58 protein-coding genes, 1 tRNA gene and 2 pseudogenes (1 of these 61 only partly in view) are annotated in these 54,399 nt (G+C 69.8%); 34 read left to right on the forward strand and 27 right to left on the reverse strand.

All coding sequences use genetic code 11. The features are described 5' to 3' along the window. Positions 1-63 precede the first annotated feature (63 nt). From ACFVW6_RS30050 to ACFVW6_RS30065, 4 genes are all read right to left on the reverse strand, one after another. Positions 64-1,209: an acyl-CoA dehydrogenase family protein gene (locus ACFVW6_RS30050; protein WP_378833940.1), complete on the reverse strand. Its 1,146-nt coding sequence runs from the start codon at positions 1,207-1,209 to the stop codon at positions 64-66. A gap of 17 nt (positions 1,210-1,226) precedes the next feature. Then, positions 1,227-1,832 (reverse strand): QsdR family transcriptional regulator, encoded by a 606-nt coding sequence (locus tag ACFVW6_RS30055; protein ID WP_378833938.1) that lies wholly within the window; start codon positions 1,830-1,832, stop codon positions 1,227-1,229. Between the two features lie 116 nt (positions 1,833-1,948). Next, a tRNA-Glu gene (locus ACFVW6_RS30060) sits at positions 1,949-2,021 on the reverse strand. Positions 2,022-2,148: 127 nt separating this feature from the next. Next, the gene (locus ACFVW6_RS30065) at positions 2,149-2,538 is read right to left on the reverse strand and encodes a hypothetical protein (RefSeq protein ID WP_355284985.1); all 390 of its coding nucleotides are present in this window, start codon (positions 2,536-2,538) and stop codon (positions 2,149-2,151) included. A gap of 781 nt (positions 2,539-3,319) precedes the next feature. Between ACFVW6_RS30065 and ACFVW6_RS30070 the strand changes: the two genes are divergently transcribed. Then, positions 3,320-4,273 carry a DNA polymerase domain-containing protein gene (locus ACFVW6_RS30070; protein WP_378833935.1) on the forward strand — a complete coding sequence of 318 codons (954 nt, stop codon included), beginning with the start codon at positions 3,320-3,322 and terminating at the stop codon, positions 4,271-4,273. A 58-nt stretch (positions 4,274-4,331) separates the two neighbouring features. On the opposite strand, the gene ACFVW6_RS30075 is transcribed toward ACFVW6_RS30070, so the two are convergent. Beyond that, the gene (locus ACFVW6_RS30075) at positions 4,332-4,892 is read right to left on the reverse strand and encodes a heme-binding protein (protein WP_355282365.1); all 561 of its coding nucleotides are present in this window, start codon (positions 4,890-4,892) and stop codon (positions 4,332-4,334) included. Between the two features lie 217 nt (positions 4,893-5,109). On the opposite strand from ACFVW6_RS30075, the gene ACFVW6_RS30080 reads away from it, so the two are divergent. Further along, complete coding sequence (locus ACFVW6_RS30080; RefSeq protein WP_378833932.1) at positions 5,110-6,279, forward strand: histidine kinase; 1,170 nt, start codon at positions 5,110-5,112, stop codon at positions 6,277-6,279. Positions 6,280-6,284: 5 nt separating this feature from the next. On the opposite strand, the gene ACFVW6_RS30085 is transcribed toward ACFVW6_RS30080, so the two are convergent. Beyond that, positions 6,285-6,821, reverse strand: coding sequence for a hypothetical protein (locus ACFVW6_RS30085; protein ID WP_378833930.1), 537 nt, complete (start codon positions 6,819-6,821; stop codon positions 6,285-6,287). A gap of 82 nt (positions 6,822-6,903) precedes the next feature. Between ACFVW6_RS30085 and ACFVW6_RS30090 the strand changes: the two genes are divergently transcribed. Continuing rightward, complete coding sequence (locus tag ACFVW6_RS30090) at positions 6,904-7,536, forward strand: response regulator transcription factor (RefSeq protein WP_355282357.1); 633 nt, start codon at positions 6,904-6,906, stop codon at positions 7,534-7,536. An 89-nt stretch (positions 7,537-7,625) separates the two neighbouring features. After that, positions 7,626-7,859: a zf-HC2 domain-containing protein gene (locus ACFVW6_RS30095; RefSeq protein WP_355282354.1), complete on the forward strand. Its 234-nt coding sequence runs from the start codon at positions 7,626-7,628 to the stop codon at positions 7,857-7,859. A gap of 5 nt (positions 7,860-7,864) precedes the next feature. Here the strand turns inward: ACFVW6_RS30095 and ACFVW6_RS30100 are convergent, their stop codons facing one another. Further along, entirely contained in the window at positions 7,865-8,389 is a 525-nt protein-coding gene (locus ACFVW6_RS30100; RefSeq protein WP_378833927.1) for a DM13 domain-containing protein, read from the reverse strand. Positions 8,390-8,483: 94 nt separating this feature from the next. On the opposite strand from ACFVW6_RS30100, the gene ACFVW6_RS30105 reads away from it, so the two are divergent. Next, entirely contained in the window at positions 8,484-9,122 is a 639-nt protein-coding gene (locus ACFVW6_RS30105) for an RNA polymerase sigma factor (protein ID WP_378833925.1), read from the forward strand. Here ACFVW6_RS30105 and ACFVW6_RS30110 read toward each other — a convergent pair. Continuing rightward, positions 9,119-9,979: pseudogene (locus ACFVW6_RS30110) on the reverse strand (macrolide family glycosyltransferase); the annotation flags it as partial. The gene ACFVW6_RS30105 and the pseudogene ACFVW6_RS30110 overlap by 4 nt on opposite strands. 37 nt (positions 9,980-10,016) lie before the next feature. Next, positions 10,017-10,625 (reverse strand): CatB-related O-acetyltransferase, encoded by a 609-nt coding sequence (locus ACFVW6_RS30115; RefSeq protein WP_378833951.1) that lies wholly within the window; start codon positions 10,623-10,625, stop codon positions 10,017-10,019. 136 nt (positions 10,626-10,761) lie between these two features. On the opposite strand from ACFVW6_RS30115, the gene ACFVW6_RS30120 reads away from it, so the two are divergent. From ACFVW6_RS30120 to ACFVW6_RS30130, 3 genes and pseudogenes are all read left to right on the forward strand, one after another. Further along, positions 10,762-11,397: a TetR/AcrR family transcriptional regulator gene (locus ACFVW6_RS30120; protein ID WP_378833923.1), complete on the forward strand. Its 636-nt coding sequence runs from the start codon at positions 10,762-10,764 to the stop codon at positions 11,395-11,397. A gap of 73 nt (positions 11,398-11,470) precedes the next feature. After that, on the forward strand, positions 11,471-12,175 hold the full coding sequence (locus ACFVW6_RS30125; RefSeq protein WP_378833921.1) for a flavodoxin family protein: 705 nt from the start codon (positions 11,471-11,473) through the stop codon (positions 12,173-12,175). 364 nt (positions 12,176-12,539) lie between these two features. After that, positions 12,540-12,866: pseudogene (locus ACFVW6_RS30130) on the forward strand (transglycosylase family protein); the annotation flags it as partial. A gap of 92 nt (positions 12,867-12,958) precedes the next feature. On the opposite strand, the gene ACFVW6_RS30135 reads toward ACFVW6_RS30130, so the two are convergent. Beyond that, complete coding sequence (locus ACFVW6_RS30135) at positions 12,959-13,453, reverse strand: DoxX family protein (RefSeq protein WP_357343825.1); 495 nt, start codon at positions 13,451-13,453, stop codon at positions 12,959-12,961. A 26-nt stretch (positions 13,454-13,479) separates the two neighbouring features. After that, complete coding sequence (locus ACFVW6_RS30140; protein ID WP_378833948.1) at positions 13,480-14,232, reverse strand: dioxygenase; 753 nt, start codon at positions 14,230-14,232, stop codon at positions 13,480-13,482. A 99-nt stretch (positions 14,233-14,331) separates the two neighbouring features. Here ACFVW6_RS30140 and ACFVW6_RS30145 point away from each other — a divergent pair, with 99 nt between their 5' ends. Beyond that, positions 14,332-14,784 (forward strand): MarR family winged helix-turn-helix transcriptional regulator, encoded by a 453-nt coding sequence (locus ACFVW6_RS30145; RefSeq protein ID WP_378833918.1) that lies wholly within the window; start codon positions 14,332-14,334, stop codon positions 14,782-14,784. Here the strand turns inward: ACFVW6_RS30145 and ACFVW6_RS30150 are convergent. After that, complete coding sequence (locus ACFVW6_RS30150; RefSeq protein ID WP_387793394.1) at positions 14,781-16,028, reverse strand: PucR family transcriptional regulator; 1,248 nt, start codon at positions 16,026-16,028, stop codon at positions 14,781-14,783. The genes ACFVW6_RS30145 and ACFVW6_RS30150 overlap by 4 nt on opposite strands. Before the next feature lie 196 nt (positions 16,029-16,224). Between ACFVW6_RS30150 and ACFVW6_RS30155 the strand changes: the two genes are divergently transcribed. Together ACFVW6_RS30155 and ACFVW6_RS30160 are read left to right on the forward strand one after the other, a co-directional pair. After that, positions 16,225-17,385, forward strand: a complete 1,161-nt coding sequence (locus ACFVW6_RS30155) for an esterase/lipase family protein (RefSeq protein ID WP_378833914.1) — start codon at positions 16,225-16,227, stop codon at positions 17,383-17,385. Then, positions 17,382-18,674 carry a lipase family protein gene (locus ACFVW6_RS30160; protein WP_378833911.1) on the forward strand — a complete coding sequence of 431 codons (1,293 nt, stop codon included), beginning with the start codon at positions 17,382-17,384 and terminating at the stop codon, positions 18,672-18,674. Before ACFVW6_RS30155 ends, ACFVW6_RS30160 begins: the two co-directional genes overlap by 4 nt. A gap of 505 nt (positions 18,675-19,179) precedes the next feature. Here ACFVW6_RS30160 and ACFVW6_RS30165 read toward each other — a convergent pair. Further along, positions 19,180-20,154: a cation diffusion facilitator family transporter gene (locus tag ACFVW6_RS30165; RefSeq protein ID WP_355282329.1), complete on the reverse strand. Its 975-nt coding sequence runs from the start codon at positions 20,152-20,154 to the stop codon at positions 19,180-19,182. A 252-nt stretch (positions 20,155-20,406) separates the two neighbouring features. On the opposite strand from ACFVW6_RS30165, the gene ACFVW6_RS30170 reads away from it, so the two are divergent. From ACFVW6_RS30170 to ACFVW6_RS30180, 3 genes are all read left to right on the forward strand, one after another. Continuing rightward, positions 20,407-21,486 (forward strand): sensor histidine kinase, encoded by a 1,080-nt coding sequence (locus ACFVW6_RS30170; protein ID WP_378833908.1) that lies wholly within the window; start codon positions 20,407-20,409, stop codon positions 21,484-21,486. After that, complete coding sequence (locus tag ACFVW6_RS30175) at positions 21,483-22,151, forward strand: response regulator (RefSeq protein ID WP_378833906.1); 669 nt, start codon at positions 21,483-21,485, stop codon at positions 22,149-22,151. Before ACFVW6_RS30170 ends, ACFVW6_RS30175 begins: the two co-directional genes overlap by 4 nt. A 76-nt stretch (positions 22,152-22,227) precedes the next feature. Continuing rightward, positions 22,228-23,715 (forward strand): nitrilase-related carbon-nitrogen hydrolase, encoded by a 1,488-nt coding sequence (locus ACFVW6_RS30180; RefSeq protein WP_378833903.1) that lies wholly within the window; start codon positions 22,228-22,230, stop codon positions 23,713-23,715. On the opposite strand, the gene ACFVW6_RS30185 is transcribed toward ACFVW6_RS30180, so the two are convergent. Further along, positions 23,696-24,583: an NmrA/HSCARG family protein gene (locus tag ACFVW6_RS30185; protein ID WP_378833900.1), complete on the reverse strand. Its 888-nt coding sequence runs from the start codon at positions 24,581-24,583 to the stop codon at positions 23,696-23,698. The genes ACFVW6_RS30180 and ACFVW6_RS30185 overlap by 20 nt on opposite strands. A gap of 134 nt (positions 24,584-24,717) precedes the next feature. On the opposite strand from ACFVW6_RS30185, the gene ACFVW6_RS30190 reads away from it, so the two are divergent. Together ACFVW6_RS30190 and ACFVW6_RS30195 are read left to right on the forward strand one after the other, a co-directional pair. Continuing rightward, positions 24,718-25,548: a helix-turn-helix transcriptional regulator gene (locus tag ACFVW6_RS30190; RefSeq protein WP_378833898.1), complete on the forward strand. Its 831-nt coding sequence runs from the start codon at positions 24,718-24,720 to the stop codon at positions 25,546-25,548. Positions 25,549-25,690: 142 nt separating this feature from the next. Then, positions 25,691-26,236 carry a hypothetical protein gene (locus ACFVW6_RS30195; RefSeq protein ID WP_378833895.1) on the forward strand — a complete coding sequence of 182 codons (546 nt, stop codon included), beginning with the start codon at positions 25,691-25,693 and terminating at the stop codon, positions 26,234-26,236. A gap of 46 nt (positions 26,237-26,282) precedes the next feature. Here ACFVW6_RS30195 and ACFVW6_RS30200 read toward each other — a convergent pair whose 3' ends face one another. Further along, complete coding sequence (locus tag ACFVW6_RS30200; protein WP_378833893.1) at positions 26,283-26,681, reverse strand: VOC family protein; 399 nt, start codon at positions 26,679-26,681, stop codon at positions 26,283-26,285. Between the two features lie 104 nt (positions 26,682-26,785). On the opposite strand from ACFVW6_RS30200, the gene ACFVW6_RS30205 reads away from it, so the two are divergent. Beyond that, positions 26,786-27,820 (forward strand): helix-turn-helix transcriptional regulator, encoded by a 1,035-nt coding sequence (locus ACFVW6_RS30205; RefSeq protein ID WP_378833891.1) that lies wholly within the window; start codon positions 26,786-26,788, stop codon positions 27,818-27,820. A gap of 9 nt (positions 27,821-27,829) precedes the next feature. Here ACFVW6_RS30205 and ACFVW6_RS30210 read toward each other — a convergent pair whose 3' ends face one another. Beyond that, the gene (locus ACFVW6_RS30210; RefSeq protein ID WP_378833888.1) at positions 27,830-28,156 is read right to left on the reverse strand and encodes a hypothetical protein; all 327 of its coding nucleotides are present in this window, start codon (positions 28,154-28,156) and stop codon (positions 27,830-27,832) included. A 215-nt stretch (positions 28,157-28,371) separates the two neighbouring features. On the opposite strand from ACFVW6_RS30210, the gene ACFVW6_RS30215 reads away from it, so the two are divergent. From ACFVW6_RS30215 to ACFVW6_RS30225, 3 genes are all read left to right on the forward strand, one after another. Beyond that, the gene (locus tag ACFVW6_RS30215; protein WP_355282301.1) at positions 28,372-28,908 is read left to right on the forward strand and encodes a sigma-70 family RNA polymerase sigma factor; all 537 of its coding nucleotides are present in this window, start codon (positions 28,372-28,374) and stop codon (positions 28,906-28,908) included. A 177-nt stretch (positions 28,909-29,085) separates the two neighbouring features. Next, positions 29,086-30,825: an N-acetylmuramoyl-L-alanine amidase gene (locus tag ACFVW6_RS30220; RefSeq protein WP_378833886.1), complete on the forward strand. Its 1,740-nt coding sequence runs from the start codon at positions 29,086-29,088 to the stop codon at positions 30,823-30,825. Positions 30,826-30,906: 81 nt separating this feature from the next. Then, positions 30,907-31,926 carry a CobW family GTP-binding protein gene (locus tag ACFVW6_RS30225; RefSeq protein ID WP_378833946.1) on the forward strand — a complete coding sequence of 340 codons (1,020 nt, stop codon included), beginning with the start codon at positions 30,907-30,909 and terminating at the stop codon, positions 31,924-31,926. Positions 31,927-31,929: 3 nt separating this feature from the next. On the opposite strand, the gene ACFVW6_RS30230 is transcribed toward ACFVW6_RS30225, so the two are convergent. The 3 genes from ACFVW6_RS30230 to glp are packed head-to-tail and all read right to left on the reverse strand — an operon-like array spanning position 31,930 to position 34,557. Continuing rightward, entirely contained in the window at positions 31,930-32,361 is a 432-nt protein-coding gene (locus ACFVW6_RS30230) for a molybdenum cofactor biosynthesis protein MoaE (protein ID WP_378833883.1), read from the reverse strand. Continuing rightward, positions 32,354-33,355 carry a bifunctional molybdenum cofactor biosynthesis protein MoaC/MoaB gene (moaCB, locus tag ACFVW6_RS30235; RefSeq protein WP_378833881.1) on the reverse strand — a complete coding sequence of 334 codons (1,002 nt, stop codon included), beginning with the start codon at positions 33,353-33,355 and terminating at the stop codon, positions 32,354-32,356. Before moaCB ends, ACFVW6_RS30230 begins: the two co-directional genes overlap by 8 nt. Further along, complete coding sequence (gene glp / locus ACFVW6_RS30240; protein WP_378833879.1) at positions 33,352-34,557, reverse strand: gephyrin-like molybdotransferase Glp; 1,206 nt, start codon at positions 34,555-34,557, stop codon at positions 33,352-33,354. Before glp ends, moaCB begins: the two co-directional genes overlap by 4 nt. Before the next feature lie 142 nt (positions 34,558-34,699). On the opposite strand from glp, the gene moaA reads away from it, so the two are divergent. Genes moaA through ACFVW6_RS30255 form a run of 3 tightly spaced genes read left to right on the forward strand, consistent with a single transcriptional unit; the run spans position 34,700 to position 36,366 of the window. Next, positions 34,700-35,758 (forward strand): GTP 3',8-cyclase MoaA, encoded by a 1,059-nt coding sequence (moaA, locus tag ACFVW6_RS30245; RefSeq protein WP_378833877.1) that lies wholly within the window; start codon positions 34,700-34,702, stop codon positions 35,756-35,758. Then, a complete protein-coding gene (locus ACFVW6_RS30250) occupies positions 35,751-35,993 on the forward strand; it encodes a MoaD/ThiS family protein (protein ID WP_355282288.1) in 243 nt (80 codons plus the stop codon). Before moaA ends, ACFVW6_RS30250 begins: the two co-directional genes overlap by 8 nt. 4 nt (positions 35,994-35,997) lie before the next feature. Further along, the gene (locus tag ACFVW6_RS30255; RefSeq protein WP_378833874.1) at positions 35,998-36,366 is read left to right on the forward strand and encodes an iron chaperone; all 369 of its coding nucleotides are present in this window, start codon (positions 35,998-36,000) and stop codon (positions 36,364-36,366) included. Between the two features lie 4 nt (positions 36,367-36,370). On the opposite strand, the gene nadE is transcribed toward ACFVW6_RS30255, so the two are convergent. Together nadE and ACFVW6_RS30265 are read right to left on the reverse strand one after the other, a co-directional pair. Further along, entirely contained in the window at positions 36,371-37,195 is an 825-nt protein-coding gene (gene nadE, locus ACFVW6_RS30260; protein ID WP_378833872.1) for an ammonia-dependent NAD(+) synthetase, read from the reverse strand. Between the two features lie 6 nt (positions 37,196-37,201). Then, positions 37,202-37,858 carry a TetR/AcrR family transcriptional regulator gene (locus tag ACFVW6_RS30265; RefSeq protein WP_378833870.1) on the reverse strand — a complete coding sequence of 219 codons (657 nt, stop codon included), beginning with the start codon at positions 37,856-37,858 and terminating at the stop codon, positions 37,202-37,204. 87 nt (positions 37,859-37,945) lie between these two features. On the opposite strand from ACFVW6_RS30265, the gene ACFVW6_RS30270 reads away from it, so the two are divergent. From ACFVW6_RS30270 to ACFVW6_RS30295, 6 genes are all read left to right on the forward strand, one after another. After that, positions 37,946-38,515, forward strand: a complete 570-nt coding sequence (locus ACFVW6_RS30270) for an NAD(P)H-dependent oxidoreductase (RefSeq protein WP_355282278.1) — start codon at positions 37,946-37,948, stop codon at positions 38,513-38,515. 393 nt (positions 38,516-38,908) lie between these two features. Further along, positions 38,909-39,142, forward strand: coding sequence for a redoxin NrdH (locus ACFVW6_RS30275; RefSeq protein WP_355282275.1), 234 nt, complete (start codon positions 38,909-38,911; stop codon positions 39,140-39,142). Positions 39,143-39,165: 23 nt separating this feature from the next. After that, on the forward strand, positions 39,166-39,636 hold the full coding sequence (gene nrdI, locus ACFVW6_RS30280; protein ID WP_355282273.1) for a class Ib ribonucleoside-diphosphate reductase assembly flavoprotein NrdI: 471 nt from the start codon (positions 39,166-39,168) through the stop codon (positions 39,634-39,636). Positions 39,637-39,647: 11 nt separating this feature from the next. Beyond that, positions 39,648-41,777 carry a class 1b ribonucleoside-diphosphate reductase subunit alpha gene (gene nrdE / locus ACFVW6_RS30285; protein ID WP_378833945.1) on the forward strand — a complete coding sequence of 710 codons (2,130 nt, stop codon included), beginning with the start codon at positions 39,648-39,650 and terminating at the stop codon, positions 41,775-41,777. 31 nt (positions 41,778-41,808) lie between these two features. Further along, on the forward strand, positions 41,809-42,150 hold the full coding sequence (locus ACFVW6_RS30290) for a hypothetical protein (protein WP_378833954.1): 342 nt from the start codon (positions 41,809-41,811) through the stop codon (positions 42,148-42,150). Next, positions 42,098-42,418, forward strand: a complete 321-nt coding sequence (locus tag ACFVW6_RS30295) for an NUMOD3 domain-containing DNA-binding protein (protein ID WP_378833867.1) — start codon at positions 42,098-42,100, stop codon at positions 42,416-42,418. Before ACFVW6_RS30290 ends, ACFVW6_RS30295 begins: the two co-directional genes overlap by 53 nt. A gap of 10 nt (positions 42,419-42,428) precedes the next feature. Here the strand turns inward: ACFVW6_RS30295 and ACFVW6_RS30300 are convergent, their stop codons facing one another. Then, on the reverse strand, positions 42,429-42,881 hold the full coding sequence (locus tag ACFVW6_RS30300; protein WP_378833864.1) for an RDD family protein: 453 nt from the start codon (positions 42,879-42,881) through the stop codon (positions 42,429-42,431). 180 nt (positions 42,882-43,061) lie between these two features. Here ACFVW6_RS30300 and ACFVW6_RS30305 point away from each other — a divergent pair, with 180 nt between their 5' ends. Further along, positions 43,062-44,468 (forward strand): DUF2252 domain-containing protein, encoded by a 1,407-nt coding sequence (locus tag ACFVW6_RS30305; protein WP_378833862.1) that lies wholly within the window; start codon positions 43,062-43,064, stop codon positions 44,466-44,468. A 259-nt stretch (positions 44,469-44,727) separates the two neighbouring features. Here ACFVW6_RS30305 and ACFVW6_RS30310 read toward each other — a convergent pair whose 3' ends face one another. Together ACFVW6_RS30310 and ACFVW6_RS30315 are read right to left on the reverse strand one after the other, a co-directional pair. Further along, entirely contained in the window at positions 44,728-46,173 is a 1,446-nt protein-coding gene (locus ACFVW6_RS30310; RefSeq protein ID WP_378833942.1) for a cellulase family glycosylhydrolase, read from the reverse strand. 323 nt (positions 46,174-46,496) lie between these two features. Next, positions 46,497-47,489, reverse strand: a complete 993-nt coding sequence (locus ACFVW6_RS30315; protein ID WP_378833859.1) for an LLM class F420-dependent oxidoreductase — start codon at positions 47,487-47,489, stop codon at positions 46,497-46,499. Positions 47,490-47,668: 179 nt separating this feature from the next. Here ACFVW6_RS30315 and ACFVW6_RS30320 point away from each other — a divergent pair, with 179 nt between their 5' ends. Then, a complete protein-coding gene (locus tag ACFVW6_RS30320; RefSeq protein WP_355282256.1) occupies positions 47,669-48,202 on the forward strand; it encodes a hypothetical protein in 534 nt (177 codons plus the stop codon). Here the strand turns inward: ACFVW6_RS30320 and ACFVW6_RS30325 are convergent. Then, positions 48,181-48,867, reverse strand: a complete 687-nt coding sequence (locus ACFVW6_RS30325) for a DUF899 domain-containing protein (protein ID WP_378833856.1) — start codon at positions 48,865-48,867, stop codon at positions 48,181-48,183. The genes ACFVW6_RS30320 and ACFVW6_RS30325 overlap by 22 nt on opposite strands. A gap of 80 nt (positions 48,868-48,947) precedes the next feature. On the opposite strand from ACFVW6_RS30325, the gene ACFVW6_RS30330 reads away from it, so the two are divergent. Both ACFVW6_RS30330 and mgtE read left to right on the forward strand, forming a co-directional pair. Then, positions 48,948-49,529 carry a TetR/AcrR family transcriptional regulator gene (locus ACFVW6_RS30330; RefSeq protein ID WP_378833854.1) on the forward strand — a complete coding sequence of 194 codons (582 nt, stop codon included), beginning with the start codon at positions 48,948-48,950 and terminating at the stop codon, positions 49,527-49,529. Between the two features lie 355 nt (positions 49,530-49,884). Then, positions 49,885-51,342 carry a magnesium transporter gene (gene mgtE / locus ACFVW6_RS30335; RefSeq protein WP_355282248.1) on the forward strand — a complete coding sequence of 486 codons (1,458 nt, stop codon included), beginning with the start codon at positions 49,885-49,887 and terminating at the stop codon, positions 51,340-51,342. A gap of 10 nt (positions 51,343-51,352) precedes the next feature. Here the strand turns inward: mgtE and ACFVW6_RS30340 are convergent, their stop codons facing one another. Beyond that, positions 51,353-52,333 carry a peptidase gene (locus tag ACFVW6_RS30340; protein ID WP_378833850.1) on the reverse strand — a complete coding sequence of 327 codons (981 nt, stop codon included), beginning with the start codon at positions 52,331-52,333 and terminating at the stop codon, positions 51,353-51,355. Between the two features lie 126 nt (positions 52,334-52,459). Next, complete coding sequence (locus ACFVW6_RS30345; protein ID WP_378833848.1) at positions 52,460-53,410, reverse strand: hypothetical protein; 951 nt, start codon at positions 53,408-53,410, stop codon at positions 52,460-52,462. A gap of 477 nt (positions 53,411-53,887) precedes the next feature. On the opposite strand from ACFVW6_RS30345, the gene nrdF reads away from it, so the two are divergent. Further along, positions 53,888-54,399 carry the 5' portion of a class 1b ribonucleoside-diphosphate reductase subunit beta gene (gene nrdF, locus ACFVW6_RS30350; RefSeq protein ID WP_019048442.1) on the forward strand. It continues 451 nt past the right edge of the window, so the window shows 512 of its 963 coding nt (coding positions 1-512); the start codon lies at positions 53,888-53,890; the stop codon falls past the right edge of the window.

The following is a 54,399-nucleotide window of genomic DNA, read 5'->3' on the forward strand; positions in this document are numbered from 1 at the left end:
GCGGGGGGGGCGGGCGCCGCCGGCCCCCCCCCCCCCCCCCCCGACGCTCTACCTCTCGGCGCCCTACAGGCCCAGATCGCGGCCGATGAGCTCCTTCATGATCTCGTTGGAGCCCGCCCAGATCTTGGTGACCCTGGCGTCCATCCAGGCCCGCGCGACCCGGTACTCGCGCATGTAGCCGTAGCCGCCGTGCAGCTGCACGCAGGCGTCGAGCACCTCGTTCTGCACCTGCGCCGACCACCACTTCGCCTTCGCGGCGTCGACCGCGGACAGCGTGCCCGCGGCGTGCGCGGCGATGCCCTGGTCGACGAACGCCTGCGTCACTTCGACCTTGGTGACCAGCTCGGCGAAGAGGAACTTGTTGTACTGGAAGCTGCCGATCTGCTGCCCGAACGCCTTGCGCTCCTTGGCGTAGGCCAGCGTCTCGTCCAGAATGGCCGCCGCGTGGGCGATATTGGAGATCGCGGCGCCGATGCGCTCCTGCGGCAGCCGCTCCATCATGGCGATGAAGCCGCGGTCGACCTCGCCGATCCGGTTGGCGTCGGGCACCCGGACGTTGTCGAAGAACAGTTCGGCGGTGTCGGATTCGGGCTGGCCCACCTTGTCGAGCTTGCGGCCGCGGGTGAAGCCCTCCATGCCGTTCTCGACCGCGAACAGCGTGATGCCCTTGGCCTTCTTCTCCGGGCTGGTGCGGGCGGCGACGATGACCAGGTCGGCGTTGAAACCGTTGGTGATGAAGGTCTTCGAGCCGTTGATGATCCAGTCGTCGCCGTCGCGCACCGCGGTGGTCTTGAGCGCGGCCAGGTCCGAACCGCCCGAGGGCTCGGTCATGCCGATGGCGGTGACGATCTCACCGGTGCAGAACTTGGGCAGCCAGCGCCGCTTCTGCTCGTCGGTGGTCAGTTCCACCAGGTAGGGCGCGCACACGTCGTAGTGGATGCCCAACGAGGACGACAGCGCCGCACCGGCTCTGGCGAGTTCCTCGCCGAGGACCGCGGCGAACCGGTAGTCGCCCGCGTCGCTGCCGCCGAACTCCTCCGGCACGCCGAGGCCGAGGTAGCCGAGTTCACCGGCGGTCAGCCAGGTCGCGCGGTCGATCGCGCGCTCCTCGGCGAAGCGCTCGGCGTTGGGCTCGATCGAGCGCTTGACGAACTCGGCGACGGACGCGCGGAACGCCTCGTGGTCCTCGGAGTAGATGGTGCGCTGCATGGTTTTCCTTTCGCTTCCTACTGTTCGGGCCGTACGCCCAGCAGAACCAGCGACGCCTGGACCACCTTGGCCGCGTCGGGTTCCTCGCCGCTGATCACGTCGGCGTAGATGAAGGTCTCGGTGATCCGCGCGAGCAGCAGCGCCAGTTCCGGCACCGGCAGCGGCGGATCGAGGGTGCCCGCCGCGATCTCCTCGGTGAGCAGGCCGGCGATGACGTCGACGAAGCGGCGCTGCACGGAACCGGCGCGGGTGGTGAGCAGGCGCAGCGCGCGTTCGGGTTCGCGGCGCAGGAACTGGCGGAAGGCGTCGGAGGTGTTCACCGCTTCGGCGAAATCGCCCAGCACGCGGGCGATCCGGCGGGCACCCCGCGCGGTGTTGGCGGTGACGGCGCGGCGCAGCGTGGGTTCGGCCACCGACCAGATCACCTCGGCGAGCAATTCGTCGCGGCCGCCGACCCAGCGGAACAGGGTGGCCCGGTTGACGCCGAGCTCGACGGCGAGTTCCTTCATCTCCAGCCTGCGGCCCGCCAGGAACCCGGATCTGGCCGCCTTGAAGGCGGTGAGGGCGTCGGGCCGGGCGGCGAGATCGTCGAGTCGCTTGCTCAGCGCGGTCTGCTCGGTCACGTCACCTCCGGGTGCAACATCCCCCTCAGTGTATGGACTGTGCAACGTCTGTCAATCTGTTGCACGGATCGGGGCATGAAAAAACTCCCCGGTCGCGATGACCGGGGAGTTCGCTGTAGCCCCGACGGGATTTGAACCCGCGCTACCGCCTTGAGAGGGCGGCGTCCTAGGCCGCTAGACGACGGGGCCAGAACTACGATTCACCGGGGTGAACCGCGCGGAACATACGATAGCCGACGACCGGGCAATCAACCAAAACGGCTGGTCGGCTGCCCGGCCGGGCCGACAGGGCGGACCCTGTCCGGACGATCGGCGACTAGCTGGTGGGCTTCGGCGCGGCGCTGGAGCCGGTCGCGAGGGCCTCGAGGCCCTTGAGCAGGACGGCCGAGCCGGAGATCGGCGGGTCGGCGATCGGCTGCGGAGCGACGCCCAGCTGGCCGAAGGCGGACGGCAGGGCCGAGCCCGAGGTCAGCGCCTCGAGGCCCTTGAGCAGCACGGCCGAGCCCGAGATGGGCGGGTCGGCGACGATCTTCGGAGCGGTGGCCGAGCCGGAACCCAGCGCCTCGAGGCCCTTGACCAGGACGGCCGAGCCCGAGACGGGCGGGTCGGCGATGGGCTCGGGGGCGGCGGCCGACGCGAATCCGGTGCCGCTCAGGACGATTCCCGCCGCGACAGCGGCGACGCCGAGGATACGCAGGGTGCGCATAGTTGATCTCCTGAAGTTTCTCTCACCCGCCCGAATCGGCCGGCGAGAGCTAATTGATAGCAGACCGGACGAGGCGGTCGCAGTCGCAATGTTGAACAATGCGGAAACGGCGCTCCGATAAATGGGGTCGATTCCTTTCGGTGACCTGGGGATCTGGATTGCCGAATGATTTGGGTCACAGCGGGGTTTTGTTCCGGGGTCACGGTTCACGCGCGCGAATCGGCGTATTCGGCCTATTGCGGGGGCGTTCGGGGGGTCTCGGGATGCCTGCCTGTGGAGTTCCTGTGTGATCTGTGTCACTGATTCTCCGGCCGTCTGGAGCGTCGGTCATGCGCGATGTCGATCGCCGATAGGCGTGTGGACCTGGGGAATCTCGGACGATTCGGCGGTGTGGCGCTGTTCGCTGATGCGTGCCGGTGGTGTTCCAGCCTTGTCGATCGGCGGTCCGGCCGTGAAAAATCCGCGACCGGATAAGAATCACCCCGCTGTGAAACCTTGTCGATTTCCTTTGTTTCCATTCGCGCTAGGCAGGTGAACGAAAGATGAATCGGCAGAGGTTGCGACACTGTTGTGTCGCGCATCACATCCGGTACTTCCGGGCGGGAAAAGACGGGTTCGATGCGCGGATTGTTTCTGTGTAGGATTCGCTTGCCGATATTTGTGCGCGGTCGACAATTCGAGTAATTGATCGGCCCTTGCTCCGGTGGATGTTCCCTTTCCGGGCGAATCCTCGGCGACGCGGCTGGTTGACCACCCCGGCGGGACGGGGGAGGGTGGGGCGATGGCCAGCAAGGAAGTGCGGGGCGGGGTCGAGATGTCCAACCTCGACCAGCCGTTGTTCGACGGTGCCGAGGCGACCAAGCGGGACCTGGTGGACTACCTGGAGTTCGCCGGGGAGCGGCTGGTGCGCGTGCTGCGGGACCGCCCGCTGTCGGTGGTGCGGGTGCGGCCGGGGCAGGAACCGTTCATGCAGAAGAACCTGCCGAAGTACACGCCGGAATGGGTGCCGCGGGTGACGGTGTGGGCCGAGAGCTCGCACCGGGAGGTCACCTACGCGCTCGGCAACGACGAGCGGACACTGCTGTGGTTCGGCAATCAGCGGGCCGTGGAGTACCACCCCACCCTGCTGCCGGTGGACCACAGCGCCGGGCCGACCCATCTGGTACTCGATCTCGACCCGTCACCGGGGCAGACCTTCCGCGACGCCGCGGCGGGCGCCCACCTGATCCGGGCCGCGCTCACCGCGGACGGACTCGACGGCGCCGTGAAGACCAGCGGCGCCAAGGGTTTACACGTGTTCGTCCCGGTCGTGCCCGGCATCGCGATCGAGGACGCGGCCGCCGCGACCCGGGCGATCGCCGCGCGCGCCGAACGCATCGACCCGGCCGTCGGCACCACCGCGTTCATCCGGGAAGACCGGCACGGCAAGGTCTTCCTCGATTCGACCAGGGCGGGCGGCGCCACCGTCATCGCGGCCTACAGCCCGCGCATCCGCCCCGGCGTCCCGGTCTCGTTTCCCCTGCGCTGGAGCGATATCGACGATGTCGTCCCCGCCGACTTCACCCTCCGCAGCGCGCCGAACCTGCTCGGCGACACCGATCCGTGGGCCACGGAAATGCCCGCGCCACAGGCACTTCCGGCCGACCTGATCGCCGAGGGGCACACCATCCCGATCGCCAGGGTGCAGGCCATGCACGAGGGCAAGCGCCGGGCCAAGGCGCGGCGGGAGAGCTGAACGACACGGCGGCCCGATGACCTGGGGAGGTCATCGGGCCGCCGGGTGTTCGAGGGGATTACTTGCCGATCGCGGCGACGCCCGCCTGGGCGAACTTCTCGTCCAGGTCGCCGCTGGGGGCGCCGGCCACGCCGATGCCGGCGATCGGGGCGCCGTTGGCCTTCACCGGCGCGCCGCCGCCGAGGAACAGGGTGCCGTCGATGTCGGCCAGGTGCGGGGCGGACTCGAGGCGCTTGCTCAGCTCGGTGGTGGGGGCGTTCCAGGAGACGGCGGTGAACGCCTTCTGCTGGGCGGCGTCGTAGGACTGCGGGCCCGCGCCGTCGCCGCGCAGGGTGACGATGACATTGCCGTTGCGGTCGACGACCGCGACGCTGACCCGCTGGTTCTCCTTGGCCGCCGCGTCGAGCGCGGTCTGCGCGGCCTTGGTGGCGGCGGCGATCGAGAGGTGGGTGCTCTGGGTCAGGTTGGCGTCGGCGGCGTCGGCGACGACGGGGGTGCGGGTCGCGGCGTCGGGGTTCTGGGCCTGCACCGTCACCACGCCAACCACGCCAGCGGCGACGACGGCGGCCGAGGCGCCGGCGACGATGAGGCGGTTGCGGGTGCTGAACTTGGTGCTCATGGCTGCTCCTGATCGGATTCTCGGCCGTCCGGCGGTGGTGCCGTGGCCTGTTGATATCCATCCTGTGCGCTGGGCGGCCCGCGCGGATCGGCGAACCGGCTGCACTTGCGCGGCCGGATCGGGCGACACCGGGGTCAACCGATCGGATGACCCGGGCACGGGGTCCCGCGGGGGAGAATGGGGGAGTTTGCCCAGCTGATGCGGACGGGAGGTACCGATGCGGAGCACACTCGGCGACCGGAACGACGATACGCGGCTACTCACGGTCATCGTGTACAGCGCGTTCTACGTGCTGCTGGCCGCCTCGCTCATGCGCTGGCTGATCCGGCATTCCGACACCCGCTCGACACCGCTCGTCGTCGCGCTGGCGCTGCTGCTCGCGGTGCTCTACGCGATGAGCGAGCTGCGGCATTCGAATCGGGTGATGTGGTTCGCGGCGCTCGTCGCGACCTGGGCGGTGCTGGTGGTGCTGGCACCGAGCTTCGCCTGGTGCGCGGTTCCGTTGGTGTACACCGGTTTACGGATTCTGTCGGTGCGCGTCGCGGTGACGCTGGTCTGCGCGCTGACCGCGCTGGTGGTGTTCAGTCAGGTGCGGATCGCGGGCTGGCTGGATCCCAATCTGGTGCTCGCGCCGCCCGCGGTCGCGGCGGTGACCACCGTGTTGTTCGTGGGCATGCGCCGCCAGACCGAACACCAGGCGGCGCTGATCGACGACCTCGTCCGCACCCGGCAGGAACTGGCCGAGACCGAGCGCCGCGAGGGCACCCTCGCCGAACGGGAACGGCTCGCCATGGAGATCCACGACACCCTCGCGCAGGGCCTGTCGAGCCAGCGGATGCTGTTGCAGGCGGCGGATCTGGTGTGGGACAGCGATCCCGGGCTGGCGCGCGATCATCTGCGCTCGGCCGCCGAGATCGCCGAACGCGACCTCGCCGAGGCCAGGCGCTTCGTCCACGACCTGGCGCCCGCCGACCTGGCCGCCGGCGGTTCGCTCGCCGCCGCGCTCACCGCGCTCGCCGCGCGGGAGTCCAGCGACACGCTCACCGTGCGCTGTCATCTGGAAGGCACGCCGGGTCCGCTGCCGCAGCGGGTGGAGGCGACGCTGCTGCGGGTCGCGCAGGGCGCGCTCGCGAATGTGCGCGAACACGCGGCGGCGAGCACCGCGACCATCACGCTCACCAGCCTCGACGACCAGATCGTCCTCGATGTCGCCGACGACGGGCGCGGTTTCGATCCCGGCGAGATGGCCGATCCGGCCGAGCATCGCGGGCACGGCCTGCCCGCGATCCGGGCGCGGGTGCGTCAGCTGGGCGGGACCTGCGCGATCGAATCGGCGCCGGGCGACGGCACGGTGCTGTCGGTGGCGATTCCGCTGGCCGTGGGCTGAGGCCGCTAGGCCGCCGCGGGCATCCAGTACCGGTGCGGCCGGGGTGCCGGGAGGACCAGCCGGGTCGTGCTCGGTTCGCGGGCCGCCGCGCGGCCGATCCGCCCGGTCGGGCGCCGATCGGCGAAGACGACCATGCGCAGGACCAGGAACCGGCCGACCCCGGCGAGGCCCGACGCCGACAGGTACACGACCTGCTCGGTGAGCGCGCCCGGCGCCGCCTGCACGGCGAACAGCGCGAACATCGCCGCGCTCGTCACGGCGTAGGCCGCCGCCGCGGACCCCGCCGACTGCCAGTGCTCGCGCCATCCCGGCAGCGTGTGCCCGCCGAACGTGATCAGCGCGTGCAGCACGGTGCCGAGCAGCGTCGAGACGATCGTGACCACCGCGTTCGCGACGGCCCAGGGCAGCACGCAGGCCAGCTGTGCCACCGCCACGCTCGACGCGAGGCCAAGCCCGCCGCCGCAGGCGACGAACCGCGCGAAGGCCGCGATCGGGCCGGTCGCGGTGGCCTCGGCCGACGGTGTGCGCACGATGTTCGTCATGGCGAACACTGTACGGCTACCGTACGGTGTTCGCAATGGGGAACGATGTTCCGGTGCGGAGTGCGCGCTAGCATCGGCACTTGTGAAACCCGCCGTCCGCCTGTTGATCTGCGACGATCACGCCGTCGTCCGCGCCGGACTGCACGCGCTGCTGTCGAGCGCGCCCGATATCGAGGTCATCGGCGAGGCCGCCGACGGCCCGGCCGCGGTCGCGCTGGCGGCGAGCCTGCGCCCCGACGTGGTGCTGATGGACCTGCAACTCGGCAGCGACATGGACGGTGTCGAAGCCACCCGCCGGATCACCGCGCAGCCGGCGCCGACCCCGCACGTGCTGGTCCTCACCACCTACGACACCGACGCCGACATCACCCGCGCGATCGAGGCGGGCGCCACCGGCTACCTGCTCAAAGCCGAGCGGCCCGAGGAGCTGTTCGCCGCGATCCACGCCGCCGCGAGCGGGCAGACCGCGCTGTCCGCGCCGGTCGCGGCGAAGGTGATGGCCAAGATGCGCAATCCCGGCCCCACCCTCACCGCGCGCGAGCGCGACATCCTCGGCCAGCTCGCCCAGGGCCTCGGCAATCGCGAGATCGCCCGCGCGCTGCACATCAGCGAGGCGACGGTGAAGACGCACCTGGGCCGCATCTACGACAAGCTCGGCGTCGACACCAGGGCGGCGGCCGTCGCGGTGGCGACGGAGAAGCGCCTGCTCGCCTGAACCGCCGACGGCTGTAACGCCGGGGCCGCCGCGGGCTCTGAAGGGTGCGGCGATGGCTATGCTTGGCCGAGCGAGAGGAGCCGGTGCGAATGGACTGCGACGAATTCGTCGAGCTGGTCACCAGCTTCCTCGACGGCGCCCTCGACAGCGCGACCGAACTGCGCTTCCTCGCCCACCTCGCCGAGTGCGACGGCTGCGAGGTCTACCTCGAACAGATCCGCCGCACCACCCGTGACCTCGGCGGGCTCGCGCCCGAGCAGCTCTCCGGCCCGGCGCGCACCACCTTGCTCGCGGCGTTCCGCGACTGGCACCGCCCCGCCTGACCGGCTCAGGCCGGCGTCAGCGTGGCCGCCCCGAACGACACGTGGAAGCGGGCGCACCAGATGCTCACCGACTCGATGGCCGACAGGTCGGTGCCGGCGGGCAGCGTGTAGTTCTGGTTGCCCTCGTTGCCCTTGAGCGCGCCCAGATCGATGTGCGTGCCGTCGTCGAAGTTGTGCCAGTCGTCGCCGATCACCGGTTGATCGGTGAGCCACACGTGCAGCGCGGGACCGTCGGAGGTGCGCAGGTCGGTGATCCGCAGGACCAGCGTGCCGTCGGGCAGGCGCTGGAGCTGCGCCGAGCCGGTCGTGTCGTGTTCGTGGGAGAGGAATTCGCCGGACGCGATCACCGACACCGGCGCGTCGCCCATGGCGGTGATCGGCGCCTCGTCGACGGTCGTCGTGGTGAACAGCCGCCACGGCTGGAACAGGTAGAGGCCCACGACCAGCGCGGCGACGAACCCCACCGCCAGCACGCTGAGGACGGTACGGCGGATACGGCGGTGTGGCATGGTCTTCTCCTTCTCTCGCATGCGTTCTCCGTTCCCGGACCGGTCCCGCGCGTTACACCGCCGCGCGGCGGTACTGTGCTGCCAGCGACGCGAGTGGTGACAGCGAGGAGACCCGGTGGGACACGACGGCGCCCTGCCCGCCGACGACGTGCTCGTCGCCGAGCTGCGAGCGGGTGTCGACGCGACGTTCGCGCTGGTCGTCGATGCCTGGTCGGGCTCGATGCTGCGCCTGGCGCGCTCGTTCGTCTCCACCGACGCCTCCGCCGAGGAAGTGGTCCAGGAGGCGTGGCTGGCCGTGGTGCGCGGTGTCGACCGGTTCGAAGGCCGGTCCTCGCTCAAGACCTGGGTGTATCGGATCCTGGTGAACACCGCCAAGAAACGCGGAATCAAGGAGCATCGCACCGTCCCGTTCGCCACGCTGCTGCCCGAGGACGAGGGGCCCGCCGTCGATCCGGGCCGGTTCCGCCCGCCCGGTGACCACTACCCGGGCCACTGGGCGATCGGCGCCGAGCCGCGTCCGTGGTCCGAACCCGAGGACGCCGTCGAACGCGCCGAGGTGGCCCGTCTGCTCGCCGCCGCGGTGTCCGCCCTGCCCGACCGTCACCGCACCGTCCTCACCCTGCGCGATATCGAGGGCTACTCCGCCGACGAGGTCTGCGCGCTGCTCGACATCTCGGCGGGCAATCAGCGCGTGCTGCTGCACCGCGCCAGGTCGACTGTGCGGGCGCGACTCGAACAGTACTTCCAGCGCTAGGCGAGCAGCGATTCGACGAGGTCGGCGGCGCGGTGGGTGCCGCCCTCGGCCCTGGCCTCGGTGCGCAGCGCGGCCGAGCGACGGGCGACCTCGGGATCGCCCACGAGCTCGAACAGGGCCGACCGCAGGTTCTCGGCGGTGGCGTCGGCGGTGTCGATCCGGCGGGCCACACCCAGTTCGACCAGGCGGTCCGCGTTCATGAACTGCTCGGCGCCCTGCGGCACGGCGATCATCGGGACACCCGAGAGCAGCCCCTCGCCGCACCCGCCCATCCCGGCATGGGTGACGAAGGCGTCCGCCTGCTCCAGGATCGCCCGCTGCGGGATCCACGAGTGCACTTCGACATTCGCCGGAATGGCGCCGAGTTCGCTTTCCTCGGTGTGCTTTCCGATCTGCAGGACGACATGCCAGCCGGGCAGGTCACCGTAGGCCGCCAGGCACCGGCGATAGAACTCCGGTCGACGGGTGTAGGCCGAACCCAGCGAGATCAGCAGGACCTTGTCCGCCGTCGGTCGGGTCCAGGTGGTCGCGTCGGCGGCGAAGCACGGGCCGACGAACGTGACGGTGTCGCTGTCGACCCGGTCGGCCTGCGGTTGCATGGCCCGGGGAATCAAGGCCAGCGCGCGGTCGGGTGGACCGGCGAACGCGTCCACGTCGGTGGTCGTCGCACCACACCCACGCAGCCACCCGGCGAACTTCTCGCGGTAGGCGGCGGCGCCCGGCCGCCCACGCAGGTGCACCGCGACGTCCTGCTCATAGCCCTGCCAGGCCACGAAGGTCGGCGACAGCTGGAGCAGGGGCCGCTGCTGGGCTTCGGCGAGTGCGCGGGCGGCGTAGGCGCCGATGTCGTACAGGTAGTGGTCGGCGGGGTTGTCGTCATCGGCGGGGCATCGCTCACTTTCCGATCGGGGCGGCGGCTTCCAGGTCGGCGACGGTGCCGCTCATGATCGTGCGCACGTGCTCGGTGAGGTGGGTGGTCGGCCAGTCCCACCAGGCGAGGGCCAGGAGCCGGGTGATGTCGTTGTCGTCGTAGCGGGTGCGCAGGAGCCTTGCCGGATTGCCGCCGACGATGCCGTAGTCGGGGACGTCACGGGTGACCACGGACCCGGCGGCGACGATCGCGCCGTGCCCGATGCGGACGCCGGGCATGATCGTCGCGCCGTTGCCGATCCACACGTCGTTGCCGACGACCGTGTCGCCCCGGTTCGGCAGGTCGGTGAGCAGGTCCAGATGCGCCGACCACGCGCCGCCCATGGTGGGGAACGGGAAGGTCGACGGTCCGTCCATGCGGTGGTTGGCGCCGTTCATGAGGAACCGGACGCCGGTGGCCAGGGCGCAGAACTTCCCGATGATCAGCTTCTCCGGCCCGTAGTGATAGAGCACGTTGCGGGTCTCGAACGCGGTCGCGTCGTCGGGATCGTCGTAGTAGGTGAACTCGCCGACCTCGATCAGCGGCGAGGTGACCAGCGGTTTCAGCAGCACCACCCGCGGCTGGCCCGCCATGGGATGCAGCGTGGCCGGATCCGGAGGTTCGAGCGTTGATGTCTCTGGCACAGCGAACTCCTCCGGTATTAGTGCGACAACTATCGCGTTAGGATGGTGCCACGACCCCGTCCCACCGAGCAACCGGATAACCGATATGAGTTCCCCCTCGCCGACACCCCGGACTCGCCCCGGCGGCCGGACCGCCCGGATCCGCACCCAGGTCCTCGACGCGGTCCACGCCGAACTGGCCGAGAACGGCTACGACGCGGTCACCGTGGACGCCGTCGCGGCCCGCGCGGGCGTGCACCGGGCCACCGTGTACCGCCGCTGGCGCGATACCGGGGGATTGATCGCCGACCTGTTCACCGCGGCGGGAGACATCGACTGGCAGCCCCGCGACACCGGGTCGCTGGTGGGCGACCTGACCGCGCTCAACCAGGAGATCCAGGACTCGCTGGGCGAGCCGAACTCGATCGCGGTGGCCCTCATCGCGGTGTCGTTCCGCTCCGCGGAGGCCGCCGAGGCCCTGCGGCGGCTGTGGGCCGACCGCTACCGCCAGTCGGAGGTCGTCGTACGACGGGCGGTAGCGCGCGGTGAGCTCGCGCCCGCTGTCGACGCGCGCGCCCTGCTGATCACCGCGACCGCCCCGGTCTACCACCGGGTGGTCCTGCTCCGGCTGGAACCCGATCCGGAGCTGCCGCGCCGGGCGGCCGAGAGCGCGGTGGCCGGGGAGTTGTCGACATCGTGCTGTGCTCCCGCGGCGCCCTCGGATGTGACCTCGCCGCCGTAACGTCACGGCCGGTGCGGGCACGGTACTGCGCGGCGGGGATCGCCGCGTCATCCACCGAGGAGGCCGAACGACCATGGCGACCTATGACGATCTGTCGGCGCTGTTCATCAACTGCACGCTCAAGCGTTCGCCGGAACCGAGCAATACGCAGGGTCTGATCGATGTCAGCGCGCACATCATGGCGGCGAACGGCGTCGCCGTCTCGCACCTGCGCGCCGTCGACCACGACATCGCCACCGGCGTCTGGCCCGATATGACCGAGCACGGCTGGGCCACCGATGCCTGGCCCGCGCTGCAGGAGCAGGTCATGGCCGCCGACATCCTGGTGATCGCGGGGCCGATCTGGCTCGGTGACAACAGTTCGGTCACCAAGCGGGTGATCGAGCGGCTCTACGGCAACTCGTCCCAACTCAACGCGGCGGGGCAGTACGCCTACTACGGCAAGGTCGGCGGCTGTGTGATCACCGGGAACGAGGACGGCGTCAAGCACTGCGCGATGAACATCCTCTACAGCCTGCAGCACCTGGGCTACACCATTCCGCCGCAGGCCGACGCCGGCTGGATCGGTGAGGCGGGGCCGGGGCCGTCCTATCTGGACCCGGGTTCGGGCGGCCCGGACAACGACTTCACCAACCGCAACACCACCTTCATGACCTGGAATCTCCTGCATCTGGCCCGGATCCTGCGCGATGTCGGCGGCATCCCGGTCCACGGCAACCAGCGCTCGGAGTGGGACGCGGGCTGCCGGTTCGGCTTCGAGAACCCCGAATACCGCTGACCCGCGCGGGCGCGATGCCCGAATTGCCGGATCGGAAACGTGACCAGGGTCGCTATATACGGGTGATCCCGGTCACATAACGACGGTATAACGACAGTATTGTGATTACGGATTTGTCACGGTGGACCTGCACGGAACACTGTTCCTTTGGACAATGTCCGGTACAGACGCGTCCGTGATCCGGACGTGATCTCAGCTCGCATTCCGGCTACATTCGGTCACGGCTTGAACAACAACCCGAGCCGAATCGAATCGCAGAACACCGGAAAGCCTGCCCCGCGATTTCGAGGATCCCCGACATTACTGAGGGGCAGGGACGCGGTGGATTACTTCACCGAGCCGGTGGGCGCAGGCAGGAATCCTTATGTCTTTCAATCGCAAGTTCACCACTCGTGCCCTCGGTTTCGCCGCTGTCGCCGGCGCCATGATCGCCGTTCCGGCCGGTCTGACCACCGCGACCGCCTCGGCGAACAACTGGGACGCCGTGGCGCAGTGCGAGAGCACGGGCAACTGGAACATCAACACCGGTAACGGCTACTACGGCGGCCTGCAGTTCTCGCAGAGCACCTGGGAGGCCTACGGTGGCACCGGCACCGCCGACAACGCCAGCCGCGAGGAGCAGATCCGCATCGCGGAGAACGTGCTGGCCGCGCAAGGTCCCGGCGCCTGGCCGGTGTGCAGCGCCTACCTGTAAAGCGCGCTGAATTTCAGACTTTCCTTGTCGGGAAACGAATAACCCGCTATTCGATGCACACGTCGAATAGCGGGTTTTTTCGTTGAATTTCAATTCCGGACGAGCAGCGTTATTCCGCCGACGAGTACGGCCAGGGCAATGGCCCCCACGCCGTAGGCGAGCTTGTAGTTGCGCAGGCCGGGGACGAACCGGTCGAGCGCGAAAGCGCCTGCGCCACTGAGCGCCAGGCTCGTCGCCGCGACCGCCAGGATCATCTCGTATTCGACACCCTTGGGCGAGAAGAAACCGCCCCACTTCACCGCGATCGCGTTGAGCATGGTGCCCAGGATCGCCGCCGCGGCCAGCGGGGTGAGCAGGCCGAGAATCAGGCCGATGCCGCCGAGCGTCTCGCTCAGTCCGGCCACCACCGCGAAGGCTTTCGCCGACGGATAGCCGCTCGCGGCGAAGAATTTCTCGGTGCCGGACAGGCCGCCGCCGTCGAACCAGCCGAACAGCTTCTGGGTGCCGTGCGCGGCCATGGTCGCGCCGACACCGAGGCGCAGCACGAGGAGTCCGGCGTCGGTGGGGGTGGTCGATGTCGTCATGGCGATGTCCTTTCCGTTGCGCCCGGTCAGCCGATCTGAACCGAGCGTCGTGCCATCCCGAACCAGTAACCGTCGATGACGGTGCGCAGGGAGTCGATGTCCTCGGCGCCCGCGCCGAGGGTGAGGAACAGCGGGGCGAAGTGCTCGGTGCGCGGGTGGGCCAGCCGCGGCGCGGGGGCGGTGTGCTCGAAGTCGAGCAGCGTGTCGATATCGCGGTCGTCGAGTGCCCGGCGGCCCCAGTCGTCGAACTCGGCGGTGAACGAGTGCACGTGGTGGTCGTCGGCGGTCAGCGCGCGCAGGTTGTGGGTGAAGAACCCGCTGCCGATGATGAGCACACCTTCGGCGCGCAGCGGGGCGAGTGCGCGGCCGAACTCCATCAGGTCCTGCGGATCCAGTGTAGGGATCGACAGTTGCAGCACCGGGATGTCGGCGTCGGGGTACATCTGGCTCAGCGGCACGTAGGCGCCGTGGTCGAGGCCGCGATCGGGGGCGTCGGCGACCGCGCCGCCGAGCAGTTCGCGCACCCGGGCGGCGAGCGCGGGCGCGCCGGGGGCGGCGTAGCGCTGGTCGTAGTAGCGCGGGGCGAAGCCGCTGAAGTCGTAGACCAGCGGCACGGTGGTGGTCGCGCCGAGGGTGATCGGGGCGGACTCCCAGTGCGCGGACACGATCAGGATCGCGCGCGGCCGGGGCAGGTCGGCCGCCCAGGCGGCGAGCTCGGCGGGCCAGGTGGCGTGGTCGATCAGCGGCGGAGCGCCGTGCGAGAGGTAGAGCACCGGCATGGTCACGGTCGGCTCCTTCGGATCGGTGAACTGTGTATGTTCAAATTTGAACAATACGCGATGCGCAGCTATTCCGCCGAAGTGATTAGGGTTTGCGGCATGGAAGAACCCAGGTGGCTCGATGCCGAGGAGATGCGGCTGTGGGTCAGGTTCCTGGCCGCGGGCGCGCTGGTCGACCGCGCGGTGGACCAGCACCTCAAGGGGGAGGGGCTCACGCACACCCAGTACGAGGTGCTGGTCCGGCTCGCCGCCGAGGCCGGCGGCGCCATGCGGATGACAGACCTCGCCGCCGCCAGCTACACCTCCAAGAGCGGACTCACCTACCAGGTGGGCAAGCTCGAACAGGCCGGGCTGGTGCGCCGCGTCGACGACGACACCGACGTGCGCGGCGTCAACGCGGTGCTCACCGAGGCGGGCCGGGCCAAGCTCGACGCCGTGGCCCCAGGGCACGTCGAGGTGGTACGCCGGGTGTTCGTCGACGTGCTCGAGCCCGCGCAGCGCGCCGCGATCTCCGCGGGGCTCGGTGCCGTCGCCGACGGGTTGACCCGCTAGACCTGCTGTTCCTCGCCGTGCCGCTGCGGGGTGTCGAGCCGGTGCACGGTGAGCGCGGCGGCCAGCATGCGCGAATCGGTCGGGTCGGCCGGGTCGAGTCCGGTCAGCTCGGCGATGCGGCGCAACCGGTAGGTGAAGGTATTGGGGTGCACGTGGATCTTGCGTGAGGCCGTCTTGCGATCGGCGCCGTGACGCAGGTGCGCCTCCAGCGCCTCGATCAGATGCGGGCTGCCCAGCAGCGGAATCACCCGCTGCGCCAGGCGTTCCCGGGCCGGGCCGGGGCGGGTGAGCTGGTATTCGAGCAGGAGGTCGTCGAGGCGGTAGCAGCCGCCGGGCCTGCCGCGCAGCCGGGCCAGCTCGGTCAGCTCGGTCGCGTCCTTGGCCGCGGCCGGGATGGCGTCACGGGTGACGCCGGAGAACTCGGCCAGATACACCGTCACGCCGTACTGCTCGGTCAGCCGGGCGGCGAGCTCGTCGAAGCGCTGGGCGACGAGGACGTCGGTCTCGGAGCTGTTGCTCAGCAGCGCGATGCCGTTCGCGCCGTCGAAGGTGGCCGGGGTGGTGGTGCCGGTGAGCTCGTCGAGCGCGCGCTGGAGGACCCGGATCCGGCGGCGGGTCACCAGGTTCGCCGCGCTGCCGGTGCGGGCGGGCTCGCTCAGGTGGATCGCCAGCACCGTGTACTGGTCGGCGAGCACGGTGTCGGCGCGCGCGGCCAGCTCCTCGGCGGGCAGCCCGCGCACCAGCGCCGAACACAGTTCCCGGCGGGCCTCGCGCTCGGCGTGGTAGATCGACTGCTCGACCTCGGTGTAGGTCTCGACGACGGTCATGTTGATGTGGCGCAGCAGCTCGAGCAGCCCGCTGCCCACCCGGATCAGATCGTTCATCTCGGTGGGCTCGGCCAGCGCGGACGCCTCGTCGAGCACGGCCTGCGCCGAGCCGTGGATCGCGCCGATCAGCATCGGCAGCGGCAGCCGGTCCTCGGCGTGGCGCTCGGCGACCGGCCCGACGAACGCCGCGACCTCGGCCTGGGTGAACTCGCGCTCGGCGGCGATCGCCTCGAGCACGGCGCGCCCGCAGGCGTAGATGGTCGGCAGGACTTCCGCGGTGAAATGGCCGGGCGGCAGCTCGGCGGGGGCGGTGGCACCGAGCCCCGCGGCGAGCATCCGCTCGGCGATCTGGGGCCAGCGGGTCAATAGTCGTGCGGTCAAAGCGGGTGGTGCGGTAACGGGGTGTTCGGCGAGCATGCCCCGATTGTGTCCGAGAACAGGGCGGCGTGGGCAGCTCCCATCGAGAACGCACAGATCTTGGTTCCCGCGCCAACAAGTGCGACGTTTTCTCGGTGCACGGTGCAGTGACACCGCTGTGGCGCCGGTCATAGATTCGCTGTGCGCGTCCGAGCCGACGCTGGCCGGCGCGGTTCGACGGAAGTGACTGACCACCATGATTGCAACGACGCAGCCACTGCGCCGCACCCTGTGCGGACTCGGTATCGCCGCGGGCCTCACCGCGGCCTCGGTTCTCGGCACGGGCACGGCGAGTGCCGACCCGGTGCTGGAACCGACCATCGCCTCGCTGGCCGACTACCTCGACGCCGGCATGGCCACGGCCCCCGACGGCCGCAGGCCCACCGCCATCGCCGACACCGGCAGCGCCTCGGGCAGCAGCTCGGGATCGGCGGGCAGCCGCGCGTCCGACGCCGTCGGCGAGGGCCCGGAGATGTCGGCCTACCTGCCCGCCTTCGCCTACGGCCTGCTGCACCCCGACGCCGCGCCGCCCGGCGCCAACCGCTGGGACTGCAAGCCGAGCGCACAGCACCCGCGTCCCGTCGTGCTCCTGCACGGCACCTGGCTCAACGCCTACGACACCTTCTCCTACCTCTCGCCGCGCCTGGCGAAGGCCGGGTACTGCGTGTTCACCCTGAACTACGGCAAGTCCGGGCTGCTCGAGGGCGGCGGCCTCGGCGCCGTGCTGCCCGGCCGCTACGGTGTCGGGCCGATGGCCGACTCGGCGCAGCAGGTCGCGGCGTTCATCGAGCGGGTGCGGGCGGCCACCGGCGCCGACCAGGTCGACATCGTCGGCCACTCCCAGGGCGGCACGATCGCCAACCACTACCTCAAGTTCGACGGCGGCCAGGGCAAGGTCGGCAAGCTGGTCACCTTCGGCGCCACCCACCACGGCACCGCGCTGCTCGGCATCGCCACCCTCGGCCGCATGATCAACAACGCCGGCATCGACATCCTGGGCTTCTACCGGCCGATCATCGGCGTCGCCAATGTCGAACAGGCCATCGGCTCGCCGTTCTACAGCACGCTCAACGCGAGCGGTGACACCGTGCCCGGCGTCGCCTACACGGTCGTCGGTTCCCGCTACGACGAGGTGATGAACCCCCTCGACCTGGCCTTCCTGCGCGCCGGACCCGACGCCACCGTCGACAACATCGCCCTGCAGGACGGCTGTGAGCAGGACGTCTCCGACCACCTGACCATGATGTACTCCCCGCGCGCCGCCTCGATCGCGCTGCGGGCCCTCGACCCGGAAGGCGGTCTCACCTTGACCTGCACGTTCAATCCCTGGTTCTTCGGTGGCGGCGGCAAGTTGTGAGGCTCGACCCGCTCGCGCTGACGCAGTGGAGCACCGCACCGCTGCTCCCGCCCGATGACCCGTTCTACGCCACCCCGCCCGGCGCCGAGCTGCTCGCGCCGGGCACGGTGGTGCGCTCGCGTTCGGTGGAGCTGGCCCTGTTCGGGCTGGTGCGCCAGCGGATCGCGGCCTGGCAACTGCTGTACCGGACCTGCGATCTCGACGGTGCGCCCGAGGTCGCGGTGACCACGGTGCTGCTGCCGTGGGGCGCCGACCCCACGCGCCCGCGTCCGCTGGTCTCGTTCCAGTGCGCGATCGACGCCGTTGCCCCGCAGTGCTTTCCCTCCTACGCGCTGCGGCTCGGCGCGCAGACCACCGGCTCGATCGCGCCGCTCGAACTGCCGATCGTGGCGATGGCGCTGCGGCAGGGCTGGGCGGTGTCGGTGCCCGATCACGAGGGGCTCGGCGGCCGGTTCGGCGCCGCCCGCGAGCCCGGCTACCGGGCGCTGGACGGGATCAGGGCCGCGCTCGGCTTCGTGCCACTCGGGCTGACGCCGACGACCCCGGTCGCGCTGTGGGGCTACTCCGGCGGCGGCCTGGCGACGGCGTGGGCGGCGGAGCTGGCCGCCGAGTACGCGCCGGAGCTGAACATCGTCGGCGCGGCCGCCGGGTCGCCGGTCGGTGACCCGGCGGCGGCGTTCGTCCGCCTCAACGGCGGCTGGTTCGCCGGGTTCCCCGCCGCGTTCGTCGCCGGCCTGCGCCGCGCCTACCCCGATCTCGACCCGGTCCTGGACGACCACCTCGACGACCGGTACCGCGCCCTGCTCGGCGAGGCCGAACAGCGCACCACCTTCGCGCTGCTGTGGCGGTTCGCCCGCCGCGATGTCGCCCGGCACCTGCGCGAGGGGCTGGCCGGGCTGCTGGCCGAACCGGCCCTGCGCCGCATCCTCGCCGATATCGAGCCCGGCACCAGGGCGCCCGCCGCTCCGCTGCTGGTGGTGCAGGGCGTGCGCGACGAGGTGATCGCCGTCGCCGACATCGATGCCCACGTCCAGCGCTATCGCGAGGCCGGCGCCACGGTCGAATACCTGCGCGTGCGCCGCGGCTCGCATCTGCCGCTGGAGTTCCTGGTGGTCCCGGTCGTGCTCGCCTGGCTGGCCGACCGGTTCGCCGGTCATCCGGTGACGCCGGGGACGGCCACGGTCGCCTCCGTCGCCCGCGACGGCACCGCGCTGCGCGCCCACCTCGGCTTCCTCGCCCTGGTCGCGGGCATGGTCGGTGGCCGACCCATCCGTGGCGCGGGCGAATAGGTGTGACCAGCTGTCCCGCTATGTATTCGTGATCGGTGCCCCTATTTTTCGGGGCATCGTAAATTCGGTCTTATCGGATGAGCGCAACATGAATCTCATGCGATTCTCATAATCCCCTCAGAAACGTGAGGTATTCGGGTAAAACCGCAGGTGGTAATAGGTTTACGAGGGTTGTTGTTACGCGGGTCACGAATTCCGGAATTTCGTAACTCGCGGCGTTCCGGCGTCGATAGGTCATCTGTAAGCCAGCTCCGGCTGGGCCTATGCGAGAAACAGAGGAATTATTATGATCCCCGTTATCATCGACACCGGTAGCGCCGCCCTGAACGGCCTCTTCGACACCCTCGGCGCCGCCCTGCACGGCCTGGTCGACACCCTGTGGACCGGCTCCTTCGGCGGCTGAGCAAGCCTCCAGGTCGATGAAACGACCGGGTCCGCCCTGACAGCGTGACCGACGAGAAGGCCCCGCACCTGTCCAGGTGTGGGGCCTTCCCGCGTTCGGGGGTCAGTGCGTGTGTGGCACCCGGCCGGTCGAGACGTGCTTGGGTCCGTGCGGCTCGCCGCAGTGGCTGTCGTCGTCGACCGCGCCGATCCCGATGACCGCAGGCCTGGCGTGGTCGACCTGCAGGGTGACGTGCTCGATGTGGTGCTCGTGGTCGAGCATGTGCGCGATGTCCTCGCGGACCGCGTGGCAGTCGTGCCCCGGCTGCACGAGCACGTGTGCCGACAGGGCGGGGGAGCCGGAGGTGATCTCCCAGATGTGCAGGTCGTGCACCTCGGTCACGCCGTCGCGCGCGGCCATGTCGCGACCGACCCGCTCGGGGTCGAGGTAGTCGGGGGCGGCTTCGAGGAAGATCCGGCTCGACGCCCGGATCAGCCCGATGCCCGCCTTGATCATCAGCGCCACCACGATCAGGGTGGCGACCACGTCGGCCTGCACCCAGCCCGTGAGGATGATGACCAGGCCCGCCACGGCGGTCGCGATGAACGCGAACAGGTCGTTGAGGATGTGCTGGTAGGCGCCCTCGACGTTCAGGCTGGTCCGGTCGGCGCGGCTGATCATCCAGGTCGCCAGGACATTGACCACGATGCCGATCAGCGCGGTCACCAGCACCAGGGTGCCGTGCACCTCCGGCGGCTCGAACAGCCTGCGGATCGCCTCGTAGCCAAGCCACAGTGCCAGCAGGAGCAGCGTCAGGCCGTTGGCCTGCGCCGACAGGATCTCCACCCGCTTCCAGCCGAAGGTCATCCGCCCGGTGGCCGGGCGCTTGGCGAGCCGGATCGCCACCAGCGCCAGCACGATGGAGGCGGCGTCGGTGGTCATGTGCGCCGCGTCGGAGAGCAACGCCAGCGAATCGGCCACGATGCCGACGATCACCTCACCGATCAGGAAGGTGACGATCACCGCCAGCGCGCCGGCCAGCCAGCGCTTGTCGCTGTCGGCCGACACCCCGTGGTCGTGTCCGTGTCCTGCGCCCATCGTGTTCACCTCTCCCTGCGGTTCGATCGGTCGCTATCGTATGCATACATCGCTATGTATGCAATTCGTTCTTGATTCGCCGCGGTCCGGGGTGGGCATCGTCGCTGGTCATCGGCCTGTAGCCGCCCGATCATCCGGTCCGGATCCAGCCTAGGCCCGCGAGCGCCGCCGTGGGGAACCACCACCGCGCGGTGCGGGAATCACTCTCGCGAGGGAGGCGCGGCGCGCGGTCGCCGGTCAGACTGGATCGTCGTGGGCCTGCCTCGGAAACCGCCGGAACCGATCGACGCGCTGATCGCCGCCATCGTGACGGTCGTGACCGTCGGACCCGCCGTCGTGGCCGGTGCGCCGTGGTGGATCGTCGCGCTGTCGGTGCTCGCCTCGGTCCCGGTGCTCTGGCGCCGCCGGGCGCCGCTGGCCACCCTCGGCGTGGTCGGACCCGCGATCACCGCGCTGGCCTGCGCGCACGCCATGCCCGTGCTGCCGTTCGGCACCGTGGTCTGCGTGTACACGATCGCCGCCTCTTGTTCGGCGATCCAGCGCCGGATCACGTTCGTGCTGGTCGCGGCCGGGATTCTCGTCTCGCTCCTGGTGCCGAACGAGCCCGTCGACTCCTACGGCTACGCCGCCATGTCGTTCCTGACCGCGTGGGCGCTCGGCGCCGGGGTGCGGGCTCGGCAGGCCCAGATCGACGTCCTCGCCGAGCGGGCCCGCCGCCTCGACGAGGAACGGGCCGCCGCCGTGGCCAGGGAACGGCTGCGCATCGCCCGCGACATGCACGACGGACTCGCCCACACCGTCGGCGCCATGATCCTGCGCGCCGAGACCGGCCCCCTGCTCGCGCACCCCGACGCCGCCTTCGCCGCGATCGCCGACGACGGCCGCGCCGCACTGCGCGAACTCCGGCACAGCATCGGCGCACTCCGCGACGGTGACGACCCGCCCCATCCGCCGGGCGTGGCCGCCGTCGCCGATCTCGTCGCGCGGGCCGAGCGTCCCGGCCTCGCCGCGCACTACACCGAACACGGAACGCGCGCGCCGATCGCACCGCAGACCGAGGCCGCCGCCTACCGGATCGTGCAGGAGGCGCTCACCAATACCGGCAAGCACGCGCGGGCGAGCCGGGTCGAGGTCGCGGTGCGCTGGTCCGCGGACCACCTCGGGGTCAGCGTCGTCGACGACGGCACCGGCCCGTCCCGCTCGGACACCACCGGATTCGGCCTGCTCGGAATGCGCGAGCGCGTGCACGCCTGCGGCGGCGTGCTCCGCGCTGGCCCGACCGCCACCGGATTCACTGTCGACGCGGAACTGCCACTGGCGCAGGGGAAGTGAGCATGCGGGTCCTCGTCGTCGACGATCAGGAACTGTTCCGCACCGGCTTCCGCCTCATCCTGGACGCCGAACCCGACATCGAGGTCGTCGGGGAAGCCGCCGACGGCCTCGACGCGGCGGCCGCGGCCCGACGGCTGCGGCCCGATGTCGTGGTGATGGATGTCCGGATGCCCCGGCTCGACGGCGTCGCCGCCACCGCCCGCATCTGCGCGGAGTCCGACGCGAAAGTCCTGGTACTGACCATGTTCGACCTGGACGACTACGTCTACGCGGCCCTGCGCGCCGGCGCGAGCGGATTCCTGCTCAAGGACGCCCGCCGCGCCGAACTGGTCGCCGCCGTCCGCGTCGTCGCGGCGGGGGAGGCCCTGCTCGCCCCGTCGGTGACCCGGCGCCTGATCGCCGAGATCGCCCGCACCCGCCGCCCGGAGCCCGCCGCCCACCTGGCGGCCCTCACCGCCCGCGAACGCGACATCCTGCGCGAACTCGCCGCGGGCCGCTCGAACGCGGAACTGGCCGCGCGCCTGGTCGTCACCGAGCACACCGTGAAAACCCATGTCAGTTCGGTGCTGTCGAAGCTCGGCTTGCGTGACCGGGCGCAGGCGGTAGTGTTCGCCTACGAATCCGGGATGGTGGCGCCCGGCGACAACGGGCTGCCGGGACGCTGATCTCCCTCGCGGTAGGGAGGCGGGACCGCTCGTCTGGGCGATGTGCGCGGTACCGCTCACCGCCGACCATCGAGCGGTGACCTTCTCGACGAAAAGATCTGTCCACGTGGGTATCTGGTGCGCGGCCACGGTGATCTCAGCAGGGCTGTGGGCCGTGGGAACCGGCCTGCACCCGATTCCCTTGGTCGCGTTCCTCGCCCCGCTACCGGTGCTGTGGCTGGCACCGCGCTACCCCGCCCCGGCCATGTATGCGGCGGCGGTGCTGTCCTGGCTCGGCGGGACCGCCCGCTACTGGCCGTATTTCGTGCGGACGCTGGAACAGCCGATCCTCGCCGCCGCCGTGCTGCTGGGCGGCAGCGCCCTCGCCTACGGGGCGTGCGTCCTGCTGTTCCGCGCGCTGCTCACCCGCGGGCGAATCGGCCTCGCGGCACTCGCCTTCCCCGCCGCTTGGACCTGCGCCGAATACCTGTATCGCCTGGTCGGCGGGGTCGGCGCGTGGTGGAGCATCGGCTACTCCCAGGCCGAGGTGGGACCGATCGTGCGGATCGCGGCGATCACCGGCGTCGCGGGAATCACCTTCCTCCTGCTCGCGGTGCCCGCTGTCGTCGTGGCCGTGACAGTGCCTCGGACGCGAAGCTCGCGGTGGCGGACAGGTGACGGCCCCTCCAGAGCACCGTATGAGGTTCGAGAGATGAGGCGGCGTTGGACTATCACCATCGCGGCTGTGCTGGCGCTCGGCGCCGGCGCGGCAGGTGCTGTGTGCTCGACCGCTGACGGGCCTGTCGTCCGGGTCGCCCTCGTTGCGCTGGCACAACCGCCTCTGTACGTCCCGGTCGACTCCGCTCCCGGCGCGGCGATGATCGCGGAGGCGGTGACGATGGTCGAGCAGGCGGCCGATGAAGGCGCCGAGGTCGTCGTCTTTACCGAGAAAGCTTGGCACGCGACGTCTTCCGACCTGGCTCGGCTGAGTGGGCCACTGGACGACGTCGCCAGGCGGCGCGGGGTGCACGTGGTGGTGGGACTGGAACTGGAACAGCAGGGAGGCACCGTCAATGCCGCCATCGCCTATCCGGGCGAAACCGTCTATGCCAAGCAGTATCTGGTGCCCGGCCTCGAAGCGGGCCTGCGGGCAGGCCGGGCCGTGGTGCCGGTGCCCCGCCGCCCATGGGCCCTCGCGATCTGCGCCGATCTCGACCACCCCGACCTCGTCCGCGAGAACCGCGCGAACGGCGCGACCGTCCTGCTCGCTCCTGCGTTGGACTTCACCGTCGACCATTGGCTGCACAGCCGCATGGCCGTCGTGCGAGCCGTCGAATCCGGTATCGCCATCGCCCGGCCCGCGCAACTGGGCGAGCTCCTCGGCGTCGACGCACAGGGCCGCGTCGACGTCTCGGTCGAGACCGGTATCACCGAAACCCGCATGGCGATCACCGATCTCGGCACCAGCACCGCTGGCACGCCGTACGCCCGCTGGGGCGACTGGTTCGGCGTGCTGACGCTCACGCTCACGGTGCTCGGAGTCGTCGCGGCCCGGCGCCGCCCGATCACGGCCGCCAGCCGGTAGCCGTCACCCAGGTCGCCAGGTCCTGGAGCCCGGGGTGGGCGGTGCGCAGCGCGGCCAGGTCGAGCGGCTCGTCGGGGCTCTCGTTGAAGTACGCGAACATCTTGCCCACCTGCTCGTCGAAGGCGCGCACCGCCTCGATCGGCACCTGCACGCTGCGCGCGGGCAGTCCGGCCGCAGCCCCGAAGACCTCGGCGATCTGCGGTGGGGTCAGCCGGTCACCGGCGATCGACACCGTGCGTCCCAGGTACTCGGCGCGGTGGGTCAGGGCGAGCGCGGCGAACGCGCCGATATCGCGGACCGAGATCAGCGAGATCGGAATATCGGCACGCACAGCGAGATTCACCAGCAGCGTGCCGGAATCGTCGAGCACGGGGCGATTGAACGACCGGAAGTTGTCCATGAAGAACACCGGCCGCAGGACCGTCGCGGGGACGCCCTGCGCGGCGATGTACTCCTCGAGGTGCGTCTTGGCGGCGTAATACTCCACCCCCGAGTCCTCCCCGGCGCCCCGCAGCGAGCTGTACACCAGATGCTCGATCCCGCTGTCGCGCGCCAGATCGATCACCAGCTCACCCCGCCGCTGCTCCGCGGCGATCCCGGCCGCCGTGATGTGGACACCCTCCATCATGGTCAGCATCAGGAACACACTGCCGCTGCCGTCCAGCGCCGCCTTCACACTGCCCGGATCGTCGAGATCACCCACTACCAGCTCGGCACCCTCGGCCCGCAGCGCCAGCGCCCCGGCCGATTCCGGATCCCGCACGAACGCCCTGACCTGCGCGCCCCGTTCGAGCAGGGCCGTCGTCGTCGCCCGCCCCTGCTGCCCGGTAGCGCCGATCACCAGCACCGGTTCGTTGTCGTTACTCATCGTCGTACTCCCTTGTCCGGGATGACCTTTCGCGATCACCTCTCCTCTACGACGGTAAGTCGCCAGCGCGCACCGGTCCTGGCACCGATACTGCTACCCAGAACATCACTGTTCGCCGAGACAACGGGAGCGCCATGAGCGAAAATCGCCGCACCGAACTCGCCGAGTTCCTCAAAGCACACCGGTCCCGGTTACAGCCTTCCGACGTCGGTCTCCCCGCGGATGTGATCCCCGGCCGGCGACGGACCCCGGGCCTGCGGCGGGAAGAAGTCGCCGAGCTGGCCGGCGTCAGCCTCAGCTGGTACACCTGGCTCGAGCAAGGTCGCAAGATCGCGGCCAGCCCGCAGGTGGTGGACGCGCTGGCGCGGGCGTTGCATCTGGACGCCACCCAGCACCGACAGCTCCGCAGGCTCGCGGGGTTCGCCGATCCGGTCGTGCGGTATCGGACCGGCGACGAAATCTCCCGCCTGCAACGGCTTGTCGACACGATGTGCCCGACCCCCGCCGTAGTGCACGACGCGCGGCTGGACTTCGTCGCATGGAACACCGCGTTCAGCCGGATCCGCACCGACCCGGCCGCCCTGCCCCCCGACCGCCGGAATCTGCTGTGGTGGATGTACACCGACCACCGCAACCGCGCCATGATGCGCCGCTGGGAACCCGCCGCCCGAGCGATCCTCAGCCAGTTCCGCGTCCTGCTCGGCAACACCCCCGGCGACCCACGCCTGACCCAGGTAGTAGCCGAACTGAGCACGGCCAGTGCGGAATTCCGCACTTGGTGGTCGGAGTACCCGGTCCAGGACTTCCAGCCGACCACCATCGGCATCGACCACCCCGAGGCAGGTCCGATCGACCTGGAACTGTTCCAATTCCGCCTGGTCGAGAACCCGGAACTGCTCCTTGTCGTCCAGCTTCCGGCCACCGACACCGACCGCGAACGAATCAACGCCTACCTGAACGGGTGAACTCGATCAGGTGGCTCGGCGCGTTCGAGTTCACACGGCCACTGGGCGGCGCGGTGGTCGTCCACCTTGCGGGATGGACGAGCCCTGGATACGTTGACGCCATGATTCTTTCCACTGCGAAGGGCGTCGTGCGCCTCGGGCGATGACCCCCGAAAGGCCCCAGACCCCAGACGCCCGCCGCCACGCGGGTGTCGGGTCGACCACCCGAGATCGCCAGCGCCTGCGACGCAAGCGTTCGACAGCAATCAGCGAAATCGGGTTCGACTACCGGCCAGGACCGCCCGGACGAACCGACGTCCACCAGATCATGCCCCGCATCGACACCATCCCCCTGACCGATCTCATCGATACCTTCGAAATCTGCGCCGGCATGGAGCCTGCGGGTGACGCGTACGGCGGCCTCGTTCCCGTGTTCTTCCGGTTGGAGCCAGCAATGGACCATTTCCACGGGTCCTCCTACGTCATGCGACAGAAAGCCCCCGTGCTCGCCTGCAGCTGCGGGGAAATGGGCTGCTGGCCACTACTGACGCGCATAACCCTGACCGGCGACCTCGTCGTGTGGGATTGCTTCGAACAGCCCCACCGCACCACTCGTGACTACACCGCACTCGGCCCATTCCTGTTCGACCGCGATCAGTACGACAAAGCTCTCCAGGAACTCGACGCCGCGATCTCCGTCAGCGAATGACGCGCCCAAGTCGCACTTGGCATCTCGCAATGCTGATGAGCGGATATCAGTCGGCGAACTTGGCGGCGGCCTGCGCGGTGACGGGGGTGAAGAGGTTGATCAGGTTGCCGTCCGGGTCGCGAAACAGCAGCGACCGGTTTCCCCACGGCATCGTCGTCGGCTCGTTGACGAAGTCCTCGACCGTATCGCGCAACCGCCGGTAGTCGGCATCGACGTCGGGGACCAGGAATTCGATGATCGCCGTGCGATTGTCGGCTGGGTGGGCGCTGCCCGCGGCGAACAGCGCCACGGTGCGGGTGCTGCCGATCGCGAGGGTGCCGGCCGGTGTGGCGATCTCGGCGAAATCCGGTGTAGCCCAGTTCGCTTCGACGCCGGTCACGTGGCGATAGAAACTGACCAGCCGCTGGATGTCGTCGGTGATCAGACGGATCGAGACGAGCTTCATGGTGTGCTCCTGCTGTCGGATGCGGGGGAGGGTTCCACCGCCGCACGCCACGGTAGAGCTGATACCGGACAGTTTCCGCCCGGTATTGATGCGAGAATTTCCCGATGACGCGCCCCACCGCCCGAGTGCTGGCCCTGCTCGAGCTGTTGCAGACCGGCGGTACCCATACCGTCGGCGAACTCGCCGGACGGCTCGGCGTCGATGAACGCACCGTGCGGCGCTACGTCACCCATCTCACCGACCTGGATATCCCGGTCCGATCGGTGCGGGGCCGCTACGGGGGATACCGGCTCGCTCCCGGCTACCGAATGCCACCGCTGATGCTGACCGACGACGAGGCGGTGGCCGTGCTCCTCGGGCTCCTCACCGGCCGCGGCGCCGACCGGCCGACGGCGGCGACCCACGCGGCCGACAGCGCGACGGCCAAACTTCGCCGCGTCCTCCCCTCACGCCTGACGGCCCGGCTGGACGCACTGATCGACACGGCCGAATTCACCGCCGACGCGCGCTCGGAAGCGCCGGTCGAGACCCCCGTCCTGCTCCGGGTCGCCGAGGCCACCCGCGAGCATCACCCGGTCGCCATCGAGTACACCGACCGGAACGGACGGTCCAGCAGCCGGACCGTGCACCCCTACGGGCTCGTCGACCACTCCGGCCGGTGGTACCTGACCGGGATGGACAGCAACAGCGAGGAACTACGCCAGTTCCGGCTGGACCGCATCACCGCGGTGAGCACTCAGCCCGGAACATTCGCTCCGCCAGCCGAATTCGAGCCCGCCGCTCATCTGCTGTCCGCCTTGGCCACCGCGCCCTACCGGCACGAAGTATCAGTCCGAGTCCAGGGCACGCTCACCCAGGTCCGCCGCCTGCTCCCCGCGACGATCGCGACCGTGCACGAGATCGACTCCGGGCCCGCTGACACCGACCCGTGGGTCCGGATCCGAATCCACGCCGAACGACTCGAGTGGATCCCCGCCCTGCTCGCCGGCCTGAACCGCCCCTTCATCATCGAGCACCCCGCCACCCTCAACGACGCCGTCCGCGCCCTCGCCGACCGACTCGCCGCAGCCGCCGATGCACAGATAGGTAGCAGTCATGCCGCGGATCGCGCGGGCTGTTCAGCGACTGAGGAATGGTGATGTCCTCGATCAGTCGTCCTGATCGGGCCAGGCGTCCTCGACGATCACCTGCCCCGCTTCATATCGATCCGCGACCGCCGCGCAGGAATAGGTCGGCCAGAACGACACCGCGCCGGTCGCCTTGTCGATGACGTATACCGAGCCGCCGACCGGAAGTGGCCGGTCAACGGGTGCGTGCAGTGGTCTGATCTCGAAGGCGACGAAGCCGGTCGCGAATTCGACGATGCGCCGCTCGGTGTCCGGCTGCGGCGGTGGTAGGTGGTCGGCCGCTAGGCGGGTGGCCTCGGCCCGGTCGACCGGCGTGTGCGCGTCGGTCGGGTATGCATGGATGTCCACGTTTTCTCGCTCCCTCGCCGCGATTGTCGTCGCCGATTCCCGCTCGCGCCAGGGAATGGGTGGAAAAGAGCGAGCCCGGCGGCCCTGCTCCCCCCTCCTGGAGCAGGCCCTGGCCGGGCTCGCGAAACGAGTGTCGCGTCCGGGGCCAGCAGGATTCTGAAGAGCGGCTTAACGTCGCTCGTTGTCATCGGGGCGGTGCGCGGCGATAACCCCATATGAAGGACAACTCCTGCGGTGCGCACTGCGCGCGCCTGTGTACCCCCGACGGGCTGGCCGAGGTGCTGGCCGCCGACCGTGGCCTGCTGCACTGGCGGGCGATGCGCAGTCTGGGCGATCCCGGCCTGGCCGAGCACGCCGTGCAGGAGACGCTGCTGCGCGGCTGGCGGTCCTGTCGCGACTTCGACGTGCGCAAGGGCAGCGTGCGGACCTGGTTGCTGGCGATCGAACGCAATGTCGTCGTCGATATCGTGCGGGCGCGGGCCGCCCGGCCCGGTGACGTCGGCTGGGACGACATCACCGAGGTCGCCTGCGTCGGCCGACCGGATTTCGCCGACGGCCTCGTCGACGGGCTGCTGGTCGATCAGTTGCTGGCCCGGCTGCCCGAGCCGCAGCGGGCCGCGGTCGTCGAGGTGATCCTGCACGATCGCGGGTATCGGGAGGTGGCCGCGGACTTCGGGGTGCCGGTGGGGACGGTGAAGACCCGCGTGCACTACGCGCTGCGCTCGCTGCGGCAATTGCCCGACGTTGCCTGATCCGGTCGACGAGCCCCATGATCTGGGCGTTTGACCAGCGCTAACCTGCTGTTTTCTCCCGTCACATTTCGGTAACGGTGCTTGCTCTGTAGTTGCTCACGTTGCAAGAGTGAACCACTGGGTTTGGTGTTACCAATGGGAAGGGAGGGGTGCTCCGTTCCGGAGCACCGACCGAACATGCAACCAAACATCATCAAGGCCGGTCTCTGCTCCACCGTCTCCGCCGCGGTCGTCCTGTCGCTGACGGGGCTGGTGCCCGCGACGGCGCACGCCGCGCCGGAACCCGCCGCCAGCGATCAGCTCGCGGGCAAGACGATCTTCCTCGACCCGGGTCATCAGGGAACGGCGCACGCGGAGGATCTGAGCCGCCAGGTCGACAACGGGCGCGGTGGCACCAAGGACTGCCAGACCACCGGCATGACCTCGCTCAACGGCATTCCCGAGCACACCATCAACTGGGAGGTCGCCCAGCTGGTGAAGGCCTCGCTGCAGGCGCTCGGCGCCGAAGTGGTGCTCAGCCGCGCCGACGACACCGGCTGGGGCGGCTGCGTCGACGATCGCGCCCGCGCCGCCAATCAGTCCGGCGCCTCGGTCGCGGTGAGCATCCACGCCGACAGCGCCCCCGCCGACCAGCGCGGCTTCCATCTGATCGTGCCGCAGCTGCCGATCCCCGACACGCTCGCCGATCAGGCGCAGTCCGGTGCGGGCCGCGCCGTGTCGGCGACCGTTCGAGACGCCTATCTCGCCTCCGGTTTTCCGTCGGCCACCTATGCCGGTGTCAGCAATGGGCTGCAGACCAGGGCCGATGTGGCCGGGCCCGCGCTGACCCAGGTGCCGCTGGTCTTCGTGGAGATGGGCAACGGCGCCAATGCCGAGGACGCCGCGCTGCTCGAATCGCGCGAGGGTCAGCTGAAGCATGCCGTCGCGATCGCGACGGGTGTGGTGGGTTTCCTGCTCAACAAGCCGGTCTCGGGGACGGTGCCCGCCTCCGCCCCGGACTCGAAGCCCGCCGACGGCCGCATCCCCGCCGCGACCCCCGCTCCGGACCCGGCCGCGCCGACCACCCCGGCCCCGCAACCCGGCCAGGCGGCGGACCCGAATCCCGCCGATCCGACCCCGACGCCGACCCCGGCGGATCCCGCCCCGGCTCCGGCGGCGGACCCGAATCCGGCCGATCCGGCCCCCGCCCCGGCGGACCCGAATCCCGCGGATCCGGCTCCCGCTCCGGCGGCGAACCCGAACCCCGCTGATCCGGCACCGAATCCGGCCGACCCCGCCCCGGCGGCGAACCCGGATCCGGCGCAGGCGGCCGACCCGAGTCCCGCCGCACCCGCCCCGGCCGGTGCGCTCGCCGAGACTCCGGCCCCGACGAGTACGCCGCCGAACCCGGCCACTCCGCCCGCCGACGCGTCGGCGCCGCCGCCCGATGGCGCTCAGCCGCCGACCACCGAACCGACCCCGGCCCCCGCCCAGCCCGCGGCCATCCCGGCCCGCGCGCCGCTGGGCGATCCGGTCTCCGCCGAGCCCCGGCTCCCCGCCGGTTCCAGCGGTCACCTGACCGTCCCCGGCGGTGCTCCCGACCAGGCTCCCGCGCAGCAGCCCGCGAAGCCGCCGACCGGCTCGGGCGGGCACCTGACGATTCCCGGTGCCGCCGAGGTGCGCACCGCCGCCCCCGGCGCTCCGGCGGCGCCCGCGCCCACCCCGCGCGAGCGCGGCACCACGCCGAAGAACCAGCAGCAGTCCACCCCGGACGAGTCGGCCCCCGACCTGAGTTCGCTCGGCGGCCCGATCCTCACCGTGATGAACATGCTGATGCCGCTGGCCAGGGCGCTGGGCATGGACAACACCGCCATCACCAGTCAGCTGATCAACCTCGCCTACACGCTCGTCGGCCTGGTCTTCGGCCCGACGAAGTAACCGCACGCGCCCGCGGCCGCCGACCCCCGCCCAGGGATCGGCGGCCGCGGCCGTTCGGGCACAATCGACACGGTGATTCCTGTGGTGATCGTTGCGGGGTTTCTCGGGGCGGGGAAGACGACCCTGCTCAACTCGCTGTTGCGCAACAACCGGGGCACCCGGATCGGGGTGGTGGTCAACGACTTCGGCGCCGTGAACATCGACGCGATGCTGGTGGCCGGCCAGGTCGACGCGATGGTGTCGCTGGGCAACGGGTGCGTGTGCTGCGCGGTGGACGTCTCCGAGCTCGACGACCTGTTCGCGACCCTGGCGCAGCCGCGCAGCGCCGTCGACGTGATCGTGGTGGAGGCCAGCGGCCTGGCCGAGCCGCGCAACCTGATCCGCATGGTGGTGGCCAACCCGAATCCCCGGATCGGGTACGGCGGGCTGGTCGAGGTGGTCGACGCCGAGCTGTTCGGCGCGACCAGTGCCCAGCATCCGGAATTGGTCACGCACCTGCGCCTGGCCGATCTCGTGCTGGTGAACAAGGCCGACCGGGTCGCACCCGAGGCGCTGGCCGCACTCCGCGCGCAGGTGTCGGACTGGGTGGGGCAGGTGCCGGTCTACGCGACGACGCACGGCCGGGTCGATCCCGGTCTGCTCTTCGACGAGCGGGTGCTCGCGGAACCGAAGGTGGCCCAGCAGCTGAGTTTCGACTCGCTGCTCGACGAGCACGACCACGATCACGACGACCCGGCGCACCGGCACCTGCACGACGAGTACGCGTCGGTGTCGTTCACCAGCAAGCGGGACCTGGACCCGCGCGCCCTGATCGCCTTCCTGGAGGATCCGCCGCCCGGCCTGTTCCGCGCCAAGGGCTGCGTGGCCTTCGCGGTCGCGGGGGAGCGGCGCAAGTTCGAGATGCACCTGGTCGGCAGGCACGTGGTGTTCACCCCCGGCTCCTGGGGGCGCGGCGAGGAACGCGTGTCGAACCTGGTGCTGATCGGCAGCGGCCTGGACGAGGCCGCGGCGCTGGAACGCTTGCGCGGCACCGTCTTCGAGGGCGAGGAGCTCATGGACGAGCAGGCGATGCTCGGCGTCTGGCGCTACACCCCGCGGTGACGCTCAGCCGCAGGCATTGACCCATTCGGACAGGCCGTCGGCGAAGAGCTGCCGCTTCCAGATCGGCACCTCGTGCTTGATCCGGTCGACGAGCTCGGCGCAGACGGTGAAGGCCTCGGCCCGATGCGGCGCCGCGACCGCCACGACGATCGCCAGGTCGCCGATGGTGAGCGAGCCGATGCGATGGATCGCCGCCACCGGAAGTCCGTGCGTGGCGGCGACGTCGGCGCAGATGTCGGTCAGGAATCGCTCGGCCTGCGGATGCGCCGAGTACTCCAGCGCGGTCACTTCCTGGCCGCCGTCGTGATTGCGGACCTTGCCGGTGAACACCACCACGGCACCGAATTCCGGTCCGTCGACGGCGTTTTCGACGGCGAGGGGATCGAGCGCCTGGTCGCTGATCGCGGTCAGGCGCACCGCGCCGTGGTCATTCATGGTCGCCGCCTCCGGCTACTTGCGCGAGCAGATGGTCCAACAGGGGTTCCAGGACCGCGATCCCGTCCTTCACCCCGCCGGGCGATCCCGGCAGGTTGACCACGACGGTGCGGCCCGCCAGCCCGGCGACGCCCCGGCTGAGCGCCGCGAGCGGGAACTTCGCCGTGCCGCGCTGCCGGATGGCGTCGGCGACGCCGGGCAATTCGCGATCGAGGACGGCACGGGTGGCCTCGGGGGTGGCATCGGTGGGGGAGGCACCGGTGCCACCGGTGGTGATCACCAGTGTGGGCGCACCCGTGAGGGCATCGGCCAACCCCGCCGCGATCTCGGCGTCGGCGTAGACGAGCGGGCCGCGTACCGAGAATCCCTGTGCGCCGAGCCATTCGGCGAGAACGGGGCCGGTGGTGTCGAGCCTGGTGCCCGCCGCCGCGCCGGTGGACGCGACCACGACCACGGCGCTGCGTGCCTCGACACCGGCGACCGGTTGGTCGGCCGCGCTCGGTGACGCCGTTGCGGTCCGCGCCTCGGGCCGCACCCAATGCCCGTGCTTGCCACCCTCTTTGGTGACCAGCCGCACCCCGTTCATCACCGCGGCGGGATCCACCGCCTTCACCATGTCGTGCAGCGTGAGCCCCGCGACGGCGACCGCGGTCAGCGCCTCCATCTCGACCCCGGTCGGCCCGGTGGTCTTCGCGGTGGCCTCGACCGTGATGGTCGTCTCGGTGAACCCGAACTCCACCTTCACCGACGACAACGCCAGCTGATGACACAGCGGGATCAGCTCGGAAGTCTTCTTGGCACCGGCGATTCCGGCCAGCCGCGCCGTCGACAGCACATCCGCCTTGGGCATCCCCTCGGCGCGCACCAGCCGGACCACCTCGGCCGTGGTCTGCAATTCGCCTGCGGCGACGGCGATCCGGGTGGTGTCGGCCTTGCCGCTGACATCGACCATGCGCGCGCGACCCTCGCGGTCGAGGTGGGACAACTCGCTCATAGCGTCAAGATTCGCACAGGGACACCCGCGGGCAGCGAGGTGACCTCGGCGGGCACATCCACGAGCACATCGGCCCAGGCCATGCCCGCGATGAGATGGGAACCGGGACCCGAGACCACTTCGACGCCGTCGTCGGTCAGCAGGCCGCGCAGATACTGGCGCCTGCCCGCGGGCGAACGCACCGGCGTCAGCAGGGTCACCTCGGCGGTGGCGGGCGCGGGCAGCCCGCCCAGCGCCCGCACCACGTCGCGGGCGAATACCGCGTAGGACACGGTGGTGCTCACCGGATTGCCGGGGAAGCTCAGCACCGGCACCCCGTCGACGACGGTGTAGCCCTGCGGTCCGCCGGGCTGCACCGCGACCGAACCGAACGTTCCGCCCAGTGGTTCCAGCACGTCCTTGACGACCTCGAAATCGCCCTTCGACACCCCACCGGAGGTGAAGACCAGATCGGCGGCGGCGACGGCGGCGCGCAGCACGGCGGTGAACTCGGCCGGATCGTCGGTGCTGTGCGCGACCTCGACGACCTCGACACTGTCGGCCCGCAGGGCCGCGGCCAGCGCGATCCCGTTGGAGTTGTAGATCTGACCCGGCGCCAGCTCGCTCCCGGCGGGCCGGAGTTCGTCACCGGTGGTGACGCAGACCGCGCGCAGGCGGCTCAGCACCGGCACGGTCGCCAGGCCGACGGCGGCCAGCGCCGCGATGTGCCGGGGCGCGAGCACCGTGCCCGCCCTGGCGACCAGCGCACCGGCGCGCACGTCGGTCCCGGCCTCCCGCACGAACTCACCGCGGGCCCGGCCCCGCTCGACCACGATCCGGCCCTCGCCCGCCTGCACGTCCTCGACCGGGACGACACAGTCGGCGCCGGGCGGGATCGGCGCGCCGGTCATCACCTTCAGCGCGGAGCCGGCGGGCAGCGGCTCGGCGCCCGGCTTGCCCGCCGCCACGACCCCGGCGACCGGCAGGGTGACCGGCGTGACCGCCACATCGGCCGCCCGCACCGCGTACCCGTCCATGGCCGAGTTGCGGAACACCGGCAGATCGATCGGGGACAGCACGTCGTCGGTCAGGACGCGGCCGAGCGCGTCGGGGACCGCCACCTGCTCGGCCGGGCGGTCGGCGAGGTGGGCCAGCAGCGCGGCGACAGTGTCGCGGTACTCGTCGACGCTGCGCGCCGACGCGGTGGCGGGCCGGGGAGTCATGCTGCCAGCCTAATCGCCGTCCGACCGGCGGGTTCGGCCCGGATCGCTCACCGCGGCCGGGCGCGGGCGGTGAGCTGTCGACTTCGTGACAGATCGGCGCTCCGCACGGTTCACGCCGGGGCCGACGGGTCATACTGTAAAGATGACGCTGGTCGAAATGGGGATTCCCGCTGTGCGATCGGAGCGGCCTTCCCTGGACGGCCGGCCCGAGACGCCGCTCCTCGTCGACCGCTTCGGCCGGGTCGCGCGCGATCTGCGCGTCTCCATCACCGAGAAGTGCTCGCTGCGCTGCACCTACTGCATGCCCGAGGAGGGCCTGCCGCCGATCCCACGGCAGGAGCTGCTGAGCGCCGACGAGATCATCCGGCTGGTGTCCCTCGCCGTGCGGGAACTGGGCGTGCGCGAGGTGCGCTTCACCGGTGGCGAACCGCTGATGCGGCGCGAGCTGGAGGAGATCATCGCGGGCTGTCACGCGGCGGTGCCCGACACCCCGCTGGCCATGACCACCAACGGCGTCGGCCTCGAACACCGGGCCCGGGCCCTGGCCGAGGCCGGACTGAGCCGGGTCAATATCTCCCTCGACACCGTCGACCGGGTCGATTTCACCCGGCTGACCCGCCGGGACCGGCTCGAATCGGTGCTCAACGGCATCCGCGCCGCCCGCGATGTCGGGCTGGCACCGGTGAAGGTGAACGCGGTGCTGATGCGGCAGAACCTGGCCGGTGCGCCGGACCTGCTCGCATGGTGCCTGGCCGAACAGTGCGAGCTGCGCTTCATCGAGGAGATGCCGCTCGACGCCGACCACGAGTGGGCTCGCAACAACATGGTGACCGCCGCCGACCTGCTCGACGTCCTCGGCGAACGGTTCACCCTCACCGAGGCCGGACGCGTCGATCCGTCCGCGCCGGCCGAGAAGTGGCTGGTCGACGGCGGCCCGGCCACGGTCGGCATCATCGCGACGGTCACCCGCAAGTTCTGCGACAGCTGCGACCGGACCCGGCTCACCGCCGACGGCATGCTGCGCTCGTGCCTGTTCAGCGACCAGGAGTTCGACGTGCGGACCGCGCTGCGCGCCGGTGCCGACGACGACGAGGTCGCCGAGCTGTGGCGCGGTGCCATGTGGCAGAAATGGGCCGGTCACGGTATCGACGCCGCCGGTTTCGTCCCCCCGGAACGCACGATGGGAGCCATCGGTGGTTGAGGTCCGCTACTTCGCCGCGATCGCCGACGCGGTCGGCAAGAACTCCGAATCACTCGACCTGCCCACCGGCGCGACCGTCGCCGACCTGCGCGCCTCGCTGGCGGCCGCCTACGGCACCGAGGTCGACTCGCTCGTCGGGGTCTGCGCCTTCCTGATCGGCGACGAACTCACCCGCGACCCGTCGGCCATGCTCCGCGACCGCGTCGACGTCCTGCCCCCGTTCGCGGGCGGCTAGCCGGATGGTCCAGAGCGCGGCTCCCGACGTCGACAGCTATCTCGCCGAACTCCCGGACGAGCGCCGCGCGGCGCTGACCCGGCTGCGCGCGCTGTGCCTGGCCGAACTCCCCGGCTTCACCGAGGTCATGGCCTACGGCATGCCCGCCTACGAACGCGACGGTGTCGGCGAGATCGCCTTCGCCAGCCAGAAGCAGTACATCTCCTTCTACCTGCTGCGCTCCGACGTCCGCGCCGCCTTCGCCGACCGGCTGGCGCGCGAGGACATGGGCAAGGGCTGCCTGCGCTTCCGCAAGGAACCCGACTACGACCTCATCCGGGACCTGTTGCGCGCGACCGCGCCGGATGTCGGTGCGCCGATCTGCGACCCCTGATCTGCTACTTCCACCAGGTGTCGAGGGGAGTCACCGGGACGGTGCGCTTGTGCCGGGTGTTGGTGAAGATCGACTCGACGCGGGCCGCGACCTCCGGGGTGACGTCCTTGCCCTCGAGGTAGTCGTCGAGCTCGGCGTAGCGCAGGCCGAGAGCTTCCTCGTCCGGCAGGGCGGGCCGGTCGTCCTCGAGGTCGGCGGTGGGGACCTTGGACCAGATGCTCGACGGGGCGCCCAGCTCCTGCAGCAGCGCGGCGCCCTGGCGCTTGGTGAGCCCGGTGAGCGGGGTCAGGTCGACGCCGCCGTCACCGAACTTGGTGAAGAACCCGGTGACCGCCTCGGCAGCGTGATCGGTGCCCACCACCAGCAGGTTCTCCTGCCCGGCCAGTCCGTACTGGGCGACCATCCGCTCGCGGGCCTTGATGTTGCCGCGCACGAAGTCACGCAGCCGCTCGTGGTCGAGCGCACCGGCGACCTCGGCGGCCACCGCGTCGGCGCCGGGGCGGATGTTCACCACGACCGACCGATCGGGGTCGATGAAGTTCAGGGCGATCTGCGCGTCGTGCTCGTCGGCCTGCACGCCGTAGGGCAGGCGCACGGCGAGGAACTTCGCCTCGACGCCCTCGGCGCGCAACTCCTCGACGGCGAGCTGGCACAGCCTGCCCGCCAGGGCGCTGTCCTGGCCGCCGCTGATGCCGAGGGCGAAGCCGCGCGCCGGGGTGGAGTTCAGGTAGTCCTTGAGGAAATCGACGCGGCGGCGGACCTCCTGCTTCGGCTCGATCTCCGGCAGCACACCCAACTCGGCGATGATCTGTTCACGCAGTGTCCCCATGCCGCCTCACTCTACTTGTGCGGCAGGGGAAACGACGCGGCGAACGAGCCATTCCCAGTTGTCGCCGATCTGAGCGCGGGTGTAGCCGAGGATGTCGATCTGGTGAACGACCAGCGCCGCGGACAACGTCGACAGCAGGGTGTCGGCGACCAGCGGCAGTTCCCCGGTGACCCCGGCCTCCCGCAGCAGCAGCGCGACGTGCGCCTTGTGCAGGCCGTACGGCCCGCCGCCGAAGCGCCCCTTCTCCTCGGCGGCCCGGTGCAGGTCGCCCTCGACCTCGATGTCGAGCAGCCGGGTCCGCCCGAACGCGATCAGCCGCTCGACCGGGCTCGCGTCGGGGCCGAGCGGCGCGGGCCCGAACATGAACGCCGCCTGGAACTTCTGCTCGGAGTGGTCGAGCAGGGCCAGCATCAGACCGGTGCGGTTCCCGAACCGCCGGAAGACGGTGCCCTTGCCGACGCCCGCGCGCTTGGCGACCGCGTCCATGGTCAGCCCGGCGACCCCGTGCTCGCGCACCAGCTGCTGGGCGGCGTCGAGCAGCAGCGCGCGGTTGCGCGCGGCGTCGGCGCGCTCGATCGGCTCGGCCTCGCCGGGCGGCGGCGGCCCGATCGGCAGCAGCGGCGGCTCGTCCGACCTGGGTGTGCTGTAGCTCACGCCGCTCACACGTCCTCCGCGGGAAGTAATCGGACTGGGGTCCGGTTAATGCCTGATGAAACTTCGATCATCCCACTGAGTACACCAGGAGTCGTCATGGCCGGGACCCGCATCCTCACTCTCGTCGGAAGCCTGCGCGCGGGCTCGATCAACCGCCAGCTCGCCGAGGCCGCGGTGAAGACCGCGCCGGAGGGCGCGGACATCACGATCTACGAGGGTCTCGCGGAGATCCCGTTCTACAACGAGGACCTGGACGTCCCCGGCGCGGTCCCCGCGCAGGCCGAGGCGCTGCGCGCCGCCGTCGCCGCGGCGGACGCCGTCCTGCTCGTCACCCCCGAATACAACGGCACCCTGCCCGCCGTGCTGAAGAACGCCATCGACTGGGCCTCCCGCCCCTACGCCGCGGGCGCGATCAAGGGCAAGCCGGTCGCGGTCGTGAGCGCCTCCATCAGCCCCAGGGCCGCCGAGTGGGCCCACGGTGACGCGGTCAAGGCGATCGGTGTCGCGGGCGGTGTCGTCGTCGAGGCCGCGCACGCGCGCTTCGGCACCATCGGCGAGCGTTTCGGCCAGACCCACCCGGCCCAGGACGCCGAGGCGCTGACCCAGCTCGGCGCGACCGTGCACGAACTGGTTGCCGCTGCGAACGGGACGCTGGTCTCGGCGTAAGCTTCCTGTCGGCTCGAAGAGGGGCGTCGCGTCCGGTGTGGACGCCACGCCCCTTTCGCGTGTCCCGCGAGGTTTGCTGAGGACTCGCCGGGATGCAGAATCGTGATCTGGACCACTGTTTTCCCAGCGTGTCGATCGCGCGTCCTGGGACTTACGGCAGGGGAATTACATCTGTGCGACTCGCAACACCTTGTGTTGTTCCAATCTGTCGGCCACTAGGTGTAGTGTCTCCAGTACTGGAAGACGGTGTGAAGCCATCACTGATCGGGCCCAAGGGAAGGGGTTACGAGCAGGGCTTTCTTCGCCAGATCCAGGAGTTTGCGCAGCATCACCGTTCGTGCACTGCATACGGATCACAGGCTGTGGATCAGGCATAGGAGAGGGAGAACCTAGATGACCATCACCGTGTACACCAAGCCCGCTTGCGTCCAGTGCAATGCCACCTACAAGGCGCTCGACAAGGCCGGGGTGGACTACGAGATCATCGACATCTCCGAGAACGCCGAGGCGCGTGACTACGTCATGGCGCTCGGCTACCTGCAGGCTCCCGTCGTCGTCGCCGGTGACGACCACTGGTCGGGCTTCCGCCCCGACCGCATCAAGTCGCTCGCCGTCGCGGCCGCTTAGGACCTTCGCCGGAAGGAGGCGTCATGCCCGAACGGACGACTCCGGGCGGGCTGGTCTACTTCTCCAGCGCTTCGGAGAACACTCGTCGTTTCGTCGAGAAGCTGGGTCTGCCGGCTACTCGGCTTCCACTGCACACCGCTGAATCGCTGCGCGTCGACGAACCCTACGTGCTGATCACCCCCACCTACGGGGGTGGTCGGCACGTCATGGGGGGCCAACGGTCCGACAAGGACCTCGTACCGCGGCAGGTCGCCAAGTTCCTCAACGACCCGCACAACCGCGCCCTGCTGCGCGGGGTGATCGCGGCCGGCAACACGAACTTCGGCGATACCTATTGCGCTGCGGGCGACATCATCTCGCGAAAATGCGGGGTGCCGTACCTGTATCGCTTCGAACTCATGGGAACCGCTGAGGACGTCGCGCGCGTCCGAGAGGGATTGGGATTGTTTTGGCAACAGCAACCACAGCACCGACCGGCAAGACTGCCCGCCTAGAGCAGGCCGCGGTGCGCGGCGAGGCGGGTGAGGTCCTCGACTACCACGCCCTCAACGCGATGCTGAACCTGTACGGCCCCGACGGCAAGATCCAGTTCGACAAGGATCGCGAGGCCGCGCACCAGTACTTCCTCCAGCACGTCAACCAGAACACCGTCTTCTTCCACAACCTGGACGAGAAGCTGGACTACCTGGTCGAGGAGAACTACTACGAGACCGAGGTCCTCGAGCAGTACAGCCGCGAGTACATCAAGAGCCTGTTCCAGCGGGCCTACGCCAAGAAGTTCCGGTTCCCGACCTTCCTCGGCGCGTTCAAGTACTACACCTCGTACACGCTCAAGACCTTCGACGGCAAGCGCTACCTGGAGCGGTTCGAGGACCGCGTCGTGATGGTCGCGCTGACGCTGGCCGCCGGTGACCAGGGCCTGGCGGACAAGCTGGTCGACGAGATCATCGACGGCCGGTTCCAGCCCGCCACCCCGACCTTCCTCAACTCCGGCAAGAAGCAGCGCGGCGAGCCCGTGTCCTGCTTCCTGCTGCGCATCGAGGACAACATGGAGTCGATCGGCCGCTCGATCAACTCCGCCCTGCAGCTGTCCAAGCGCGGTGGCGGTGTCGCCCTACTGCTGAGCAACATTCGTGAGCACGGCGCGCCGATCAAGAAGATCGAGAACCAGAGCTCGGGCGTCATCCCGATCATGAAGCTGCTGGAGGACTCGTTCTCCTACGCCAACCAGCTGGGCGCGCGCCAAGGCGCAGGCGCGGTGTACCTGCACGCGCACCACCCCGACATCTACCGCTTCCTCGACACCAAGCGGGAGAACGCGGACGAGAAGATCCGCATCAAGACGCTCTCGCTGGGCGTGGTGATCCCCGACATCACCTTCGAGCTGGCGAAGAAGAACGAGGACATGTACCTGTTCTCGCCGTACGACGTCGAGCGCATCTACGGCAAGCCGTTCGCCGATGTCGACGTCACCGAGAAGTACTACGAGATGGTCGACGACAAGCGCATCCGCAAGTCGAAGATCAAGGCGCGCGAGTTCTTCCAGACCATCGCCGAGCTGCAGTTCGAGTCGGGCTACCCGTACATCATGTTCGAGGACACGGTGAACCGGGCCAACCCGATCAAGGGCAAGATCACCCACTCGAACCTGTGCTCGGAGATCCTGCAGGTCTCCACCCCCTCGGAGTTCAACGACGACCTGTCCTACTCGAAGGTCGGCAAGGACATCTCCTGCAACCTGGGGTCGCTCAACATCGCCAAGGCGATGGACTCGCCGGACTTCGGGCAGACGATCGAGACCTCGATCCGCGCGCTGACCGCCGTCTCGGACCAGACCCACATCTACTCGGTGCCCTCGATCGAGCAGGGCAACAACGAGTCCCACGCCATCGGCCTCGGTCAGATGAACCTGCACGGCTACCTGGCGCGCGAGCGGGTCCACTACGGTTCCGAAGAGGGCGTCGACTTCACCAACATCTACTTCTACACCGTGGTCTACCACGCGATCCGGGCCTCGAACCTGATCGCGAAGGAGCGCGGCAGCGCGTTCGGCGGCTTCGCGGAGTCGAAGTACGCCAGCGGCGAGTACTTCGACAAGTACACCGACCAGGCGTGGGAGCCCAAGACCGACAAGGTCGCCCAGCTCTTCGCCGACGCGGGCGTGCGCATCCCCACCCAGGACGACTGGCGTGAGCTGAAGGCCTCGGTGCAGGAGTTCGGCATCTACAACCAGAACCTGCAGGCGGTCCCGCCGACCGGGTCGATCTCCTACATCAACCACTCCACCAGCTCGATCCACCCGGTGGCGTCGAAGATCGAGATCCGCAAGGAAGGCAAGATCGGCCGCGTCTACTACCCGGCCCCGTACCTCGACAACGACAACCTCGAGTACTACGACGACGCCTACGAAATCGGCTACGAGAAGATCATCGACACCTACGCCGCGGCCACCCAGCACGTGGACCAGGGCCTGTCCCTGACCCTGTTCTTCAAGGACACCGCCACCACCCGCGATATCAACAAAGCTCAGATTTATGCCTGGCGTAAGGGAATCAAGACGCTGTATTACATTCGTCTGCGTCAAATGGCGCTGCAGGGGACTGAAATAGAGAATTGCGTCTCCTGCATGTTGTAATTTCTTGTCGCATACTCGGTGCGGAGGTCTGATGGGCACGCCGACGGATGGTGTGATCTACGGAGTTCGCCTCCGCACCGAGTATGACTACCGGAAGCAGAATCGCAAAGATGTCATTGCCGACGTCCTCGATTGGGTCTACGGACTGAAGAAATTGGGACGCGCGGAGATTGACTGGATTGCGTATCTGCGGAGACAAGGCCAGCCGCTGCTCAATCTGGCTGATGGCGGGCTCCGGCCTACTGGTGTGATCTGGACTGCGGAAATGCGGGAGGCTGTGCGGATCCGGTCGACCGGCCGTCCAGAAGTGCGTCGGTTCGGTGAGGGGAATCCGTTATATCAGGAATCCGAACGGCGGGAAGTTTGGTCCTGATCATCCCGGATTCGGGCACGTAGTCTCAGAGGAAACACGTCGGCTTCTGTCCGAACAGAAAACAGGCGCGAAAAACCCGAACTACGGACGAACTGCCAGCGATGAGACGCGGGCAAAGATGTCAGCGGTTCGGAGAGGCCGGCCGATGCCGTCGAGTAAGCGCAGCGCGCACACGCGCCATCACACCAACAAGGGCGTGTTCAAAGAGTCTTGTCCGCACTGCGTCGAGGACCTGGCGAAGGATCCCAAACCTGGGGCCGAGAGCTGAAACACGTTCCTCAGCCGATGCTGCCGAAGATGTCGAAGCAGCACCAGCCGCCGCGGAACCACTGGCCGATCAGCTGCCACAGCGTCGGGTCGCTGCCGTCGGCGTGGCGTAGCCGCAGGCCGAACGAGCATTTGCCTATCGTCGTGCGGGTGTACCGCTGGACCACCGTGCGGTGCAGGAAAGAAGCGCCGAGCCAGGCGGCGATGCCGTACAGGACGGCGGTCGCGCCGGTCGCGACGTACCAGACGGTGGCGCCGATGGCGGCGTGCAGTGCCATGTCGATGAGGAACGCGGGGATCACCCCGGTCTCGTCACCGGCGGAAGTGCGTCCGGTGAGCGGGAATTCGCTCTTCGGTCGCTGCGGCTCGGCGCTCTCGGGCCGGACGAAGGTCAATCGGCCGTCGGCGTCGCGCTCGTAGCCGCCGGTCCGCTCGGCGCGCCGGGTCGCTGTCGTCGTGCTCATGGGGCCAGCGTGGTCGACGTCGCTTAACAAGCACCCGGTGGCGACCTTGCCGTCCGCGGAAGGCCCAGGTCGCCGCGCCGCGGCGAGGCGGCGCCGGTACCGGAATCCGCCGGATACGGTAGGAACCGGAGCTCTGTTGTGCCGAAGCGCAGTTCGTCGAACCGAGGTCGAGGAGGCCGGATGTCCGGAGCGGAGCAGGGGAAGACGGTGGGCGACGGGCTCGACCTCGCGTTGGCGCCACGCGAGCGGATCGAACGGCCGGAACGTGGTGGGCGCGGGCGGGATTCGCGCAAGATCGTGCCGCGGTCGGACCTCGGCGCGTGGGATCCGGAGCGGCGTGGGCACGACGCGCTGGCGACCGTGCTGGCGCAGAACGCGCTGCGGGCACCGGACCTCGTGCCGATCCGGATGGCGCGCATGGCGGCCTCGCCGTGGACGTTCTATCGCGGGGCCGCCGCGATCATGGCCGCGGACCTGGCGTCGCGGCCGAATACCGGGATCGGGGTGCAGCTGTGCGGGGACGCGCACGTGCTGAACTTCGGCATGTGGGCGAGTCCGGAGCGCAATCTCGTATTCGACCTGCGGGATTTCGACGAGACGCTGCCCGGTCCGTTCGAGTGGGATCTGCTGCGCCTGGTGGCCTCCCTCGTCGTGCTCGGCCGCGACAACGGGGTGCCCGCCGCTCGGTCGGACGCGGCGGTGGCGGCGGCCTCGGTCGCCTACCGGGCCGCCATGGCCGAGTACGCGCGCACCCCGGAGCTCGATATCTGGTACGAGCGGGTCGACGCCGAGGACTTTCTCGGCTACTTCGGCCCGCGCGCACAGGAGTTGGTGCGCAAGGAGATCCGGCGCGGAACGGTGAAACGCACCAGTCGGGGGGCGTTCGGCAAGTTCACCGAGATCCGGGACGGGCGACGGCGGATCACCGAGCTCCCGCCGTTCCGGGTGGCCGTCGGTGCCGACCAGCGCAGGCTCGTCGGCGCGGTCGTACACGACTACGCCGAGTCGGTGCCCGACCACATCTGGTCGCTGCTGACCCGGTTCCGGGTCATCGATGTCGCGCGGCAGGTGGTCGGGGTCGGCAGTGTCGGCATGCGGGTCTACCTGGCGCTGCTCGAGGAACGCCGCACCGGCGACCCGTTCTTCATCCAGGTCAAGCAGGCAGGCCGCTCGGTGTACGAGGACTTCCTGGCGCCGAGTCGCTACGACAACCACGGTTCGCGGGTCGCCCACGGCCAGCGCATGCTGCAGTCCACCACCGACAAATTCCTCGGCTGGACCCGCGTGGACGAGATGGACTTCTACGTCCGCCAGTTCCGGGACATGAAGGTCACCGCCGACGGCACCCTCGTCGCACCGCAACTCGAACAGTTCGCCACCGCGTGCGCCCGGGTCCTGGCCCGCGCCCACGCCCGCTCCGGCGACGCCGCCCGCATCGCCGACTACCTGGGCCGCAGCGAGCGCACCGACACCGCCCTGGTCGACTTCGCCCGCGCCTACGCCGACCAGAACACGCGCGACCACGCCCAGCTGGTCGCGGCGATCGCCGACGGCACCGTCCCCGCCCACGAGGTCGGCTGGGCCTGATCGCTTGTGCCGGCGCTCGCATCGTTCCGCGCGCGGCTACCGGCCTCGCAGAAGATCGCCATGCAAGCGCTGCAGAACATACTGCGGAGATATCGGAATCCCGTGGTGACCGTGAAGATCCTGGCTTCCCGCTATCGCATGGATGACGCGGTTGATGTCCTTCGAATGATCGGATGACTCGCTGCTGGTGCGGTGCCTCGGAGAGTGGGCACCGCCGGGCCCGCTACCGGGGAAGTGGCAGCGGGCCCGGGCGGCACGATTAGCCCGCCGAGCCTGTGAGAATGCGTGGCAGGCCCGCTGCTGAGCCGCTGCCGCTGACGCTGTTGCCGTCGGGTAGTTCGGCGCCCGATGATCCGGGCCGGTGGATGTGGACGGTGACCGGTGCGGTGCCGTCGGCCACGACGGTGACCACTCGCGCCCCGGCCGCCGAGGTGACCCGGCCGCCGCTCACCCGCACCTCGTAGCTGTCGGGCAGCGCCAGGTCGGACACGTAGATCTCGGTCGGTGCCGACGCGGTTCCCGGACGGTAGCGATAGGCGAAATCGCCGGTGGCCGAATCGAATACCATCGCCTCCGGGGTGCCCGCGGTGGCCTGGGGATAGGTGCGGACCAGTTCGCGGCCGAGGTCGCCGCGGAAGGGGTCGCCGTCGGTGCCGCGGTAATGCCAGTAGTGCCAGCCGACGAAGCGCTCGTCGGCGCGGGTGGTGGTGTTGCGCAGCACGGTCGGATCGCCGTCGCCGAATTCGGTGACCATGGTCGGGATGTCGGTGCGGGCGGTGAAGGAATCGATGTTCGACCAGGTCTTGTCCTGCTGTACCGAGCACACCGCGCGCAGTTCCTCGGGCAGTCCGAGGTAGATGGCGAGCTGGCTGGGGATGCAGTAGTCGTGCGGGGCGAACACGATGTTCGGGCTGGTGATCGGCGGATTCTTGCCGAGATGACTCGGCATCGTCTCGTTCCAGGTGACATTCGGCTCCCAGAACACCGGCACCGCGCCGTTGCGGGCCCGCACCGCGTCGGTCAGCCGTTGCAGCGCGCGCTGGTACTTGGCGTCGAAGTCCGGGCAGCCGTCCGGGAAGCAGGTGAGAAACGGTGTGCCGGGCCAGGGTTCGTTGAGCAGCTCGATGCCGAGCACGCTCGCGCGCCCATTCAGCCGCTCGGCGAGTGCGCCGAGGGCGGTCCCGAGATGATCCAGGACGCCGTAGGTGTTGTTCCAGACCTCGTCCCAGCCGGCGTTCATGCTCGGCATCAGGTAGTACAGCGGGAAGCCGGGATTGGGCTCGCCCTCGCCCGGCCTGGCCCGGATCGCCCACTCGGGAAAGCCGTTGCCGCCCCAGATCTCGGAGAGCCCGTCCTGGTGGTTGTCGAGCAGGGTGTAGATCCCGTGCGCGGCCAGGGTGTCCACCACCGTCTCGACCCGATCGAGGTAGGCCGTGTCGACCACGCCCTCGGTCGGCATCAAGCCGTCGAAGGACACCCCGAGCCGCACCGTGTTGAACCCGTGCCGGGCGAGCAACGCGGCCGCGTCGTCGCTCAGCGCGAACCCGTCACCCGCCTGCAGGTACGGCGCGTCCTTGTCCACGGTGTTCACCCCGTGCAGCAGCACGGTCCGCCCGAACCCGTCGACCAGCGCCGCCCCCTGCGCCCGCAACGGCGTCAACCCCGGCTCCGCCCCCACCGGCGCCACCCCGCCACTCGCGACCATCCCCACCACCAGCGCGGACACGGCCGCCCATCGCCCCCACCGCGGCGACCGCCACCGTCGAATCCCTGCTCTCGCCATCAGTGTCCCTCGATCCACTGGTGGACATGCGTCCATTTGAACGCATGTCCAAGTACCTGGCGTGAGACCATAGCGGCCGACTACCGATGTGGTCAAGGACACAGGAAGGGTGGAACCGCCACGGCCGGACCGGATGTGGCGACTCGGCAACCACCGGCCTCGGCGGTGCGACGACGACCCCGGCGCGTCCGCCTGCGCTGGTCCGCCCCCGAATCGCGCGGGTGGCGATCGGGGGCGGGCGAGGGTCAGCGCAGGGCGGGGAGTACCTCGCGTTCGAAGAGTTCGATGCCGGAGGTGTCGTAGGCGGCCTCGGGGAAATTGAAGATGGCGTAGTCGAGGCCGAGATCCTTGACGGCGGTGAGGCGTTCGACGATCTGTTCGGGGGTGCCGACGGCGGCGCTGGTGTCGAACTGCTCGTGCACGCGGGCCTTGGCCTCGTCGGCGCCGAGGAACGGGGTGTAGCGGTCGATGACGGCGGAGAGGCGCTCCTGGACTTCGGATTCGGTGCTGCCGACGATGGCGTTGAAGTTGGAGCTGCGGGTGATCGCGCCGAAATCGGTGCCGACCTCGGCGCAGTGCTGGCGCAGGATCTCCGACTTACGGGTGAACTCCGCCGGATCGCCGCTGAAGTTGGTGTAGTCGGCGTACTTCGCGGCGATCCGCAGCGTCTTCTTCTCGCCGCCGCCCGCGATCCAGATCGGAATGCCGTTCTCCTGCAACGGCTTCGGGTGCACGATCGCGTCGTCGACCTGGTAGTACCTGCCGTCGAGGGTGGCCCGCCCGGTCCGCCAGGCCTGCCGGAAGATCTGCACGCCCTCGTCCAGGCGCCCGAGCCGCTCACCGGCCGACGGGAAGCCGTAACCGTAAGCGCGCCACTCGTGTTCGTACCAGCCGCCGCCGATGCCCATCTCCACCCGGCCGCCGGAGATCAGGTCGACGGTGGCGGCCACCTTGGCCAGGTACGCGGGGTTGCGGTAGCTCATGGCAGTACACATCTGGCCGAGCCGCACGCGGGTGGTGCTGGCCGCGAACGCCGACATCAGAGTCCACGCCTCGTGGGTGGCCTCGTTGGTCGGCACCGGCACGGTGTGGAAGTGGTCGTAGACCCAGATCGATTCCCACTCGGTGCCGGTATCGAACCGCTGGGCGAGCTCACGCATCACCGCCCACTGGTCCGCCGGTTCGATACCGACCAGGTCGAGCCGCCAGCCCTGGGGGACGAAGATGCCGAACCGCACGTGATTCTCCTCAGTGTGTTGATCGAGCCGAAGGTCGCGGCGCCTAGCACCGCGGCTGCCCTGCCCACTTTTCCCACTGCCGCGCACCGAGGCAACTATTGAACGCTCGGCGCGCTGAATCCTGGACCGGCGGTTATTCGCTTGGCGTGACCGTCGCCGGCGGGCATGCTGGAACCCGTATGAACGATATGCGACAACCACGCCTCGGCGTGGACTTCGGCCGGGTCATCCAGGGGGCGGCACTCGCGCCGGGCGCCGCGGACACGGTCTTCCTGTCCGGCGGCTTCGCCGAGGCGATGAGCACCCCACCCACCCCGCACGCCTTCGCGGTGCTGGCTCGCCTGGTCACCCGCTTCGGCGGCCGGGCCTGGGTGATCTCCAAGTGCGGCCCGCGGATCGAGGAACGCACCAGGCAGTGGCTCGATCACCACGACTTCGCCGCCCGCACCGGCATCCCGCGCGAGCACCTGCGGTTCTGCCGCACCCGCGCCGACAAGGCGCCGCACTGTGCGGAATTGGGCATCACCCACATGATCGACGACCGCGTCGACGTGCACCGCGCGCTGCGCGGACTCGTGCCGCGGCTGTACCTGTTCGGCGCGCAGTCCGACCCCGCGCCGGACTGGCTGCACCACACGCCCGACTGGCCCGCGGTCGAGCGGATGATCGGCGCCGATCTCGACGCGGCCGGTCAGGCGTTCGGGTCGCCGTAGGCGGCGGCGATGTCCTTGGAGCTGGGCCAGCGGCTGTAGGTCGGCGACTGCGGCCAGCCCTCGGGGCTGTCCTGCCATTCCTCCTGCCTGCCGTAGGGGAGCGCGTCGATCAGGCCGAAGGTGTAGGCGAGCTGTTCGGTGCCGCGGCCGTCGGTGTGCCAGCTGCGGTAGACGGTGTCGCCGTCGCGCAGGAAGGTGTTCACCGCGAAACCGGCGCCCGGTCCCGCGCCCATGTCGGCGCCGAACGGGCTGTCGTGGGTGGAGTACCAGGTCATCGTGTTGCCGACGCGGCGCTTGTAGGCGAGGGCCTCCTCGATCGGACCCTGGGTCACGATGACGAAGCGCGCGTCGTAGGCGGCGAGGAAATCCAGCCGGGCGTACTGCGCGGTGAGGCCGGTGCACCCCGGGCACTGCCAGGTGTTCCCGTCGGTCCACATGTGGTGGTAGGTGATCAGCTGGGATTTGCCGTCGAAGACCTCGGCGAGCGAAACATCGCTCCCGTCTTCGGCTTTCAGCGTGTACGGGGGCAGTTCGACGGCGGGCAGCCTGCGCCGTTGCGCGGCGACGGCGTCGAGTTCGCGCGTCGCGGCCTTCTCCCTGATCCGGAGCTCGTCGAGTTCGGCCTGCCAGGTGTCGCGATCGACGATGGTCGGCAAAGCGGTCATGAGGCAACTCCTCTGAATGTGTACGGCGTGCACATTTGATATGTTCACACCGTACACTTCAGTCGGAGGGAGCTCAAGGGTTGGCCTATCACCACGGCGATCTCGCCGCCGCGCTGGTCACGGCCGGGCTGGAGCTCACCAGGGCCGGTGGTCCCGACGCGCTGACGATCCGCGAGGTCACCCGCCGGGTCGGGGTCACCCCGAACGCCGCCTACCGGCACTTTCCCGACCGGCAGGCGCTGCTGCGCGCGGTGTCGGCGGCGATCGAGGCCGCGATGGCGACCGGCATGGCCACCGACCGGAGCCCGGCCACCCCGCGCGACAGCCTGCGCGCGGTCGGCCTCGGCTATATCGCCTTCGCGCTGACCGAGCCGGGCTGGTTCGCCGTCGCCTTCTTCGGCGCGGGCGACACCTCGCCGGAGTCGGTGCGCGACTCGCCCGCCTACCTCGCCCTCGCCGACGCGCTCGACATGATGGTCCACATCGGCGATCTGGCGCCCGCGGCACGCCCGGCCGCGACCTGGAGTTGCTGGTCCACCGTGCACGGCTTCGCCGAGCTCGCGCTGCGCGGGCCGCTGCGTCATCTCGACCGCGCCGAGCTGTGGGGCCTCGCCGAGCAGGCGGTCGACACCGTCGTGGCCGGACTGCCCCGGGAAGTGTGATCGAGGTCACTGTGACCAGTGGTACGTCAGTGTAAAGATGAAACGTCTGGGCTCCGCATGTACCCTGCAGGTGGAAGGGCGTGCCCGGGTGGGTACTCCAAGCGATCTGCAGCGGCGATGGCCTGCAGCGACGACGAGGAGGTGGTGTTGCGATGCGCAGCGAACCCCCCAGTCGAAGGCCGCGCGGCGTCGCCCCTTCGCTCTCTCGCTGATTCTCGGCCGATCTGGTTCGGCTGCGCGTGACAGCCGTGGTGGTGGACGCCCGCGGTGGGCAACACCGTCTCCCGATCCACTTTCGTAGCATCCCCGCGGCCGCGCCGCGAGCATGCGCGCTGTCGCGCCAGAGGACTGTCCCATGTCGCAGATCGACCTCGTCGAAGCACGTCACGTACCCGCCGATTCCGCTGTGCCGGAAGCGGATTCGCCGCAGCAGCACCGCCGGTCCGGCACCGACGACCACTCGGTGACCGAGGCGCTGGAGATCCTGTCGGAATCGGTGCGCCACCTCGTCGAGACCCACCGGGTCGACGGTGCCATGGAGTGGCTCGACAACCGCCCGCCGCACGTCATCGCCGACGCGCTGGCCCGGATGGACGCCGTGCAGGCCGGTGTCGTGTTCCGGCTGCTCGACAAGGACCGCGCGATCACCGTCTTCGAGGAACTGGAGCCGGTCGACCAGCAGCAGATCCTGCAGGGCCTGCGCGAGAAGAGCTTTCGCGATCTGGTCGAGGCGATGGACCCCGACGACCGCGCCCGCATGCTGCACGAGGCGCCGGCCAAGGTGGCCAAGAAGGTACTGGCCGGGCTGAGCCCGCGCGAGCGCCGGATGACCGCCGCGCTGCTCGGCTACCCGGAGGGCTCGGTCGGCCAGTACATGACGCCGGAAGTCGTTGCGCTGCCGGACAATCTGACCGTCGCGCAGGCGCTGTCCTGGGTGCGGGCCAAGGGCGGCAACGCCGAGACGGTGTACACGCTGCCGGTCGTCGACTGTGGTCGCCGGCTCACCGGGATCGTCGAGCTGCGCGAGCTGGTGCTGCACGCGCCGGACGCGATGGTGTCCGAACTCGTCGTCACCGAACCGGCGTTCGCGCGGGCCACCGACTCCGCCGAGAAGGCCGCGCGCCTGATGAGCTCCACCAACGACATCAACCTGGTCGTCGTCGACAGCGAGGACCGGGTGGTCGGGCTGCTCACCATCGACGACGCGATGGAGGTGCTCGAGGCCGCCGACAGCGAGGACGTGGCCAAGCAGGCCGGTTCGGCACCGTGGGAGGGCCACTACATGGCCGCCAAGGTGTTCCAGCTGGCGCGCTACCGGGCGCTGTGGCTGATGCTGCTGCTGTTCGCCGCCACCCTGACGGTCAGTGTCACCGACATCTTCTCCACCACGCTCGAGCAGGCGGCCAGCCTGGCGCTGTTCATCCCGCTGCTGATCGGCGCGGGCGGCAACGCGGGCGCGCAGGCGGCGACGGCGTGCGTGCGCGCCCTGGCCGTCGGCGAGGTGCGGGCCTCTGACCTGTTCAAGGTGATCTGGCGGGAATGCCGGGTGGGCCTGGTGCTCGGCAGCATGCTCGCCGCGGCGGGCCTGCTGATCGGCACGCTCTTCGTCGGCCCCAAGATCGCCGTCGTCGTCGCGATCACCCTGGTCATCATCTGCGGCTGGGCCGCCACCATCGGCGGCACGATGCCGTTGCTGGCCAAGAAGTTCCGGATCGATCCCGCCGTCGTCTCGGCTCCGATGGTCACCACCCTGGTCGACGCCACCGGCCTGATCATCTACTTCACCACCGCCAAGCTCGTCCTCGGCATCTGAGGCGGACCGGTCAGCTCTGGGGGAACAGGGTGAGGGCGCGGGACATGACGTCCCTGGCGACGTCGTCGGTGGCGGCGACGACCTCCACGATGGGGATGCGGCGGCCGAAGGCGGTGGATTCGGCCGGGAGCTCGGGGCCGACGGCGGCGGTGTAGATCGGAATCCGGTTGTCGTAGACCGAGACCGAGCGGTGCACGACGCGGCCGTCGATGTGTTCCTCGGTGCTGTTGGCGGCCAGGTAGGCGGGGACGCGGTACTCGTAGCCGACGGTGATCTTCTCGCCGCGGTAGCCGAACAGGCACTGGGTCAGGCGCTGTTCGTCGTCGGGGACCGTGTCGGCGAGTTTCGTGCGGACCGCGCACGGATCGGCGCCGAGCAGCACGGTCGGGACGGTGTCGGGGGAGGTGCCCTGGGGTGGTGACTGCCGCCAGCGGTCGATCATGCCGGGGACCAGTTCGTCGGCGACCGTGCACGGATTCCGGCCCGGCGGTGTGGACAGGCCGAGATAGAACGCGGCGCCGGCCGGGAAGTGCGCGGTGGCGCCGCACGAGCGGGGCTCGCCCGCGTCGCGGTCGGGGACCAGGCGCACGGTGACGTCGCCGAGTTGCTTGGTGACGCCACGGCCGCCCGGAGTCAGGCCGGGGAGCAGGGTGGCGTGCCAGGTGAGGGTGGTGCCCGCACCTGAGGTGGCGCTGCCCAGGATCGCCCGGCACGAGTCCAGGCCGACGGTTACGCTGCTGACCTCGCCGAGCGGTGCCAGCGCTGCCCTGGGCAGCACGGCGCAGACGTCGACCTGGCGGGTCGCCTGGGCCACCGCGTCGCGCCCGGCCTGATCCTGCGGCACCTGCGACCAGAACTGCGGTGGCGGGGCGGGCATCACGGGGGCCGGAGGCGGCGGCAAGGTGTGGTAGTCGGGTGCCGAGCCCTCGTCGTCGCCGCATCCGGCACAGACGAGCAACGCGGCAGCGGCCAGCGCCATCCTGCGGTCCATCAGCACCCCTGTCCTCGACGGAGCCGGGCTCGGACACGCGCCCGACCATCGAGTCTGCCCGCCGGGGCAACCAGGCCGCAAACATCTCGCGCCGGTCGTTCCCAGAACGTTGTGACCGCGCCCGTCTCAGCGCAGCAGCGGCAGGGTCTCGCGCATGATCTGCTCGGCGGCACCCGAATCGGCGGTGACCGAGACCGTGGGAACGCGCGGGCCGAGCAGGGCGTCGGTGGGCCCGGGCGCCATGGCGGGGCCCACGATCGCGGTCAGCGAGGCGATACCGGACTGCGCCGCGGGCGCGTCGAACCGGTAGACCTGCCGCGTGCCCACCGTGAAGGCCGGGGTGTCGTCGGTGATCGAGCGTTCCTCGTTGTAGTCGAAGGTGATGATCGCCTGGTGCCCGTCGATGGTCAGCCTGCACGTGGTGACGGCCTGATCGGTGACCGGCACCCGGACCCCGAGCAGCGGCGCGACCGCGCACGGATCGGCCCCGGTGACCACCGTCCGATCCGAGTCGGGAGAGCTGCCCTGCGCCGGGTCCGTGCGCCACGTGGTCAGCGCGATCCGCATCAGCGCCTCCGCGGTGGCGCACGCGTCCTTCGGCGCGCGCACGCTCATCGACAGATCGGCGCCCGCGACGAAGCGCGCCCACACCTGGCAGCTGCCGCGCACCTGGGGGTCGGCCGAACCGGAGGGCTCGTCGTCGAAGAGGACCCGCACATCGCCCATGGCCTGCTCGGTCACCGGGGCGTCCATGGTGGGCTCGCCGGAGAACATCACCCCGGTGGTCCAGGTCGCGTCGATGCCGGTGAGGTGCCCGTCGACCGCGATCCCCATCCGGCACTGGTTCGGGTGCACGTTCTCCACGTCCCGCACCGTCCCCAGCGAGGTCACCGCCGCGCGCGGGACCAGCGCGCACGCGTCGATCGCCCGCACCTTCCGCAGCACCGCCGCCTTCTCCTGATCGGAAACCGCCGCGGTGGACCAGAATCCGCCGGTCGGCATGGTGTCCGGCGCATGCGTTCGCTGGCACGCGAGCAGGGTCAGGGCCACGGCGATGAGCGGGACCAGTCGGCGCACGTCAGTCCTCCCGGAACGGTTCGGCGGTGTGGCTCAGGATGTCTCGTCGTTGGGCGCGCGGATCTGCCACGGCCGGAACGGTTTTCGGGACGACGGTGCCGAGTGGCCGACGAAGCATGGTGGATCCCCCTGTCGTGATCGCGCGCCCGTGCCGAGGACCCACCAGCCGCAGTTTGCCGGGTGCCCGCGGAGAATGCAAAGCACGCCGAGTGGCCGGATTCACAGGGCGGGTCGCGGCCGCATGCCGGTGGCGGATCACGGGTGATGCGATGGTGGCGCGGCGGCGGTCGTGCCGCACAATAGGGGCCGCGTGTGTGGCGCGGGTGTCCGGTCGGAGTGGTCGGGTTCGGCGCGCCGCAACACAAGCTGTTGTGCTCACGGGAGTTGTCACCCACTACGAGTAGTGTTCAGGGTGAACGAGCTCGTGCACGGCGGCGGTGCGGGTCAACGGTGGAGGCAGAAAGGTGCGGAGGCGGAATGAAGCTCATCGATCGGGTAAGCGCCATCAACTGGAATCGGGTGCCCGATGAGAAGGACGCCGAGGTCTGGGATCGCCTGACCGGCAACTTCTGGCTGCCGGAGAAGGTGCCGGTGTCCAACGACATCCCCTCCTGGAACACCCTGACGCCCGACGAGAAGCAGCTCACCATGCGGGTCTTCACCGGCCTGACGCTGCTGGACACCATCCAGGGCACCGTCGGCGCGGTCTCGCTCATCCCCGACGCGCTCACCCCGCACGAGGAGGCGGTGTACACCAACATCGCGTTCATGGAGTCGGTGCACGCCAAGAGCTACAGCTCGATCTTCTCCACCCTGTGCTCGTCGAAGGAGATCGACGAGGCGTTCCGCTGGTCGGAGGAGAACCGCAACCTGCAGCGCAAGGCCGAGATCGTCCTGTCGTACTACAACGGCGAGGACCCGCTCAAGCGCAAGGTCGCTTCCACGCTGCTGGAGAGCTTCCTGTTCTACTCCGGCTTCTACCTGCCGAT

It is taken from the genome of Nocardia sp. NPDC058244 (assembly GCF_042882065.1).
In the GTDB taxonomy this organism is placed as follows: domain Bacteria; phylum Actinomycetota; class Actinomycetes; order Mycobacteriales; family Mycobacteriaceae; genus Nocardia.

Coding starts and splice junctions, on each gene's coding strand:
- ACFVW6_RS30050 (WP_378833940.1), bottom strand. CDS start 1,209: ATGCAGCGCACCATCTACTCCGAGGACCACGAGGCGTTCCGCGCGTCC.
- ACFVW6_RS30065 (WP_355284985.1), bottom strand. CDS start 2,538: ATGCGCACCCTGCGTATCCTCGGCGTCGCCGCTGTCGCGGCGGGAATC.
- ACFVW6_RS30070 (WP_378833935.1), top strand. CDS start 3,320: ATGGCCAGCAAGGAAGTGCGGGGCGGGGTCGAGATGTCCAACCTCGAC.
- ACFVW6_RS30075 (WP_355282365.1), bottom strand. CDS start 4,892: ATGAGCACCAAGTTCAGCACCCGCAACCGCCTCATCGTCGCCGGCGCC.
- ACFVW6_RS30080 (WP_378833932.1), top strand. CDS start 5,110: ATGCGGAGCACACTCGGCGACCGGAACGACGATACGCGGCTACTCACG.
- ACFVW6_RS30085 (WP_378833930.1), bottom strand. CDS start 6,821: ATGACGAACATCGTGCGCACACCGTCGGCCGAGGCCACCGCGACCGGC.
- ACFVW6_RS30095 (WP_355282354.1), top strand. CDS start 7,626: ATGGACTGCGACGAATTCGTCGAGCTGGTCACCAGCTTCCTCGACGGC.
- ACFVW6_RS30100 (WP_378833927.1), bottom strand. CDS start 8,389: ATGCGAGAGAAGGAGAAGACCATGCCACACCGCCGTATCCGCCGTACC.
- ACFVW6_RS30115 (WP_378833951.1), bottom strand. CDS start 10,625: ATGGCGGGCCAGCCGCGGGTGGTGCTGCTGAAACCGCTGGTCACCTCG.
- ACFVW6_RS30120 (WP_378833923.1), top strand. CDS start 10,762: ATGAGTTCCCCCTCGCCGACACCCCGGACTCGCCCCGGCGGCCGGACC.
- ACFVW6_RS30125 (WP_378833921.1), top strand. CDS start 11,471: ATGGCGACCTATGACGATCTGTCGGCGCTGTTCATCAACTGCACGCTC.
- ACFVW6_RS30135 (WP_357343825.1), bottom strand. CDS start 13,453: ATGACGACATCGACCACCCCCACCGACGCCGGACTCCTCGTGCTGCGC.
- ACFVW6_RS30140 (WP_378833948.1), bottom strand. CDS start 14,232: ATGCCGGTGCTCTACCTCTCGCACGGCGCTCCGCCGCTGATCGACCAC.
- ACFVW6_RS30145 (WP_378833918.1), top strand. CDS start 14,332: ATGGAAGAACCCAGGTGGCTCGATGCCGAGGAGATGCGGCTGTGGGTC.
- ACFVW6_RS30150 (WP_387793394.1), bottom strand. CDS start 16,028: ATGCTCGCCGAACACCCCGTTACCGCACCACCCGCTTTGACCGCACGA.
- ACFVW6_RS30155 (WP_378833914.1), top strand. CDS start 16,225: ATGATTGCAACGACGCAGCCACTGCGCCGCACCCTGTGCGGACTCGGT.
- ACFVW6_RS30165 (WP_355282329.1), bottom strand. CDS start 20,154: ATGGGCGCAGGACACGGACACGACCACGGGGTGTCGGCCGACAGCGAC.
- ACFVW6_RS30185 (WP_378833900.1), bottom strand. CDS start 24,583: ATGAGTAACGACAACGAACCGGTGCTGGTGATCGGCGCTACCGGGCAG.
- ACFVW6_RS30190 (WP_378833898.1), top strand. CDS start 24,718: ATGAGCGAAAATCGCCGCACCGAACTCGCCGAGTTCCTCAAAGCACAC.
- ACFVW6_RS30195 (WP_378833895.1), top strand. CDS start 25,691: ATGACCCCCGAAAGGCCCCAGACCCCAGACGCCCGCCGCCACGCGGGT.
- ACFVW6_RS30200 (WP_378833893.1), bottom strand. CDS start 26,681: ATGAAGCTCGTCTCGATCCGTCTGATCACCGACGACATCCAGCGGCTG.
- ACFVW6_RS30205 (WP_378833891.1), top strand. CDS start 26,786: ATGACGCGCCCCACCGCCCGAGTGCTGGCCCTGCTCGAGCTGTTGCAG.
- ACFVW6_RS30215 (WP_355282301.1), top strand. CDS start 28,372: ATGAAGGACAACTCCTGCGGTGCGCACTGCGCGCGCCTGTGTACCCCC.
- ACFVW6_RS30220 (WP_378833886.1), top strand. CDS start 29,086: ATGCAACCAAACATCATCAAGGCCGGTCTCTGCTCCACCGTCTCCGCC.
- ACFVW6_RS30230 (WP_378833883.1), bottom strand. CDS start 32,361: ATGAATGACCACGGCGCGGTGCGCCTGACCGCGATCAGCGACCAGGCG.
- moaCB (WP_378833881.1), bottom strand. CDS start 33,355: ATGAGCGAGTTGTCCCACCTCGACCGCGAGGGTCGCGCGCGCATGGTC.
- glp (WP_378833879.1), bottom strand. CDS start 34,557: ATGACTCCCCGGCCCGCCACCGCGTCGGCGCGCAGCGTCGACGAGTAC.
- moaA (WP_378833877.1), top strand. CDS start 34,700: ATGACGCTGGTCGAAATGGGGATTCCCGCTGTGCGATCGGAGCGGCCT.
- ACFVW6_RS30255 (WP_378833874.1), top strand. CDS start 35,998: ATGGTCCAGAGCGCGGCTCCCGACGTCGACAGCTATCTCGCCGAACTC.
- nadE (WP_378833872.1), bottom strand. CDS start 37,195: ATGGGGACACTGCGTGAACAGATCATCGCCGAGTTGGGTGTGCTGCCG.
- ACFVW6_RS30270 (WP_355282278.1), top strand. CDS start 37,946: ATGGCCGGGACCCGCATCCTCACTCTCGTCGGAAGCCTGCGCGCGGGC.
- ACFVW6_RS30275 (WP_355282275.1), top strand. CDS start 38,909: ATGACCATCACCGTGTACACCAAGCCCGCTTGCGTCCAGTGCAATGCC.
- nrdI (WP_355282273.1), top strand. CDS start 39,166: ATGCCCGAACGGACGACTCCGGGCGGGCTGGTCTACTTCTCCAGCGCT.
- ACFVW6_RS30290 (WP_378833954.1), top strand. CDS start 41,809: ATGGGCACGCCGACGGATGGTGTGATCTACGGAGTTCGCCTCCGCACC.
- ACFVW6_RS30300 (WP_378833864.1), bottom strand. CDS start 42,881: ATGAGCACGACGACAGCGACCCGGCGCGCCGAGCGGACCGGCGGCTAC.
- ACFVW6_RS30305 (WP_378833862.1), top strand. CDS start 43,062: ATGTCCGGAGCGGAGCAGGGGAAGACGGTGGGCGACGGGCTCGACCTC.
- ACFVW6_RS30310 (WP_378833942.1), bottom strand. CDS start 46,173: ATGGTCGCGAGTGGCGGGGTGGCGCCGGTGGGGGCGGAGCCGGGGTTG.
- ACFVW6_RS30320 (WP_355282256.1), top strand. CDS start 47,669: ATGAACGATATGCGACAACCACGCCTCGGCGTGGACTTCGGCCGGGTC.
- ACFVW6_RS30325 (WP_378833856.1), bottom strand. CDS start 48,867: ATGACCGCTTTGCCGACCATCGTCGATCGCGACACCTGGCAGGCCGAA.
- mgtE (WP_355282248.1), top strand. CDS start 49,885: ATGTCGCAGATCGACCTCGTCGAAGCACGTCACGTACCCGCCGATTCC.
- ACFVW6_RS30340 (WP_378833850.1), bottom strand. CDS start 52,333: ATGGACCGCAGGATGGCGCTGGCCGCTGCCGCGTTGCTCGTCTGTGCC.